This is a genomic window from Streptomyces sp. NPDC054872 (assembly GCF_053610705.1).
Genome location: NZ_JBSGYY010000010.1, coordinates 1 through 57,671, shown reverse-complemented (window position 1 = coordinate 57,671; position 57,671 = coordinate 1). Strand labels below are relative to the sequence as shown.

The window sequence follows — 57,671 nt, the reverse complement described above, 5'->3', positions numbered from 1 at the left end:
GAGCCCGGTGGTGGGTTCGTCGAGGAAGAGCACCTCGGGCCGCCCGATGAGGGCCGTCGCCAGGTCGAGCCGCCGCTTCTCGCCGCCGGAGAGCATCTTCACGCGGACGCCGGCCCGCTTGCCGAGGCCCACCATGTCCAGGGCTTCCGCGGTGGGGCGCGCGCCGCTGGTGCACGCCGCCCACATCCGTACGGTCTCCGCGACCGTCAGCTCGGAGGGGAAGCCGCCTTCCTGGAGCATCACACCGATCCGGTGGCGCACGGCGCCCCGCTCGGCGTACGGATCGTGCCCGAGCACCCGCACCCGCCCCCCGGCGGGTGGGGCGAGCCCTTCGAGGAGTTCGACGGTGGAGGTCTTCCCGGCGCCGTTGGTCCCGAGCAGCGCGAAGAGCTCGCCGCGTCCGACGGAGAACGAGACTCCCCGGACCGCCTCGAAACCGCCCCCGTACACGCGCCGCAGATCGGTCACGTCGATCACTTGGTCAGTCATGGGACGAGCCTCCCCCGGCCCCGGGCGCCGGAGCAGTGCGCGCTGTCACCGGCTCGCATGACAAATGTCAGAAGCGGGGTCGCAGGTCACATACGTCGCCGGGTCACACACGAAGAAGGCCCCGGTCGCGATGACCGGGGCCTTCTTCAATGGAGCGAACGACGAGGTTCGAACTCGCGACCTCAACCTTGGCAAGGTTGCGCTCTACCAACTGAGCTACGTTCGCATTGCCTCCGACCAGCTCTCACTGATCGGCGCGAGCACCAGCCTACCGCACCCAGAAGGGTGGATCGGTGGGCGATGCAGAGCGGGTGACAGGAATTGCACACTGCGCCTTCCCCCTGGAAGGGGGATGTTCTACTACTGAACTACACCCGCAAGACTCCGTGAGGTTCGGGCCTTTCGGCCTTGCCCCTCGGCGTGCTCCAGACTTTAGCCGACCGTCGGGGGTGCAGGTCAAGTCGGTTGCCGAGGGGCCCTCCTGGCAGGCCATCGGCCGAGGTGGGCCGGGGTGCGGCCGGATCGTCAGTTGGCTGCCTCGAAGGCCTCGTAGACCTTCTTCGGGATGCGGCCGCGCGGCGGGACGTCCATCTGGTGCGAGCGGGCCCAGGCGCGGACGGCCGCGGGGTTCGCCGCCACCGTCGTGTGCCGGTAGGCCTTGCCGGACTTCGACTGCTTGCGGGCCGCGTCCAGGTACGGGGCAAGTACCTTGCGCAGTTTCTTGGCATTGGTTTGATTGAGGTCGATCTCGTACGACTTGCCGTCAAGACCGAAGGCGATCGTCTCCGCCGCTTCCCCGCCGTCGATGTCGTCAAAGAGAGTGACTACGACACGCTGCGCCACGAATATCGGTCCCTTCGTGCGGCTCCACCGACGTTGACGTGCGGCGATGCCGGCTGTCCGGCTGTTATGGGGCACTGTTATGTGCAAAGGATCGGCCAATGCCTTTTCCTTTGTACAGTGCCCGGCATTGCATTGTGAAGCCCGACTAAATCCGCCCGCGTGTCCGGGCGCAATGGCGATGCGTGATCTTTTCCAGGATTTTTCGCGAAGGTGCCCCGTTCGATACGCGAGTATGAGCAGGAACGTGACCGTCCTCACGTAGGTTTCTACGAATCTACGCGAGTAGAATTTTTGTGCGGGTAGTCTGAAGGGACCGCTCAGCCAGCACCACACACCGGGAGTGCCAGTGGCACGCGTCGTAGTCGACGTCATGCTCAAGCCGGAGATCCTCGACCCCCAGGGCCAGGCGGTGCAGCGTGCACTGCCGCGCCTCGGATTCAAGGGGATCGCCGACGTACGTCAGGGAAAGCGCTTCGAACTCGAGGTGGACGGGCCCGTCGATGACGCGGCCCTCGCCCGTATCCACGAGATGGCGGAAACCTTCCTCGCCAACACCGTGATCGAAGACTTCTTCGTAAAGGTGGAGGAAGAGAAGTGACTGCTCGAATCGGAGTCGTCACTTTCCCCGGAACGCTCGACGACCGCGACACCCAGCGCGCCGTCCGCGTAGCCGGCGCCGAGGCAGTGCCGCTCTGGCACCGGGACAAGGACCTGAAGCAGGTCGACGCCGTGGTGCTTCCCGGCGGATTCTCGTACGGCGACTATCTCCGGGCCGGGGCCATTTCACGGTTTTCGCCCGTCATGGAGTCGGTCATCGAGCAGGCGAAGGCGGGGATGCCGGTTCTCGGTATCTGCAACGGCTTCCAGGTGCTCACCGAGTCGCACCTGCTGCCGGGCGCGATGCTGCGCAACAACCACCTGCACTTCATCTGCCGCGAGCAGAAGCTGCGCGTGGAGACGGACCGGACCGCCTGGACCGCCGACTACACGGCAGGACAGGAGATCCAGATCCCGCTCAAGAACATCGACGGCCAGTACACGGCCGACGAGCGGACCCTGGACATGCTGGAGGCCGAGGGCCGCGTCGCCTTCCGATACCTGGACGGCAACCCCAACGGCTCGCTCCGTGACATCGCCGGCATCACCAACGAGGCGGGCAATGTCGTCGGCCTCATGCCGCACCCCGAGCACGCCGTGGAGCCGCTGGTCGGGACCGGCCGCACCGACGGCCTCGGATTCTTCACCTCGATCCTGAAGAAGCTGGTCAACGCATGACTCTGGACACCGTCAAGCACGCAGCCGAGACTCCCGACGTCAAGCTGCCCTGGGCCGAACTGGGCCTGAAGGAAGACGAGTACGCGCGCGTACGCGAGATCCTGGGCCGCCGTCCCACCGGCGCCGAGCTCGCCATGTACTCCGTCATGTGGTCCGAGCACTGCTCGTACAAGAGCAGCAAGGTCCACCTGCGCCAGTTCGGCGAGAAGGCCCCCGAGAACGACGCCATGCTCGTCGGCATCGGCGAGAACGCCGGAGTCGTCGACGTCGGCAACGGCTACGCGGTCACCTTCAAGGTCGAGTCGCACAACCACCCCTCGTACGTCGAGCCCTACCAGGGCGCGGCCACCGGTGTCGGCGGCATCGTCCGCGACATCATCGCGATGGGCGCACGCCCGGTCGCGGTCGTGGACCCGCTGCGGATGGGCGCCGCCGACCACCCCGACACGAAGCGTGTCCTGCCGGGTGTCGTCGCGGGCATCGGCGGTTACGGCAACTGTCTGGGCCTGCCGAACATCGGCGGCGAGCTCGTCTTCGACGCCTGCTACCAGGGCAACCCGCTGGTCAACGCGGGTGCCATCGGCGTCATGCGGCACGAGGACATCCACCTCGCCAAGGCCAGCGGCCCCGGCAACAAGGTCATCCTCTACGGGGCCCGGACCGGCGGCGACGGCATCGGCGGCGCCTCGATCCTGGCCTCCGAGACCTTCGACGACACCAAGCCGTCGAAGCGTCCGGCCGTGCAGGTCGGTGACCCCTTCCAGGAGAAGCTCCTCATCGAGTGCACCCTGGAGGCCTTCGCCGAGAAGCTGGTCGTGGGTATCCAGGACCTCGGTGCGGCCGGTCTCTCCTGCGCGACCTCCGAGCTGGCCTCGAACGGCTCCGGCGGCATGCGCGTCGAGCTCGACGACGTACCGCTGCGCGACTCCACGCTCACTCCCGAGGAGATCCTCATGAGTGAGTCGCAGGAGCGCATGTGCGCGGTCGTCGAGCCCGAGAAGGTCGAGCGCTTCCTCGCGATCTGCGAGAAGTGGGACGTCATCGCCACCGTCGTCGGTGAGGTGACCGACGGCGACCGCCTGGAGATCTTCTGGCACGGCGAGAAGATCGTCGACCTCGACCCGCGCACCGTCGCCCACGACGGCCCGGTCTACGAGCGCCCCTACGCGCGGCCGAAGTGGCAGGACGCCCTCCAGGCGGACGACGCCAACAAGCTTGCACGTCCGGCGAGTTCGAAGGAACTGCGCGAGCAGGTCCTCGCGGTCGTCGCGTCGCCGAACCAGGCCTCCAAGGCGTGGGTGACGGATCAGTACGACCGTTTCGTGCAGGGCAACACGGTGCTCGCGCAGCCCGAGGACTCCGGCATGGTCCGTATCGACGAGGAGACCGGCCTCGGTGTCGCCCTCGCCAACGACGGCAACGGCCGCTACTCGAAGCTCGACCCGTACGCGGGCGCGCAGCTCGCCCTGTCGGAGGCGTACCGCAACGTCGCCGCGACGGGCGCCAAGCCGCTCGCCGTCTCGGACTGCCTGAACTTCGGTTCGCCCGAGGACCCGGACGTCATGTGGCAGTTCGCCGAGACCACCCGTGGCCTCGCCGACGCCTGCCAGATCCTGGGCACCCCGGTGACCGGCGGCAACGTCTCGCTCTACAACCAGACGGGCGAGGCGGCGATCCACCCGACCCCGGTCGTCTCGGTGCTCGGCGTGATCGACGACGTCGCGCGGCGCACGCCGATGGCGTTCGCCGAAGAGGGCCAGCTGCTCTACCTGCTCGGTGACACCACCGAGGAGTTCGGCGGCTCGGCCTGGTCGCAGGTCGTCCACGACCACCTCGGCGGGCTTCCCCCGAAGGTGGACCTGGAGCGCGAGCGGCTGCTCGCCGAGATCCTCATCTCGGGCTCGCGCGACGGCATGGTCGACGCCGCGCACGACCTCTCCGACGGTGGCCTCGCGCAGGCCCTCGCCGAGTCCTGCCTCCGCGGCGGCAAGGGCGCGCGCCTGGTCGTCCCGGACGGCCTGGACGCGTTCACCCTGCTGTTCAGCGAGTCGGCGGGCCGGGCGGTCGTCTCCGTCCCGCGCTCCGAGGAGCTGCGCTTCACGGACATGTGCGGGGCGCGCGGCCTGCCCGCGACGCGCATCGGTGTGGTCGACGGCGACGCGGTGGAGCTCCAGGGCGAGTTCACGATCCCGCTGGCCGAGATCCGCGAGGCGCACGAGGGCACCCTGCCGGGGCTCTTCGCCTGACCGGTTCGGCTCGTACGTGACCGAAGGCCCCACCCGACCTCCCGTCGGGTGGGGCCTTCGGTCATGTACGGCGCGACGTTCAGGGTCCGTGAAGAGGCCGCCCCGGTACCGTGACCTGCATGACTGAGGAGCTGGGGCTGCGCGCGCGCAAGAAGAAGCAGACCGCGTCGCGGATCTGGCGCGTCGCCGTGGACCTCTGCTCCGAGCGGGGCTTCGACCATGTCTCCGTGGCGGAGATCGCCGAGGCTGCCGACGTGTCCAAGATGACCGTCTTCAACTACTTCGGCACCAAGGAAGGCGCGATCGTCAGCCCCATGGAGGAGCACGTCGGCGACCCGGCCCGCGCGGTGCGCGAGCGCCAGCCCGGGGAGTCCGCGGTCGCCGCGATGCGCGGTCAGTTCCTGGGACAGATCGCCGCCCGCGACCCTTCGATCGGCCTCAGCGGTGACCCGCGCGCCCTCAAGGTGCGCCAGCTCATCAGCGAGACACCGACCCTCGCGCACCGCATGGTGATCTTCCACATGCGCAGCGTCCAGCTCCTCGCGGACGCCCTCGCCGCCGAGACGGACGACCTGCTCCTCGCGCGCGTCGCCGCCGCCCAGCTGATCGGCGCCCGCAACGCGCTCATCGTCGAGAACCACGAACGCACCCTCGCCGGTGACCCCCTCGACGAGATCGTGAAGGACTGCGCCGAATCCGCCGAGCGCGTCTTCGGCCAGGTGGAAAAGGGTCTTCGGGGCTACCCCGGGAAGAATTAGGCTCGGCCCATGCCACCGGCCAAGAAGCGCACGCGTCTCTACGACTCCGCCAAGATCCGCACCGCCGTCCTCGCCCAGTTCGGGAACGTACGGGAAGCGGTCGGCACCCTGGAGCCCGAGCAGCTCGCCCTGCCGACCAGGCTCGGCGGCTGGACCGTCCGCGAGCTTGCCGCCCACCTCACGATGGCACTGGGCGGCGCCACCCGCTTCCTCGCCCTGCCGGAGCCGCCGGCACGCGAAGTGCCCCTGCTCGACTGGCCGTTCGCGACCGCCTCGGCCGCCGCGCAGGTCGACGAGGCAGCGCGGGCCTTCGCCGCGCAGGAGGATCTGACCGGGCTGTACGCGCGCACCCTCGCCGACTTCGAGGACGCGCTGCCCGATGTCACGGCGGGCCGCCTCATGCCGACGCGGTTCGGCGCGATGACCCTCGACGACTTCCTGGTCACCCGTACCGTCGAACTCGTCGTCCACACCGACGACCTGAACGACGCGGTGCCGGGCCTGGACGTCCCGTACGACCGTCAGGCCCTGGCAGCCTGCACCCGGCTGCTCGCCGACGCCCTCGCGGTGAAGGCCCCCGGCGGTGCCGTCGAGGTCAGGATCCCGCCGTTCGCCGTGGTCCAGTGCGTGCAAGGGCCCCGGCACACCCGCGGGACCCCGCCGAACGTCGTCGAGACCGACCCGCTCACCTGGATCCGCCTCGCGACCGGGCGTACGGACTGGAAGGCCGCCCTCGACGCGGCGAAGGTCGGGGCGAGCGGGGAGCGGGCGGATCTGGCGGCGCTGCTGCCGGTCATGAGCTGACGCGAGGGGCCCCTGAGGCGGGGGAGGCGAGGCTGCCGGGGACGGGAAGGGAACCGGATCACCCACTTGTCTCGTCACAGCGGCATGCAGAAGCAACGACTGACTCCGACCGTCATGGCCCTGGCCGCCGCGGGCATGCTCACCGCGTGCGGCACCGAGACCGGCTCAGGCAGCGGGTCCGTCGGGTCTCAGCCGAGGCTCTCCGGCGTGCACTGGAACGTCGAGAGCGTCACGGTGGACGGCAAGAAACAGCAGGCCCCGGGCGACGCGTACGTCAAGATCGGCGACAAGGGCAAAGCCGAGGGCAACTACGGCTGCAATGGCTTCACCGCGGACGTGAGGACGGACGGCGACACCGTCGGCTTCGCCAATGCCCTCTCCACCAAGCGGGCCTGCGACAAGCTGGACTTCGAGAACGCCCTCAAGGGCGCCATCGGCAAGGGTGAGCTGAAGGCCGCGGTCGACGGCGACAAACTGACGCTCACCACGGACAAGGGAGACCGCGTGGCCCTCACCTCGAAGCCGGACGCCCCGCTGACGGGCACGAAGTGGAACGTGAACGCCATCGGTGACCGCAAGGCCACGGCCCCCCTGCCGAAGGAAGTGGACGGCAAGGCCCATCTGACCTTCGGCAAGGACGGCATGGTCCGCGGCAAGCTCGGCTGCAACAACGTCTCCGCCAAGGCCGAGGTGAAGGACGGGCAGATCACCCTCGGCGCCCCCCGGACCACCCGCATGCTGTGCGAGGGAGCCGCCGGGGAGACCGAGAAGAAGCTCCTCAAGCTGTTCGACGGCAAGGTGAGCTACCAGCTGAGCCACGCCGGGCTCTCGCTCACCGCCGCCGACGGCACGGTCGTCAGCGCGAACGCCGCCGCGCCGAAGGAGAAGTGACGGCGACGCGGCGGGCGCGGGACTTCAGCAGGAACGCGCCGCCGAGGGCGAGCATGAGGCCGCCGCCGACCGAGTAGGCGAGCGTGGTGTCCGAGTCGCCGCCGGTCTCCGCGAGTTCGGTGGAGTCACCGGCGGGGCGTGCCGCGTTGGGGGTGTCCGCACCGGCCTCGGCGGGGGCCTCCGCGCGGGCCCCGGCGGGGGTTTCCGCGCGGGCCCCGGCGGGGGTTTCCGCGGGCTTGTCCTCCACGGGCTCGGCGGCCGCGGCCTCCTTCGGCGCCGCCACGCCGTCCAGGCTCACCTGCACCGTCGCGGTCTCGGCCGCCGCCCTGACGACCTTGACCTCGACCTTCCGGGCCTCGTCCGTCAGCGTCCCGCCCGCCTTGAGGGCGTCCGCGTCGGCCGGGGCGCCACGGTCGGAGCCGTCGGCGTCCGGCGTCGGGTCGACGAGCGCCGACTTCGCGTAGTCCTTGGCCGGTACCCGGTAGGCGTGCACGCCCTGGATGCCGCCGTCGACGGTGCCGGACTCGTGCCGCAGCTCCACGACGAGACGGTCGTCGCCCAGCGGAATGTCGAGCGCGCGGACGCCGCTGCCCTCCCCGTACAGCGGACGCAGCGTGTACGTCGACGACTTGGCGACCTTCGCGACCTCGCCGCCCGTCAGCCACTTGTTGTGCAGGAGCTCGGGCGAGGTGAGCCCGGCCTCCCAACCGCCGCCGCCCATCGGGGTCTTGTGGCTGGTGCCGTCCTCCTTGCAGCCCGCTCCGAGGTCGCCCTCCGGGCAGCGCAGCCGCATGTGGTGGCTGTAGCCGAAGTTGTGGCCGAACTCGTGGACCAGGGCCGTCATCGACATCTTGCCGTCGGCGCCGATCGGCATCCAGGTGGTGCCGCCGCCGACGGTCCCGAGGGCGAGCCAGTCGCAGCCGGCCTTCTCCGAGGGAAAGACGAGCGACAGGTGGTCGTAGCTGTCCTCGGGGACGCCCTTCGCGGCGAGGGCCTTGCGGGTCAGGTCATTGATCTTGCCGGTGTCGCAGCCGGTGGCCGCGAGGTCGATGTCGACGGGTCCGGTGACGCCGTCGCCCTCGGCGGCCTTGAAGGTGGTCGCACCTCCGGTGACCTCGTTGTAGTACGAGGTGAGGGAGGAGTCGGCGCCGAAGTAGTTGTCCTTCAGGGCGGTTTCCAGCTTGCCCGCGTCCGGGATCCGGCTGTCGGTGAAGTTCACCATGGCGACCTGGACGCGCCGCTCCGGCTCGTCGGCGGCGGGCGCGGGCGCCGCCGCGGCGGCGGTCAGGGCGGTGGCCACGGCGGCCGGTATCAGGCAGAGGCGCGGGGACGGTTTCATGGGGACCTTCCGAGTGGGGGTTCGCGCGGTCCGAAGATCAACTCGGTTGCGTGCCAGGCACGCTAGCGATCACTCGGGCCCCCGCGAACCCCCGGGAAGGCTTCTTAGGCCGGGCTTAAGGCTCAGTTCAGGCAGCGGCTCGCGCCGGGCGGCGGTTCAGACGGCCGGATAGGGGAGCAGCCCCTTGTCCGTCTTCTCCCAGGCCGCCTTCAGCTCGGCAAGGAGACGCGGCTCGCGCGCCGCCAGGTCGGCCTGCTCGCGCTGATCCACCGCGAGGTCGAAGAGCTGGTCCTTGCCGCCCTTGCCCCGGTAGTACTTCCAGTCGCCGCGCCGCAGGGCCCGCTCCCCGCGCACGCGCCAGAACAGCTCCCGCTCCGCGAGCTCCTCGCCCTTCAGGAGGTAGGGCGCGAGGCTGGTCCCGTCCAGCGGGTACGCGGGGCTCGGCCTGGCCCCGCCGATCTCCAGAAGCGTCGCCGTCCAGTCCGGGGTGAACACGGGCTCGTGGCTGACCTGCCCGCCGTCGATCCGCGCGGGCCACCGCACGATGGTCGGCACGCGGATGCCGCCCTCCTGGAGCGAGGACTTGTTGCCGGAGAGGGGCCAGTTGTACGAGAAGCGCTCACCGCCGTTGTCGGAGGCGAAGAACACCAGGGTGTCCCGCTCCTGACCGGACTTCTTCAGGGCCTTCAGGACCTCGCCCACCGACCGGTCCAGGTCCTGCACCATCTCCGTGTACTTCTCGACGGAACCGCCGTCCTGATGCCAGAGCGCACCCTTCTCGCCCGCCTTGATCCTCCGTACGATCTCGGCGCTCTGCTCCGTGTCGCCGTCGGCTATCCACGGCCAGTGCGGGGTGGTGAAGTTCAGATTGAGCAGCCAGGGTCTGTCACCGTGGTCGCGCCGCACGTACTCGCTCGCCCGCTCGGTCAGGATGCGCGTGTAATAGCGCAGGTCCTTGTACTCGGCGTCGCCCTCGTAGAGGTCGTACTCACCGCCGAGCCCCAGCTTCGAGTAGTACTCCAGGGCCCCGCCGAAGTTCCCGAAGAACTCGTCCCAGCCCGACCTGGTCGGCGAGTAGTCCGGCAGGTAGCCCGCGTGCCACTTGCCGATGAGCGCGGTCGCGTACCCCGCGTCCCGCAGCAGCGACGCCAGCGTGGGATGCGTCGGCTCAAGGCCCACGGACTTGTCCGCGATCGGCTCCGCGAGCCCACCCTCCGTACGGCCCGGGAAGCGCCCGGTGTAGAGGCTGAAGCGGGTCGGCGAGCAGGTCGCGGACCCCGCGTAGGCATCGGTGAACCGCACGCCCTGGCGGGCGAGGCGGTCCAGGTTCGGGGTCTTGATGTGCGGCGACCCGTAGGAGGAGAGGTCGGCCCAGCCCAGGTCGTCGCCGAGGACGAAGAGGATGTTCGGCCGCTTGGAGCCGGGCCGCGGGGCGGCGCGGAAGGGCCGCTCACGGGCCTCGGCGGTGCTGGGAAGGCCCGCCGCGACGGCGGCACCGGCACCCACGGCGCCCGCGAAGGCACGTCGGGACAGAGCGGACTTTTCGTGCGATGGCGATGACGAGGACGACGACATGGCTGCGCTCCTGAACAGGGCACGGCGGATCAGCACGTACCCACGGGGGAAGGGCGAGGGGAGGGGAGGTTCAGGCAGCGCGGTGACAGAGAGCGCTCGCGACACGGACCAGGTCGACGTGGCGGCGCTCCACGAGCGTGACCTTCGGGCCACGGAGCTGCTGCAGGGGCATGGACCAGGAGCTTCACGGGGCCCGGTGGACCCTGTCAACGATCCGGCCCACCTGTTCACAAGGGCTTCGTACTCCCCGTACGCACCAGGGCCACGATTACGCTCCGTGCGGGGCCCGTATCCCCAATTCGGACCAGTGGTCGATCTCGCCTACACTCGATGTCGTGCCACGTGGTGACGGTCGACTCAATCATGATCTGCTCCCCGGTGAGAAAGGCCCCCAGGACGCTTGCGGCGTCTTCGGTGTCTGGGCTCCGGGTGAAGAGGTCGCCAAGCTCACTTACTTCGGGCTGTACGCCCTCCAGCATCGAGGCCAGGAATCCGCGGGAATCGCGGTCAGCAACGGCTCCCAGATCCTTGTCTTCAAGGACATGGGCCTTGTCTCCCAGGTCTTCGACGAAACGTCTCTCAGTTCGCTCCAGGGTCATATCGCGGTCGGTCACGCCCGCTACTCGACCACCGGAGCCTCCGTATGGGAGAACGCCCAGCCGACGTTCCGTGCCACCGCGCACGGCTCCATCGCGCTCGGGCACAACGGCAACCTCGTCAACACGGCCCAGCTCGCCGAGCTCGTGGCCGCCCTGCCCAAGGAGAACGGCCGTGCGACCCAGGTCGCGGCGACCAACGACACCGACCTGGTGACGGCTCTCCTCGCGGGCCAGGTGGACGACGACGGCAAGCCGATGACCATCGAGGAAGCCGCCACCAAGGTCCTCCCGGACGTGCAGGGCGCCTTCTCCCTCGTCTTCATGAACGAGCACACGCTGTACGCGGCCCGTGACCCGCAGGGCATCCGCCCGCTGGTCCTCGGCCGCCTGGAGCGCGGCTGGGTCGTGGCGTCGGAATCCGCGGCGCTCGACATCTGCGGCGCCAGCTTCGTCCGCGAGGTCGAGCCCGGCGAGTTCATCGCGATCGACGAGAACGGCCTGCGAACGTCCCGATTCGCGGAAGCGAAGCCCAAGGGGTGTGTCTTCGAGTACGTCTATCTGGCGCGCCCCGACACCGACATCGCCGGCCGGAACGTCTACCTCTCGCGTGTCGAGATGGGCCGGAAACTCGCCGAGGAAGCTCCCGTCGAGGCCGATCTCGTCATAGCGACCCCGGAGTCCGGAACGCCCGCCGCGATCGGTTACGCGGAAGCGTCCGGCATCCCCTTCGGCGCCGGACTGGTCAAGAACGCCTACGTCGGCCGGACCTTCATCCAGCCCTCGCAGACGATCCGCCAGCTCGGCATCCGTCTCAAGCTGAATCCGCTCAAGGAAGTCATCAAGGGCAAGCGTCTGGTCGTCGTCGACGACTCGATCGTCCGCGGCAACACCCAGCGCGCCCTGGTCAAGATGCTCCGCGAGGCCGGCGCCGCCGAGATCCACATCCGGATCTCCTCGCCGCCCGTGAAGTGGCCCTGCTTCTTCGGCATCGACTTCGCGACCCGCGCCGAGCTCATCGCCAACGGCATGACGATCGACGAGATCGCCACCTCCATGGGCGCCGACTCACTCTCGTACATCTCCATCGACGGCATGATCGAGGCCACGACCATCGACAAGCCGAACCTGTGCCGCGCCTGCTTCGACGGCGTGTACCCGATGGACCTCCCCGACCCCGAGCTGCTCGGCAAGCAGCTCCTGGAGACGGAGCTGGCCGCCGGTCCGGCGTCCACGGCAGCGGCCGACGCGATCCGTCGCCCGTAAGCCACCCGTAGTAACGACACGAAAGCTCTCATCCCCCATGCCTGAGACCACTGGTGCCAGCTACGCAGCCGCAGGCGTAGACATCGAAGCGGGCGACCGCGCCGTCGAGCTGATGAAGGAGTGGGTGAAGAAGACGCAGCGCCCCGAGGTCCTTGGTGGCATCGGCGGCTTCGCCGGACTCTTCGACGCCTCCGCCCTCAAGCGCTTCGAGCGCCCCCTGCTCGCCTCCGCCACCGACGGCGTCGGCACGAAGGTCGACCTCGCCCGCCAGCTCGGCGTGTACGACACCATCGGGCACGACCTGGTCGCCATGGTCATGGACGACATCGTGGTGTGCGGCGCCGAGCCGCTCTTCATGACCGACTACATCTGCGTCGGCAAGGTCCACCCCGAGCGTGTCGCGGCCATCGTGAAGGGCATCGCCGAGGGCTGTGTCCTCGCGGGCTGCGCCCTCATCGGCGGCGAGACCGCCGAGCACCCGGGTCTGCTCGGCCCCGACGACTTCGATGTCGCGGGCGCCGGCACGGGAGCGGTCGAGGCGGACCGTGTGCTCGGCCCCGATCGCATCCGTAAGGGTGACGCCGTCATCGCCATGGCGTCGTCCGGCCTTCACTCGAACGGGTACTCGCTCGTCCGGCATGTGGTCTTCGACCGCGCGGGCTGGTCCCTGGACCGCCAGGTCGAGGAGTTCGGCCGCACGCTCGGCGAGGAGCTCCTGGAGCCCACCAAGATCTACTCCCTGGACTGTCTGGCGCTCACCCGCACCACGGACGTCCACGCCTTCAGCCACATCACGGGCGGCGGCCTCGCGGCCAACCTGGGCCGGGTCATCCCGGACGGTCTGCACGCGATCGTCGACCGCGAGACCTGGACGCCCGGCGCGGTCTTCGATCTCGTCGGCAAGGCCGGCCAGGTCGAGCGCCTGGAGCTGGAGAAGACGCTGAACATGGGCGTCGGCATGATGGCGATCGTCCCCGAGGAGTCCGCGGACGCGGCCCTCACGACCCTCGCGGACCGCGGCGTGGACGCCTGGATCGCCGGCGAGATCACCGAGCGCGGCGCACACACCACGGGCGCCGAGCTCATCGGTGACTACGCGAAGTAGAAGTCCGAAAGGGCAGCACAAAACCCGGTCCGGTGTGGTGACCACCCCGGACCGGGTGAGGTGCAGTTGCTACGAGAACTGCGAATACTTCAGGTGCTGCGAATGCAACGAGGTCAAGCGCCGCGGCGCTGCGACGAAGAACCGGACTCGTCGGAAGAGTCCTCGTCCTCGTCGTCGTTATACAGATCCGCGTACTGGGCGTACGGGTCGTCTTCCTCGTCGTCGTCTTCGAACGGCTCGCCATTCGGCGGCTGTTGCGAAGTCGAAGCGCCCAGCTCATTGGCCAGACGCGAGAGGTCAGTCCCGCCGCTGCTGTACTTCAGCTGGCGGGCGACCTTCGTCTGCTTGGCCTTTGCCCGGCCGCGCCCCATGGCTCGACCCCCTCGGATATGGGGCTTGGTGACCCCAGAGTCTTGACACGCGTTCATGATCAGGAACGGGCTCTCCGTGGAGAGGCCGGTCCGTAGGGCTTCCACGGTACCTGCTCCTGCGGCCATACGGTACGTCGCCCGCAGGACGCGCCTCGGCGCACAACCCACGAGGAGCCCTGTCCTCGCTGGTCAACTGCGATTTTAACCTCTTCTTGCCGGGCGACCCGCCGACGGGGGTGAGTCTTGTCTCTCGCGCACGTCGGCGGGGCCCTTCCACGGCACCTCCGAGATCAGCGGACGCGGGCCTCCGCCATCCGCTGCTCGGCGATCCTGTCGGCCGCCGCAGCCGGCGGAATCCCGTCTTCCTTCGCACGAGCGAATATGGCAAGAGTGGTGTCGAAGATCTTCGACGCCTTCGCCTTGCACCGGTCGAAGTCGAAGCCGTGCAGCTCGTCGGCGACCTGGATCACGCCGCCCGCGTTCACCACGTAGTCGGGCGCGTAGAGGATCCCGCGGTCGGCGAGGTCCTTCTCCACACCGGGGTGCTCCAGCTGGTTGTTGGCCGCGCCGCAGACCACCTTCGCGGTGAGCACCGGCACGGACTCGTCGTTCAGGGCGCCGCCCAGCGCGCAGGGGGCGTACACGTCGAGGCCCTCGAAGCGGATCAGCGCGTCGGTGTCGGCTACGGCGGTCACGGACGGGTGCTTGTGGGTGATCCGGTTCACGGACTCCTCGCGCACATCGGTGATCACGACCTCGGCGCCGTCCTCCAGGAGGTGCTCCACGAGGTGGTGGCCGACCTTGCCGACGCCCGCGACACCGACCTTGCGGCCGCGCAGCGTCGAGACGCCCCACAGGTGCATGGCGGAGGCGCGCATGCCCTGGAAGACACCGAAGGCGGTGAGGACCGAGGAGTCGCCGGCGCCGCCGTTCTCGGGGGAGCGGCCGGTCGTCCAGCGGCACTCGCGCGCGACGACGTCCATGTCCGCCACGTACGTGCCGACGTCGCACGCCGTCACGTAGCGACCACCCAGGGAGGCCACGAAGCGGCCGTAGGCGAGGAGCAGCTCCTCGCTCTTGATCTGCTCCGGGTCGCCGATGATCACGGCCTTGCCGCCGCCGTGGTCGAGACCGGCCATGGCGTTCTTGTACGACATCCCGCGTGCGAGGTTCAGCGCGTCGGCGACGGCCGCTTCCTCGCTCGCGTACGGATAGAAGCGGGTGCCGCCGAGGGCCGGGCCCAGGGCGGTGGAGTGGATGGCGATGACGGCCTTGAGGCCGCTGGCACGGTCCTGGCAGAGCACTACTTGCTCATGGCCCCCCTGGTCCGAGTGGAACAGGGTGTGCAGGACGCCGTTGTCTGCTTCGGTCACTGTGGTGACTCCCGGTCAAGTGGCGGCGGTTGGGCGGGCGCCCGTGCGGGTGGCGGGGCCCGATGGGCATGAGACTAAAGCCTGGAAGAACCCGGTGGCCGCGCAGTGCCGAGGATCACCCTCTCCCGGCGCAGCGACCGGTACGGCGGAGTTCGGCCATGGCACGATTTGCAGTGTTTTCCAGCCGGTACGCGGGGGAGGGAGCAGCCGTGCCCAAGGTGTCTTCGTTGGTCGTCCCGTACGCGTCCTACTTGCGCGTCTATGAGCCCCTCGCCGCTTTCCCGGAGCCCGAGCGCGACCACTGGTCCCGCTACGCGCGTCGCACCGACCGACCCTCGTACCAGGACGAACTGAGGCGCTCCCTGGTGGACTTGCTCCCCACACCGCCGGTGCCCGTACCGGTGCACGAGAGCAGCGACGCGTTCGTGGTCGAGGCGGACGGAGTGGTGTGCGTCTGCCCCTGGCGCACCCGGCTGCGCGGCTGGCAGGCCCTGGGGGAGCTGCCGGGGCAGCTGCCGGTCCCGGTGCTCGACGCGGTCCTGCCGCCCGTGGTGCGCCGCCAGACGGCCGCGGACTACGAGCAGTGGCTCGTCCGGAACCCTGACGCGCGCCCCTGGATCCGTACGTCGACGTGGCAGGTGCCGCTGAACTGGTTCGTGCTCGTCGCGGACGAGGAGCGTCAGTTCGAGAAGGGGTACGAGAAGAGGGGCGAGGAGGGCACGGACGGCGAGGGTGCGGAGGCGGCCTGTGCGCCCGTCCTGCGCTACCGCACGCCGATGGTGCAGGCGCGGCGCCGGGTGGCCCGCGGGCTCAGGACGCTGCGGGACACGGTCGACGAAGGGCCGCTCGTCGACGGGCTCACGGATGTGGGCCGGTGGCTCGAGGAGTTCCATCCGCGCTCCCTGGTCGAGCTCGACTACGGCGGGCTCGTGCACGCGCTGACCGAGGAGCAGCTGGACGCGGACCACTCGGCGGCGGACGTGGCGGAGGGAATCGAAGCGCTGCGCAACGGCGACGGCGAGGGTGCCGGCGAGGCGTATGCGAGGCTCATGGAGCGATGGAGGGCGGTCAGGGACCGCCAGTTCTCGAACTGAACGTCGTTCGGGTCTCGAACTGAGCACCGGCCGGTGGCCGAACCGCGCGTCAGCCGGGCGTCCGTGGGTGATCCCCACGTGGCGCCTACACAGGACGTAGGTCCCGATCCGGGCTTTTGTGTCAAGCGTGATGGACCGCACTTACGGGGCCCTTGCGCCCATCGCCCCCCCTCGTGCCAAAATAGGACAAGGAGTCCGGGGAGGGCTCCTTCCGTCCATGTGTGGGCGGAATGCTCAGCATTGCACGCTATGGGGGGTCTGTTGACTCCTGATCGCTCTGTGACTGATCGTCACTGTGGCGTGACTGTCCGCTATGGCATGGTCCATCGGCTTCCGTCGCTGATAGACACCTGGGAGGGCAATTCCATCGGTTTGGCCGACGTGGCTGGACGGATGGTGTAGTTGTAGTGCCGAGGACAAGCCGTTCGTCCTATAACCGACTCGACTCGCGTCCGCCATTTCGGGCAACGCGGGTCAAGGTGCAGAATTTAGAGGAATGAACCGAGAAGGTTCGGTTCTCCGAGGAGGCCGCTCATGACCGCTCGCACCCCTGATGCCGAGCCGCTGCTGACCCCGGCTGAGGTTGCCACGATGTTCCGCGTCGACCCGAAGACGGTGACGCGCTGGGCCAAGGCTGGCAAGCTCACGTCGATTCGCACGCTCGGCGGGCATCGCCGTTACCGCGAGGCCGAGGTCCGCGCACTGCTCGCGGGTATCCCGCAGCAGCGCAGCGAGGCCTGATTTACCGCATAACCGCAGTACCAGGACGAAAAGTACGCCCGCTGCCGGGTCCCCCAACTCGGCCGCACCGTCCGACCCCTAGCTACACACGACGCGGGTCCCGCCCCAACGGGTCCCACGCCTGAGCCTCATGGGTGAGTCGTTTCGATCGCGCTGGACTCCGCCGGGTCCAGCGCGATCTTTTTTGTGCGCCCAGGAGGTGCTGGTGAGCGCCGCTGTGGGCGGGCTTGTTGGTCTCTGAGGAGTGCTGGGGCCACGCTGTGGGGAGGCTGTGGTGCCACCCTTCCGCCGGCCTTGCGGCGCCCGGGCGGACGTCTGGGGGACGCTGCGCGGGGTGGTGCAATTGCACATATTAAATTGACCGGTTGTAGGAGGGGTGTAAGTTCGGGGGTTTCAAAAACTACTTCGGTGACACCCGTCACATGCCGGGAACCTTGTTGCCCGCGACACCTCTGGGCTAGAGGAGATCCCGGATGGCGCAGGGGAGTTGACGGTCGCTGGTTCGACGCGCCTTCAACGCACCCGCGGGCCCTACCCCTCACCCTCCCACCACCGGGGTGGGTCGCGGGTCGGCTTTGGTCACGCGTTCGGGGGACTTTCGTCCTCGGCCGGCTCGCAGCCGCCCTCACAGCCGCTCTGGGTGGCGGAGGAGGTTTCCAGGGCCAGCCGTTCGAGCCGGTGGCAGATCGGGCAGTGCCGGGTCAGGTGGCGATAGCTCGTCGCCGCGGAGAGATGGGCCCGCAGGAGAGCGCGAGTCTCGTGCCGTGCGGACGCCGCTGAAGCCGTCATGCGCCACCTCCAGATGAGGAACCGGTCCCGCCCCGTTCCCTGATGTCTGGGTACCGGCGGAATGTGACGCAGTCAAGATGCCCGCACGCGAGAGGGACCGCATCCGGCTGACGGGTGCGGCCTGCTGTGACGAGGGGGTTCGGTGGTGTGGTGCGAGAGAGGCCGCACCCGCCTGATTGCGGCTTCGCCGCGGGCGCGGCCTGCGCGTCGGTCTTGTGGCGGGCAGGCTCGGAGGGTGTGGCGGCATGCGAGAGGGGCCGCATCCGGCTGGCGGGTGCGGCCCTTCTTTTTCTGCGGTCCTGACGGGATTTGCTGTGTCTGATTGCGGCTTCGCCGCGGGCGCGGCCTGCGCGTCGGTCTTGTGGCGGGCAGGCTCGGAGGGTGTGGCGGCATGCGAGAGGGGCCGCATCCGGCTGGCGGGTGCGGCCCTTCTTTTTCTGCGGTCCTGACGGGATTTGCTGTGTCTGATTGCGGCTTCGCCGCGGGCGCGGCCTGCGCGTCGGTCTTGTGGCGGGCAGGCTCGGAGGGTGTGGCGGCATGCGAGAGGGGCCGCTCCCGGCTGGCGGGTGCGGCCCCTCTTCTACTGCGGTCCTGACGGGATTTGAACCCGCGGCCTCCACCTTGACAGGGTGGCGAGCACTCCAAACTGCTCCACAGGACCTTGCTTTGCGGCGCTCAGTGCTGCGTTGCGCTGCGAGACAGGACTCTACAGCAGCGCAGGCCCGGCGGTCGAACTCACCCAGGGTGCGCGGGTGATCACGGTGCGGCCGCGTCGATCGCCTTCACGATCCGCTTGTCCGAGACGGGGTACGCCGTGCCGAGCGCGTGCGCGAAATAGCTGACCCGGAGCTCCTCCAGCATCCAGCGGATGTCCAGGACCTCCCGCGGCACGGGGCGCCCCTGCGGGAGCTGCTCCAGGAGCCAGGCGTACTCGTCCTGCATCTCGTGGACCTTCTCCATGCGTGACGTGTCCCGCTGGACGTTCGTCGGCATCTGCTGGAGGCGCCGGTCCGCGGCCGTCATGTAGCGCATCAGGTCCGCCAGGCGGCGGATTCCCGTGGCCGTGACGAAGCCGGGGCCGACGAGGGCGTCCAACTGGGTCCGGACGTCCGTGAGGTTGGCCAGGAGCGTCGGGCTCTTCGTGGACTTCAGGCGGCGCTCGCAGGCCTGCCAGGCGGCGAGGACCTGCTGGACCTGGCTCACCGTGCGGACGGTGGTGTCGACGATGTCGGCACGCACCTTCTCGTACAGCTTGCGGTACGACTCCTCGTCCCAGGCGGGCCCGCCGAAGTCACCGATGAGCTTGTCCGCCGCCGCCATCGCGCAGTCCGCGAAGAGCGCCTGGATGGAGCCGTGCGGGTTCGCCGACAGGGCGATCTTCTGGGCGTTCGTCAGCTTGTCGGAGGCGAACTTGGCCGGATTCACCGGGATGTTGAGCAGGATGAGGCGGCGCGTGCCCTTCCACATCGCCTGCTGCTGCTCGGCCTCGGTGTCGAAGAGACGTACGGAGACCGTGCCTGCCTCGGCGCCGTCGTCCACGAGCGCCGGGTACGCCTTCACCGGCTGGCCCGCGCGTCGCGTCTCGAAGACGCGGCTGAGGGAGCCGATGGACCAGTCCGTGAGGCCGGACCGTTCGACGGCCGCGCCCCCGCTCCGTTCGGCGGTCGCCGCGGCGGCCTGGGAGAGGGCCTTGCGGGCCTTCGGGCGGAGCTGGAGCTTCAGCGCCTCCAGGTCCTTGTCCTCGGCGAGCTTCTTGCGCCGCTCGTCGGTGATCCGGAAGGTGATCTTCAGGTGGTCCGGTACGCGGGTGAGGTCGAAGTCGTCCGGAGAGACGGGGACGCCGACCATCCGCTGGAGCTCCCGGGCCAGGGTCACGTGCAGCGGCTCCTGGAGGGGCACCGCCCGCTCCAGGAACGCCTTCGCGTAGTTGGGCGCGGGGACGTAGTGCCGGCGGATCGGTTTCGGCAGGGAGCGGATCAGCTCGATCACGACCTCCTCGCGCAGGCCCGGGATCTGCCAGTCGAAGCCGTCCGCCGTGACCTGGTTCAGGACCTGGAGCGGTACGTGCACCGTGACGCCGTCCGCGTCCGCGCCCGGCTCGAACTGGTACGTCACCTTGAACTTGAGCGGCCCCTGGCGCCACGTGTCGGGGTAGTCGTCCTTCGAGACGTCGCCCGCGCGCTCGTTGATGAGCATCGACCGCTCGAAGTCGAGCAGTTCGGGCTCTTCCCGCTGCTTCTTCTTCCACCAGGAGTCGAAGTGCGCGCCGGACACCACGTCCGCGGGCACCCGCTGGTCGTAGAAGTCGAAGAGCGTCTCGTCGTCGACGAGGATGTCGCGGCGCCTCGCGCGGTGCTCGAGCTCCTCCACCTCGGTCAACAGGCGGCGGTTGGCGGCGAAGAACTTGTGGTGCGTGCGCCAGTCGCCCTCGACCAGCGCGTTGCGGATGAACAGGTCGCGGGAGACCTCGGGGTCGATGCGCCCGTAGTTCACCTTGCGGTCGGTGACCAGCGGGACGCCGTACAGCGTCACCTTCTCGACCGCCATCACCGCGGCCTGGTCCTTCTCCCAGTGCGGCTCGCTGTACGTGCGCTTCAGGAGGTGCTGGGCGAGCGGTTCGACCCATTCGGGCTCGATCCGCGCGTTCACACGGGCCCAGAGGCGGGAGGTCTCCACCAGCTCCGCGGACATGATGAACCGCGGGGGCTTCTTGAAGAGCGCGGAGCCGGGGAAGACCGCGAACTTGGCGCCACGGGCGCCCAGATACTCGCCCCGGCCGCCGCCGCGCTGCTTGGGGTCCTTCTCCTTGCTCTCCTTCGACTCCTTCACGTCCTTCATCCCGATGTGGGAGAGCAGGCCGGACAGGAGCGAGATGTGGACGTGCTGCTCGGGGGCGTCGTCCTCGTTGACGTGGATGCCCAGCTGCTTGGCCACCGTGCGCAGCTGCGTGTAGATGTCCTGCCACTCGCGGATGCGCAGGAAGTTCAGGTACTCCGACTTGCACATCCGGCGGAACGAGGACGAGCCGCGCTCCTTCTGCTGCTCGCGGATGTACCGCCACAGGTTGAGGAAGGCGAGGAAGTCGGACGTCTCGTCCTTGAAGCGCGCGTGCTGCTGGTCGGCCTGCGTCTGCTTCTCGGCCGGGCGCTCGCGCGGGTCCTGGATGGAGAGCGCGGCGGCGATCACCATGACCTCGCGTACGCAGCCGTTCTTGTCGGCCTCCAGGACCATGCGGGCCAGGCGCGGGTCGACGGGGAGCTGGCTGAGCTTGCGGCCCTGCTCGGTGAGGCGCTTCTTCGGGTCCTTCTGCGTCGGGTCCAGCGCACCCAGTTCCTGGAGGAGCTGGACACCGTCGCGGATGTTGCGGTGGTCCGGCGGGTCGATGAAGGGGAACTTCTCGATCTCGCCGAGACCGGCGGCGGTCATCTGCAGGATGACCGAGGCGAGGTTGGTGCGCAGGATCTCCGCGTCGGTGAACTCGGGGCGGGAGACGAAGTCGTCCTCCGAGTAGAGGCGGATGCAGATGCCGTCCGACGTACGCCCGCAGCGGCCCTTGCGCTGGTTGGCGCTGGCCTGGCTGATCGCCTCGATGGGCAGCCGCTGCACCTTCGTGCGGTGGCTGTAGCGGGAGATGCGGGCCGTGCCGGGGTCGATGACGTACTTGATGCCCGGCACGGTCAGGGAGGTCTCGGCGACGTTCGTAGCGAGGACGATGCGTCTTCCCGTGTGCTGCTGGAACACGCGATGCTGCTCGGCGTGCGAGAGCCGGGCGTAGAGGGGGAGGACCTCGGTGAACCTGTAGTTCTTCTTGTTCAGCGCGTCCGCCGTGTCCCGGATCTCGCGCTCTCCGGAGAGGAAGACGAGGATGTCGCCCTTGCCCTCGGCCTGGAGCTCCTCGACGGCGTCGGTGATCGCGGTGATCTGGTCCCGGTCGCTGTCTTCCGCGTCCTCTTCCAGGAGCGGGCGATAACGCACCTCGACCGGATACGTACGGCCGCTGACCTCGACGATCGGGGCTTCCCCGAAGTGCCGGGAGAACCGCTCCGGGTCGATGGTCGCCGAGGTGATGACGACCTTCAGGTCCGGGCGCCTGGGCAGCAGCTGGGCGAGATAGCCGAGCAGGAAGTCGATGTTGAGGGACCGCTCGTGGGCCTCGTCGATGATGATCGTGTCGTACGCGCGCAGCTCGCGGTCCGTCTGGATCTCGGCAAGGAGGATGCCGTCCGTCATCAGCTTCACGTACGTGTCGGCGCCCACCTGGTCCGTGAAGCGGACCTTCCAGCCGACGGCCTCGCCGAGCGGGGTGTCCAACTCGTCGGCCACGCGCTCGGCGACCGTACGGGCCGCGATACGGCGCGGCTGGGTGTGCCCGATCATGCCCCGGACGCCACGCCCGAGCTCCATGCAGATCTTGGGGATCTGCGTGGTCTTGCCCGAGCCCGTCTCGCCCGCCACGATCACGACCTGGTGGTCGCGGATCGCCTCGGCGATGTCGTCCTTCTTCTGGCTGACCGGCAGCTCTTGCGGATACGTGATCTTGGGCAGACGGCTGCCCCGCTCGGCCATCCGGGCCGCGGCCTTGTCGACGTCCGCCGCGATCTCGGCGAGGACGGCGGCTCGGGCATCGGGCTTGCGGATCCGGCGCGCACCCTCGAGCCGGCGGCCGATCCGGTGCTCGTCGCGCAGCGACAGCTCGGACAGGCGCGGGGCGAGGGCGTCGAGGGTGAGGGCAGGCTGCGTAGACATAACGGCGTCCAGGATCTCACCCGCCGCTCGGAGGTGGCGAACCGATTTATCGGGCGGGGCGCCGGGGCACGTACGATTCCGGGCATGTCGTCCCGTACGCGTCTGTCGTGGTGCTCCCTCCTCGGGGTGCTGCTCATCGTGCTCGGGGCGTTCTGCGGGCCCGCCGTGGCCGCGGAGCCGACCGTCGCGAAGCCCAAGGCGTCGGTGCAGGCCGAGGTGTCCGCCGGGGTGCCGGGCTGCGGCAAGGGCGGCCAGCAGGACACCGGTCAGGCACCCGCGGCGCCGCCGCGCTCCAGTTCCGCGTACGAGCTGCTGCCTGCCCTGCACCAGGCCCACGCCACGTCCGGCGCGTGGGGCGTCGGGCAGACCGTGCCGCTGCTGACGCCGGAGCGCGGGCCGCCGCCGCTCACACCGCCCTCTCCGGTCGATCTCTCGATCCTGCGCGTGTAGAGGCCCCCGTCCAGGGGCCCCTTCCATCACGTACAGGAACAGCGAGAACTCCCAGATGCCCAAGAGCGGCAACAACAAGAAGAAGAACATCGCCATCGGGGCAGGCGTGGCCGTCGCCGCCCTGCTCCTCGGCGCCGCCTCCTACAGCGCCACCAAGCCCGACGAGCCCTCCTCGGTCACCGCGAAGGAGGAGGCCGCCGCGGACGTCTCCGCCGACCCGCAGGCCGGGGTCTACCCGGAGCTGGCGAAGCTCGCCCGGCGCGACGCCGGGGACCCCCTCGCCGAGGGCCGCAAGGACGCGCCGGTCGTGCTCATCGAGTACGCCGACTTCAAGTGCGGCTACTGCGGGAAGTTCGCCCGCGACACCGAGCCGGGCCTCATGAAGAAGTACGTCGAGGACGGCACCCTGCGCATCGAGTGGCGCAACTTCCCGATCTTCGGCGCGGACTCCGAGTCGGCGGCGCGGGGCGCGTGGGCCGCCGGACAGCAGGGGCGCTTCTGGCAGTTCCACGCGGCGGCGTACGCCGAGGGCGCCAAGGAGAAGGGCTTCGGGGGCGAGCGCCTGAAGGAGCTCGCGAAGGAGGCCGGGGTCAAGGACATCGGCCGCTTCTCGGACGACGCGGGCAGCGCCGCCGCGAAGGCCGCGGTGAAGAAGGACCAGGAGGAGGCGTACGGCCTGGGGGCCACGTCGACCCCGTCCTTCCTGGTCAACGGGCGGCCCATCTCCGGTGCGCAGCCGGACGAGGTCTTCGACCAGGCCATCGAGCAGGCGGCGAAGACGGCCAAGTCGTCCGCGACGGCGGACAAGTGACCGCCGACGTCGGGTACTTCGCGGCGTTCCTGGGAGGTCTCCTCGCCCTGATCAGCCCGTGCAGCGCGCTGCTGCTTCCCGCCTTCTTCGCGTACTCGATCGACTCGACCTCACGGCTGCTCGCACGCACCGGCATCTTCTACGCCGGCCTCGCCACGACCCTGGTGCCGCTGGGCGCGGCGGGCTCGGTCGCCGGGCGGTTCTTCTTCGGGCACCGGGACCAGCTGGTGCTCGTCGCCGGGTGGCTGATCATCGCGCTCGGCGTGCTCCAGGTCGTGGGCATGGGGTTCGCCTCGCGGAAGATGTCCGAGCTGTCGGGGCGCATCCGGCCGACGACGGCGGTCTCCGTGTACGCCCTTGGCGCGGTGTACGGGCTCGCGGGGTTCTGCGCGGGCCCGATCCTCGGCAGCGTCCTCACCGTGGCCGCGGTGAGCGGGAGCCCTGTCTACGGGGGACTGCTGCTCGCCGTCTACGCCCTGGGGATGGCGGTGCCGCTGTTCGTGCTCGCCCTGCTCTGGGAGCGGTTCGACCTCGGACGGCGGCGGTGGCTGCGGGGGCGCGCCTTCCGGATCGGCCGCTTCGAACTGCACACGACCTCGCTCCTGTCGGGGCTGTTCTTCGTGGCTCTGGGCGCCCTCTTCCTCGCGTACGACGGGACCACCGCGCTGCCGGGTCTCCTCGACGTGGACGACTCGTTCGCCGTGGAGCGGTGGGCCGGGGGCGTGGGCCGCGCCGTGCCGGATGCGGTGCTGCTCGTGGGAGTGGTGGCGCTGGTGGGTGCGGGACTCGCGGTGCGGGCGTGGCGGAGGCGGACGAGTGGGCCGGTTGAGGCCGAGCAGGGGTGAGTCCGTTTCAGGTGTTTTAGCCTGATTCGTATGGCCGAACAGCTTGATCACGAGGAACACCGGCAGGGAGCACACGGCGCTCACGGCGCGCACGGAAGGGCTCCCACCGGGCGTGAGCGGTGGTCGGCGTTCAAGGACTCGCCCTTCCTGCCCGCGGTCGTGCTGGTGTTCATCCTGGCGGCCGCCGCGGGGCTCTTCGCGGGCTCGTACACCTACTCCATGGCGAAGCCGACCCCGCATCACATCCCCACCGCGGTGGTCGGCGCCCAGGAGGCCACGCAGGGCAAGGCCTTCCTCGACGGCATGGAGAAGGCGCTGAACGCCTCCCTGGAGGTGCACGAGTACGACAGCGTCGCCGCGGCACGCGACGCGGTGGCCGAACAGAAGGTCTTCGCGATCCTCTCGGTGGCTCCGGGGGACAAGGTGACGTTCGACGTCTCCGGCGCCTCGGGAGCCTCGGTCGCCCAGCTGCTCGCCGAGGCGGCGCCGAAGGTGGGCAAGGAGGTGGGGGTGCCGGTGACGGTGAAGGACATCAAGCCCCTCCAGGAGGGCGACCCGCGAGGGCTCGCGATCTTCTACATCTCGCTGGCCGCGGTGATCATCGGCTTCGTCGGGGCGATCCAGCTGAGCGTGCACGCCCGGGGGCTGAACCCGGCCGAGCGCATCGCCTTCACCATCCTCTACTCCCTGCTCGGCGGCTTCGTGATCGCGGCGGTGGTGGACTGGTGGCTGGGGGCGGTGGATCTGCCGTTCGTCGAGTCGTGGCTGATCCTGGCGCTGACGATGTTCGCGTCGGGGATGGTCTTCACGATGTTCAACACGATGTTCGGGCGCTGGGCGATGATCCCGACGTGGGGCCTGATGGTGCTCCTGGGCAACCCGTCGTCGGGCGGCGCGGTGTCCTGGCCCCTGCTCCCCTCGGTGCTCGGCCACATCGGGCAGTGGCTGCCGCCGGGCGCGTCGGTGAACGCGCAGCACACGGCGGTGTACTTCGGCAGCCACCAGCACGCCTTCCCGTTCCTGGTTCTCGCCGGGTGGGCGGTCCTCGCGTCCGTTGTGTTCTGGGTCTGGCGGCACCGGCACCCCGGCGGACGGGACAGGCCGGCGGCCCATGCGGCGGCGCCCGCGGGGTGAACGAGCAGGAGTTAGAGGGGGAACGGCGAAGGCCCCGTCCAGCGGACGGGGCCTTCGAAGAGGTGGCTGGGGCCGGGATCGAACCGGCGACCTATCGCTTTTCAGGCGATCGCTCGTACCAACTGAGCTACCCAGCCACGCGATCCGCGTGGAATCGCAAGCGGTCCTGACGGGATTTGAACCCGCGGCCTCCACCTTGACAGGGTGGCGAGCACTCCAAACTGCTCCACAGGACCAAGCTTTGTGCGAGCACTAGTCTCGCACAAGGTGTTGCGTGCCCCCAACGGGATTCGAACCCGTGCTACCGCCTTGAAAGGGCGGCGTCCTGGGCCACTAGACGATGAGGGCTAAGGGCCCACCTGGGCGCTTTGCAGCGCGTCGGGGACGTGAGAAGCATATGGGATGCGGGGAGCTATCGCCAAAACGGTTATCGGGGGGCCGGGGGCCCGCTGTCCGGGGAGCGCCCGGGAGGGGCCGGCGACGGGGTCGCCCCGGGCTGGTTCTCCTTGGGCAGATGGCGGCTGACCTCCGCCTTCGTCAGCCCGAGGCCGCCCAGCTTGATCTCGTCCCAGGCCTGAAGCCGCCGGGTCTCCCGGTCCAGATAGAGGACCGACATCTCCACCGGGTCGGGGTACTTGCCCTCCACCGCCCGAAGCCCGCTGCCACCCGTGGATCCCTCGATGCGCAGCCGGGTCCCGCCGTCCATGACCTCCATCTCCGAGTGGTGGACGTGGCCCGCCAGGACGAGCGGCACCTCGCCGTCCGTCTCCCGCGCGGCATCGGGGTTGTGCGCGACGGCCACGTCCACGGGGGTGCCCGCCGTCTGCTGGTCGCGCAGGGCGGAGGCGAGGCGGATGCCCGCCATCTCCTCGGCGGGCTTGCCCTCCGCCGCCACCGAGCGGTCCGGGGTGTACTGCGGATCGCCCGTCCCGGCGAACCGCAGGCCCGCGACCGACACGGCCCTGCCCTCGTCCAGTACGTGGACGTTCTTCATGCCCTGGAGGTAGCGCTGGGTGCTGGCCGAGTCGTGGTTGCCGCGGACCCAGACGTAGGGGGCGCCCAGGTCCTTGATCGGGTCCAGGAAGGGGTTCTCGGCGGAGCTCCCGTGGTCCATCGTGTCGCCGGAGTCGACGATGACGTTGATGTCGTACTGCTCCACAAGCGAGGCGATGATCGTCCAGCTCGCCGGGTTGAGGTGGATGTCCGAGACGTGCAGGACGCGGATCGTGGACGGGTCCGGCTGGTACGCGGGGAGCGTCGACGTCACGTCGTACAGCTTGGTCACGTTGGTGACCAGGCGCGCCAACTCCTGCTGGTAGACGTCGAACTCGCTCACGATGCTGCGCGCGTTGCCGACCACCGACGGCGCGCTGCTGAGGAGGCCGGAGAACTTCGGCTCCAGGACGGACTTCGGGTTCCACGTCGCGTACGCCGCCGCGCCCGACGCGGCGAGCAGGGCCAGGGCGAGGCCGCCGGCCGCGAGGGCCCGGCGGGGGCGCCGGTAGACCGCGAGGCCCAGTGCCGTGGCGCCCGCGACGACGGCGGCGCAGGAACGTACGGCCAGGTCGAGCGTGCCGTGCCCGACGTCCTCGGCGACCTCGTCCTGGAGTCCCGCGATCCGCTCGGGGTGGTCGACCAGGGCCTGGGCGCGGACCGGGTCGAGCCGGTCCACGTCCACGTCCAGGCGGATGGGCGCGATGTGCGAGCGCAGCTCCAGGGCGCCGAGCGGGGAGACGTCGATCTTCGTGCCGCCGGTGAGTGAGGGGCGCAGCGTCATCCGGGTGTCCATGGGTCCCACGGGGGCGTGCACGCTGCCGACGATCAGCAGGCCGAGCCAGGCGCCGAAGAGGACGACCGCGACCAGGCCCAGGGCGCGTCCGTAGGGATGCGGAGGGCTGATGAGCTCGCCGACCGGATGGGGGTGGCGGGATCGGTAGTGGCGTACGAGGGCGGCGAGCGCACGGAAGTCGCGGGCCATTGGGCCCGTATGCCCATGGGGAGGGGCGGCCATGCGGGGCGGTGGCCGACAATGGGGGTGTGCTGGAGATGACGCGGGAAGAGTTCGAGGAACTGGTCGCCGAGGCGCTTGACCGGATTCCTCCCGAGTTGACGCGGTTGATGGACAACGTGGCGGTGTTCGTGGAGGACGAACCACCGGCCGAGGACCCGGAGCTGCTCGGGCTCTACGAGGGAACGCCGCTGACGGACCGGGGCGAGTGGTACGCGGGAGTGCTGCCGGACCGGATCACGATCTACCGGGGTCCGACGCTGCGTATGTGCGAGTCGCGCGAGGACGTGGTCGCGGAGACCGAGATCACCGTCGTGCACGAAGTCGCACATCACTTCGGGATCGACGACGAGCGCCTGCACGCCCTGGGGTACGGCTGACGGAAGGCGGCAGGTCCGCCCGCCGGTCCGTGTCCTCTTGCGGGGCAAGGGAGTTGGGTAGGGCGTCCCCGCTTCTCAGCGCCTCGGAGGTGCTAGGCCGTGCGCCCGTTGTACGTTCCTGTCCGATTGGCCGCGGCGGCGGTGGCCGTCATGGCGACCGCGGGCTGCATGAGCATCGGCGACGACGGCGGTGAGCCGGGACCCGCGCGGTCCGTCGGCGAGCGCAGCGCGGCGGCCGCCCCCGACGGCGGAGGGGGCACGCCGGGTGCCGATTCCGCCGGTGGCCGCGGCGGTGGCCGCGACGACGGGAAGGGCGGCAAACGCGGCAAGGGCGGCAAGAACGGCAAGGGGAAGGGCAAGGGCAAGGGGGGTTCGGGCGCGCGCGGCGGGTCCGGTTCCGACGCGGCCCAGGCCTCGGCCTCCGCGTCCGGCGGCGGCGACCCCGCCCCGCCGACGGGCGACGGGCGCCCCTCGCCCACCAGGACCAAGCCCGACGCGCCGCGCCCCACGCCGACGCCTGATCCCCCGAAGCCGACCCCGACGCCGACTCCCGAGCCCACTCCGGAGCCCTCGTCGTCGGCGCACGAGGAGCCGAAGCAGGGCGCGCAGCTGGGGGAGCGGTCGGAAGGGCTCAGGGCGCGCGAACCGTCGCCGGAGGCGGGTCCGGCCTGAGGCGGCTCGGTCGGCGGGGGTGGCTCGGCCGGCGGGGGTGGCTCGGGTGACTTGAGGCGGTTCGCCCCTGTCCGAAACCCGCTTCGTCGCAGGTGAGACGAGCCGTAAGGGGTGGAATCCAAGGTGCCCCGGAGGGTGCGGTTTGCCTTCTGGGGGGTTGGGTGCGTATGGTGGTAGATCGTTTGATCCCATTTGCCCGGCGCCGAAAAAGAAGAGCGCCGCGTGGCGCGTACTCTCCCTTGCCGTGGCTGACCGCATAGAGGCGGTCCATTGCGAAATCACGGAGTTGACGGGCGCGTGCCGAGACTCCGGAAGGTTTCGCATTTCGCATGTCCATTTCTCACTCTGACCACGCCGTCCTGCCCGAGAACGAGACGACCGACGAGCTGACGGTGGAGCCCACCGTCGACGCAGCCGAGGCCGTCGAGACGGTCCAGGCCACCGACGTCGCCGACGTCGTGGAGGCCGCCGAGCAGGTCGTCGCGGAGACCGAGGCTGCCGCCGAGGTCGAAGAAGACGCCGAAGAGGCCGAGACCGGCCCCACCTTCGGTGACCTCGGACTGCCCGAGGGCATCGTCCGCAAGCTCGCCCAGAACGGCGTGACCTCTCCCTTCCCGATCCAGGCCGCGACCATCCCGGACGCCCTGGCCGGCAAGGACATCCTCGGCCGTGGCCGCACCGGCTCCGGCAAGACCCTCTCCTTCGGCCTGCCGATGCTGGCGACGCTGGCCTCCGAGGGCCGCACCGAGAAGAAGAAGCCCCGCGGCGTCATCCTCACGCCGACGCGTGAGCTCGCGATGCAGGTCGCGGACGCGCTCCAGCCGTACGGCGACGTGCTCGGCCTGAAGATGAAGGTCGTCTGCGGCGGTACGTCGATGGGCAACCAGATCTACGCCCTCGAGCGCGGCGTCGACATCCTCGTCGCCACCCCGGGCCGCCTGCGCGACATCATCAGCCGTGGCGCCTGCTCGCTCGAGAACACCCAGATCGCGGTGCTCGACGAGGCCGACCAGATGTCCGACCTGGGCTTCCTGCCCGAGGTCACCGAGCTGCTCGACCAGGTTCCGTCCGGCGGCCAGCGCATGCTGTTCTCGGCCACGATGGAGAACGAGATCTCCACGCTGGTCAAGCGCTACCTGAACAACCCGGTCACGCACGAGGTCGACAGCGCCCAGGGCAACGTCACGACCATGACCCACCACATCCTGATCGTGAAGCCGCGGGACAAGGCGCCCGTCACGGCCGCCATCGCCTCGCGCAAGGGCCGCACGATCATCTTCGTCCGCACCCAGCTGGGCGCGGACCGTATCGCCGAGCAGCTCTGCGAGTCCGGCGTGAAGGCCGACGCGCTGCACGGCGGCATGACGCAGGGCGCCCGTACGCGCGTTCTTGAGGACTTCAAGAAGGGCTACGTCAACGCGCTCGTCGCCACCGACGTCGCCGCGCGCGGCATCCACGTCGACGGCATCGACCTGGTCCTGAACGTGGACCCGGCCGGCGACCACAAGGACTACCTGCACCGCTCCGGCCGTACCGCTCGCGCGGGCCGCTCCGGCACGGTCGTGTCCCTGTCCCTGCCGCACCAGCGCCGCCAGATCTTCCGCCTGATGGAGGACGCGGGCGTCGACGCCACGCGTCACATCATCAACGGCGGCGGCACCTTCGACCCGGAGGTCGCCGAGATCACCGGCGCCCGTTCGATGACCGAGGTGCAGGCCGACTCCGCGGGCAACGCGGCGACCCAGGCCGAGCGTGAGGTCAAGGACCTCACCAAGGAGCTGGAGCGCGCGACCCGCCGCGCGACGGAGCTGCGCGAGGAGGCCTCGCGTCTCACCGCGCGTGCCGCCCGCGAGCGTGGCGACGACCCGGAGACCGCGGTCGCCGAGGCCACCGCCGCCGCCGAGGCCGAGGTCGAGGCCGCTGTCTCCGTACCGGAGCAGCCCGCGGCCGCTCCTCGCGAGGAGCGCCGTCCGCAGCGTGACGAGCGCGGCAACTACGAGCGTGAGCGCCGCGACGACCGCGGTGGCCGTTCCTTCGAGCGTCGTGACGACCGTGCGTCGGGTGACCGTGGCGGCTTCCGCGGCGGCGACCGTCGTGAGGGCGGCGACCGTGGTGGTTTCCGTGGTGGCGACCGTCGTGAGGGTGGCGGCTTCAACCGTGACCGCAACGACCGTCCCTCGGGCGGCTTCCGTGGCGGTGACCGTCGCGAGGGTGGCGGTGGCTTCAACCGTGACCGCAACGACCGCGGTGGCTCCGGCTTCCGTCGTGACGACCGCCCGTCGGGCGGCGACCGTGGTGGTTTCCGTGGTGGCGACCGTCGTGAGGGTGGCGGCTTCAACCGTGACCGCAACGACCGTCCCTCGGGCGGCTTCCGTGGTGGCGACCGTCGTGAGGGTGGCGGTGGCTTCAACCGTGACCGCAACGACCGCGGTGGCTCCGGCTTCCGCCGCGACGACCGCCCCTCCGGCGGCCACCGTGGCAGCGACCGTCCGTTCAACCGTGACCGCCGCGACGACCGTCCCGCGGGCGGCTCCGGTGGCTTCCGCTCCGGTGGCCACGACCGCCCGTCGTACAACCGCAACTCGGGCACGTCCGGCACCGGCACGGGCACCGGCTCCTTCGGCCGCCGCGACGACAAGCCGCGCTGGAAGCGCAACGGCTGATCTCTAGCCGCTTCCGCCTGAACGAAGGGCCCGCACGACGTCCACCGTCGTGCGGGCCCTTCGGCGTATCGGTGGCACGCTGGCGGCGGCCGGCAAGAAGATCCGCTCGGTCTGGAGTACGTACAAGGGCCTTTCCCCGCCCGTGAGTTCGGCCGTCCCCCGAGCTCTCGGCGGCTGCCCTGGGCCCGTCGCGGACCGCGCGACGGGCCCAGGAGGCGATACCCGATCGGATGGCGGGGCCTCTGCGGCTATGCTCGTGGGGTGCATCCGCACGGACCGTTAGCTCAATTGGCAGAGCAGTGGACTTTTAATCCATTGGTTGTGGGTTCGAGTCCCACACGGTCTACCGAGAAGGCCCAGTTCGGGGGAGTCCCCCGAACTGGGCCTTCGGTGCGTTCAGGGACGCCCCGCCGGTCGCCCGAACGGCCCCGCCTCGCCTGCGCGCCCGCTGTCCGCGAGTGACGCTGTGCCTGCCAGGTGGACGATCCGGAGGTACAGCATGGGTTCCGTACGGCGGGCTCTCGTGATGGTGCTCGTGCCGCTGCTCGTCGGGGTCTCGGCGGCCTGCGGCGGGTCGGGGGGCGGGTCCGGCAAGGCCACCGAGCGGGCGCGCCCCGCCGAACTGGCCTTCGAGCACCCCGGGGTCCTCGTCAGCAAGGCGCAGCTGGACCGCGTGCGCGCCCATGTCGCGGCGCGCGAGCAGCCCTGGCTGACGGCGTTCGAGCAGATGCGGGACAGCAGGTACGGCGCCGACGACTACACGGCCAAGCCGTACGCGGTCGTCGCGTGCCCGGCCGGCACCCGCGCGGGCCGAGGCTGCGTCGAGGAGCGCGAGGACGCCATCGCCGCGTACACGCAGGCCCTGCTCTGGAACATCACCGGCGACCGCGCGCACGCCAGGAAGGCCGTGCAGATCATGGACGCCTGGGCGCGGGTGATCACCCGGCACACCGAGGCCAACGCGGGGCTCCAGACGGCCTGGGCCGCTTCCTCGTGGGCACGCGCGGCCGAAGCCGTGCGGTACACCTACGACGGCTGGACCGACGGCGAACTCCTCCGCTTCGAGCGGATGCTGCGCAACGCCTATCTGCCGCAAGTGCGTGACGGCGCGGCCGACTTCAACGGCAACTGGGATCTCCTGATGGCCGACGCGACCATCAGCATGGCCGTCTTCCTCGACGACCACGAGTCCTTCGAGAAGGCGGTGACGCACTTCAGGACCCGCGTGCCCGCCTATTTCTATCTGGAGTCGGACGGACCGCTGCCCGTGTCGCCCGCGGGCAGCGGCATCGACACCGCGGAGAAGCTCCAGAAATACTGGTTCGGGCAGAAGACCTTCGCCGACGGCCTTTCCCAGGAGACGTGCCGGAACTTCAAGCACGCGAGCTACTCCCTCGCGGCCACCGCGCACATCGCCGAGACCGCCTGGCACCAAGGCGTCGACCTGTACGGCGAGGTCAAGGAGCGGCTGCGGGCCGCGCTGGAATTCCACTCCGGATACCAGCTGGGCGCCGTGGCGCCGGACTGGCTGTGCGGCGGCAAGGTGCGGCGCGACATGGGGCCCGACACCGAGGTCGGCCTCAACCACCTGCGGGAACGGCTGCGGCTCGACCTGCCGGAGACGGAGAGGCTGACGCGCGAGCAGCGGCCCGAGGGAACGGACGACCTGTTCGTGGCCTGGGAGACGCTGACGCACGCCGAGAACGCGTGAGCGGAAGGCCCCGTTCGTAGGCGGTTCGCCGCCGGTTCGCTTTCACTCCCCCTGATGGCGTAGAGTTGCATTCAACGGCGCGGGGTGGAGCAGCTCGGTAGCTCGCTGGGCTCATAACCCAGAGGTCGCAGGTTCAAATCCTGTCCCCGCTACTAAAGACCGAAGGCCCGGATCCAGAAATGGATCCGGGCCTTCGGTGTTTCCGCCGCCGAGGTGAAGTCGGTGTTCCTGAGCAATACGGCCGGTAACCCGGTCGGCCCACACCGGTCGCCCCACGCGGCCCCTCCGGGAACCCTGAGTGAGTGGGGCAGCGAGGAGGAGACGGCGGGGGCGGCAAGCGTCCCGATGTCCGGCACGAGCGGGCGCTCGTGCGGGCTCTCCCCCTGCTGCTCATCGTCCTCGGCATCGTGTACGACGTGTCGACCCCGCCCAGGTTCACCGCCGTGCCCCTGTTCACCGCGGCCCCGCTCATCGCCGCGCCTTTTTACTCGCTGCTCAGCACCATCCTCATCGGCGTCGCCTCCTGCACCGCCGTGCTCGCCCTGCACTTCAAGACCAGTACGGCCACCGACGTCGAGGCCACCACCGAACTGATCACGGTGGTGACCGTCGCCGTCCTCGCCGTCGTCATCAACCGCGTCGTACGCCGCGGCGACAAACAGCTCGCATCCGCCCGCTCCATCTCCGAGGCCGCCCAGCGCGCCGTGCTGCCGCAGCCGGACCCCCGCATCGGCGGTCTCGATGTCGCGGCGCGGTACGAGGCCGCGGAGGCCGACGCGTTCATCGGCGGCGATCTGTACGCCGTGCAGGACACCCCGCACGGCGTACGCGTCGTCGTCGGCGACGTACGGGGCAAGGGCATGGGCGCGGTGGCGGCCGTGGCCGTGGTGATCGGGGCGTTCCGGGAGGCCGCCGAGCAGGAGACCACCCTGGAGGCGGTGGCGCAGCGCCTGGAGCGTGCCCTCGCGCGTGAAGGCACGCGGCGCGACGGGCTCGACGCCTTCGAGGGGTTCACCACCGCCGTCCTCGCGGAGATCCCGCACGGCGACGGTCCGGTGCGTCTCATCAACCGCGGACACCCGGGCCCGCTGCTCCTGCGCGGCGACGGGCGGCTGTGCGTCCTGTCGGCCACCGAGCCCGCGTTGCCGCTCGGGATGGGCGAGCTCGGCGCCTGGCCGGACCGCGCGGACGAGACGGAGTTCCCGCCGGGGGCGATGCTGCTGCTCTTCACCGACGGGCTCTCCGAGGCGCGTGACGTCCGGGGCGACTTCTACGACCCGGCGGCGCGGCTCGGCGGCCGGATCTTCCCGGGGCCCGGCGGACCCGACGCGCTCCTGACGACGCTCGTCGAGGAAGTGCGGCGCCACACCGGCGGCGGGGGCACGGACGACATGGCGTTGCTGGCGGTGCGGCGGCCCATGTCACCGGCCGTGACGGAAGGACACCACTCCGCATAACAACTGACGTACTGTCAAGGAGATGTGAAGCTCCGGTGTGTGAAGAAGTGGGGGCAACTCGCCCCGTTCCGGCCCTCGGTGTCCCGATAAGTACGGGCCGTGAGCGTTAACGATCAGCCGGAACAGCTTGGAATACCGCCCTGCTGTCTATTAACGTTCGATAACGCAGCGCGGTCGTCCCAGCCGTCACTCGAGTCGGCTCCGCGCGCACGCGCCTAATCCCGAAAGGGAGCCGGGGAACCACTAATTGGGGTGAATCGGGCGTCTGTGCATCCGTGCCAGATGTTCGTAGGAGACCTTCCTGCTCCGAACCCGTCAGCTAACCCGGTAGGCGAGAAGGAAGGAAAGGAGTGCGCCCCCGTGGCGTCCAACCGCCCTGCCCCCCAAGGCGTTTACGTACCGAATGACGACGATTTCGGTGGGTACGACGACAATTCCTGGGAGGAATGGAACCCCACCGAGGAGTCCATCCGTCCCGTCCGCGGCAGGCACCGCGTCCACAAGCGGGGTGGTGGCGGGCTCGCCCGCAGCTCCACGGTCCTCGGCGTAGGCGTCATCGCCGCCGTCGGCGCGGGTGGCATCGCCACCGCGCAGGACGGCAAGCCCCCGGTCTCCATCGCGATGCCGGACCTCTCGGCCGTCACGGACTCGCTGCCGGAGGCCAAGTCGCTTCCGGGCGTGGGGTCCTTGATATCCGACGGCTCGTCAGGCGAAGCTTCCGCGGACAGTGGCGTGACGACCGCCGCCGCGCCCCTCAGCGCCGCGGGCCTCAGCACCGCCGACGCCGAGCAGGGCACCACGGACGCGGGCGAGGCACTGCGGGCCCGCATCATGGAGCAGGCCGAGAACCAGCAGGACCAGGCGGACGACGCGGTCCAGAAGGCCGCCGAGGAAGCCGCCGTCAAGCAGGCAGCCGAACAGGCCGCCGCCAAGCAGTCCGCGGCCGAGAAGAAGATCGCCGCCGAGAAGGCCGCCGCGAAGAAGAAAGCCGAGGCCGAGGCCAAGAAGAAGGCCGAGGCGGAGCGCCTGGCCAAGCTCGCGAAGAGCTACACCCTCCCCGTCGCCTCGTACACGCTCACCGGCACCTTCGGTCAGCCCGGCTCCATGTGGTCCTCCGGCTACCACACCGGCCTGGACTTCGCGGCCCCGACGGGCACGCCCATCAAGGCCGTCCACTCCGGCACCATCAAGGAAGCCGGCTGGGCGGGTGCGTACGGCTACCGCACGGTCCTCGAACTCGACGACGGCACCGAGGTCTGGTTCTGCCACCAGTCCTCGATGAACGTCAGCGCCGGCCAGAAGGTCACCACCGGCGAGACCATCGGCCGCGTCGGCGCCACCGGCAACGTCACCGGCGCGCACCTCCACATGGAGGTCCACCCGGGCGGCGACTCCACCGGGGTCGACCCGGCGGCGTGGCTGCGCGGCAAGGGCCAGTCGATCTGAGGCGACCCGAGATCCCCGGCGGTCCTGGCGACAACCCCCCGACGTCAGGGCTGCCGGTTCGGCATGCCCGCCCACCGCGCGGCCGTTCCCGTGTGCCGCCGTCCCGGTGAATGAAACCGGCATCCCGTTGTGCGGAATGCCGCGGTCCACAAGGGCGTTGATCCCCTCATGACTTCTCTCCGCAAGCTTGGCTCCTCCGACCTCGAGGTCTTCCCGCTCGCCCTGGGCGGCAACGTCTTCGGCTGGACGGCCGACGAGGCGCAGTCCTTCGACGTGCTCGACGCCTACACCGCCGCGGGCGGCAACTTCATCGACACCGCCGACGTCTACTCGGCCTGGGTGGACGGCAACAAGGGCGGCGAGTCCGAGACCGTCATCGGCAACTGGTTCGCCGCGCGCGGCAACCGCTCCGACGTCGTGCTCGCCACCAAGGTCGGCGCCCACCCCGACCACAAGGGCCTGTCCGCGAACACCATCAAGGCCGGTGCCGAGGAGTCGCTGCGCCGCCTGCGCACCGATTACATCGACCTGTACTACACGCACTACGACGACCCGACCGTCCCGGTCGAAGAGGTCATCGGTGCCCTCGACGACCTGGTGACGTCCGGCAAGGTGCGCGCCATCGCGGCGTCCAACGTGACCCCCGAGCGGCTCCAGGAGTTCCTGGACTTCTCCGACCGCGAGGGCCTCGCGCGCTACTCGGTGCTGCAGCCGCACTACAACCTCGTCTCGCGCGACACGTACGAGGGCCAGCTGGAGCAGGTCGCCTCCCGCTCGGGCCTGGCCGCCGTCCCGTACTACGCGCTCGCCTCCGGCTTCCTGACCGGCAAGTACCGCCCGGGCGCGACGGTCGACAGCGCGCGGGCCCAGGGCGCCGGCAAGCACCTGGAGACCGAGCGTGGCCGGCGTGTGCTCGCCGCGCTCGACGAGGTCGCCGAGGCCCGCGGCGCGGAGCTCGCGACGGTCGCCCTGGCGTGGCTCGCGGCCCAGCCGACGGTGGCGGCACCGATCGCGTCGGCCCGTACGGTCGAGCAACTGCCCGCGCTGCTCGCGGTGGGCGAGCTCGAACTGACGGACGCCGAGGTGTCGACGCTGACGGCGGCTTCGGCCTAACCCCGGTAGGGGTTGTACGCGGGGTAGGGCATCGCCGGCTGGGCGTACGGATATCCGTAGGGGTGCGGCTGGGCGTAGGGCTGCTGTTGCGCGTAGGGCTGTGCGTACGGCTGGTGGTGGGGCTGCCGGTATCCGTAGGGAGGCGGCATCGGTACGAGCACGGGTGCCGTCGCGCGGGCCGCGTAGGCGAGGGCGGGGCGCGCGGCCTCGCGGCGCTCCCACAGCGCGTGCAGCAACTCCCGCTCCCGCACGACGAAGTCGGCGCCCGCCTTGCCCCTGCGTCCGCGGTGGCGCAGGAGCGCGAGAGACGTCGCGTACGCCTCGTACTGGGCGACCGCGCGGGCCGCGGCCTTGCCCTGGGTGTACGAGGCGTAGTCGCGGGCCAGGGTGCGGGCGCGCATCGTGCCGAGTGCGTACGGCTCGGGAGCGGTGAGCCAGCCCGCGATCGCGTACGCGGGCAGTTCGGCGCGCACGATGCGCAGGCCGCGCTGCCTGGTCCAGATCGCCAGCCAGGTGAGCAGGCCGAACGCGGGCAGCATGAACGTCGCGTACACGGCGAAGAAGCCGTAATCCCCGAAGCTGGCCGAGCCGTTCCACAGGGCGTGCAGGCCCATCGCGAGGAGCAGTCCGGTGAGCGGGAGCAGGACGCGCCGCCAGTTCCGCCGGTCGGCGCCGAGCGCGGCGATGCCGAAGCCGATGCCGGTGAGCACGGTGAACAGAGGGTGCGCGAAGGGGGACATCACGACGCGCACGAAGAAGGTCGCCGCGGTCACGGACGCCAGCCCGGTCCCGCCGTTGAGCTGGTCGGTGCCGAAGGCGCTGCCGAGATAGAGGATGTTCTCGGTGAACGCGAAGCCGGTGGCGGTCACCCCGGCGATCACGACGCCGTCGACGATGCCGGTGAACTCGCGTCTGCGGAAGAGGAAGACGAGCAGGACCGCCGCGGCTTTCGCGCTCTCCTCGACGATCGGGGCTATGACCGTCGCGCCGAGGGTGTCCGCGCTGGTGGGGTCGGCCGTGGCGGTGGCTATCCAGCGGGTCGCGAAGCTGTTCGCGACGATGGCTATGAGGGCGGCGGCGCAGGCGCCCCAGGCGAAGGCGAAGATCAGATTCCGCCAGGGGCCCGGCTGGACCCGCTGCAGCCAGCGGAAGGCGGCCACCAGGAGCGGCACGGGCAGCGTCGCGAGACCGAGCCCGACCAGGAAGCCCCGCGTGCCGGTCTGCTCCCTGACCAGGGCCAGGATCACCAGGCCCGACAGGGCGAGCAGGGTGACCAGGGCGGCCGCGCGTATCGCCCGCCGCTGCCACCAGCGCGCGTGCCGCAGCCCGGCGGGCCCCGCGGGGGGCATCGGCATCGGGTGAGGGTGCGCTGAACGGGTGGCCACCCGTTGACCCTAACGAGGGACGGGGGTGGGCCGCGACGGTGTCTCGGACCGGGTGGCCGGAGTCTCAGTCCGCCCGGACGTCCGTCCTGCGGAACAGCAGGTCGTGGACGACGTGCCCCTTGTCCAGGCCCTGGCCCTCGAACCGGGTGAGGGGACGGAAGGCGGGGCGGGGCGCGTACCCGCCGTCGGCCTCGGTGTTCTCGAACGCGGGGTGCGCGGTGAGCACTTCCAGCATCTGCTCGGCGTACGGCTCCCAGTCGGTCGCGCAGTGCAGCACGGCGCCGGGCTTGAGGCGGGGCGCGGCGAGGTCGAGGAAGTCGGGCTGGATGATGCGGCGCTTGTGGTGGCGGGCCTTGGGCCACGGGTCGGGGAAGTAGACGCGCAGGCCGTCGAGGGACGCGGGCGGGAGCATCTCGCGGAGCAGGATGACGGCGTCGCCGTTCGCGACGCGGACGTTGTCCAGGCCGTTCCGCTCGGCGAGACCGAGGAGGTTCCCCTGGCCGGGGGTGTGTACGTCCACGGCCAGGATGCCGGTGTCCGGGTCGTCGGCGGCCATCTGGGCGGTGGCTTCGCCCATGCCGAAGCCGATCTCCAGTACGACGGGGCGTTCGCCTTGTCCGGTGCGGAACATTTCGGCGAGGTCGAGGACGCGCTGCCCGTCGATGTCCAGGCCCCACTTGGGCCACAGCCGCTGGAGCGCGTCCGCCTGGCTTGTGGTGACGCGGCTCCTGCGGGGCTGGAAGCTGCGGATCCGGCGCTCGAAGTGTGACCCGGCGGGGTCGGGCGCGGGGCCCTGCGGGAAGCGGGGCTCGCCCTTCGGGCGGGGGGCTCGGGGGTGCTCGGGGGCGGCGTTCGACTCAGACACAGTGGGGGAATTTTAGTCCCCAGCCCCGCCCCTTCCCGACTGCGTCTGTCGGCGGCTTCGCCGCGCAGGGGGCTCCGCCCCCAGACCCCCGCTCCTCGAACGCCGGAGGGCTGGGAGTCCAGCCCGTCCGGCGTTTGAGGACGAACTCGGCGAAGCCGGTGATGAGGGCACGCAAGGCCCCCGCGCCAGAGCGGGTTTTCGGAAAGGGGCGGGATCGGGGAAGGCCCCGCAGGGACCGCCCTACAGAACCGCCAGCACCCGCCGGGCCACAGCCCGCCCAATCGGCAGCGAAGCCGTAGCCGCAGGCGAGGGCGCATTCAGTACGTGCACGGCCCGCGCCCCCTCCCGGATGAGGAAGTCGTCCACCAGCGTCCCGTCACGCAAGACGGCCTGCGCCCGCACCCCCGCCGCCACCGGCACGAGATCATCCGAGGTCACCGCGGGCAGCAGCCTCCGCACGGCCGTGGTGAACGCCTCCTTGGAGAGGGAGCGCCGAAGCTCCCCGGCCCCGTACCGCCAGTGCCGCCCGGCGAGGCGCCAGGACCCCGGCCAGCTCAGCGTCCCCGCCAGCTCCCGTGGCCGCACCACACCCCATCCGTACCCCTCGCGGGCCAGCGCCGGCACCGCGTTGGGCCCCACATGGACGCCGCCCCCGATGCCCCGCGTCAGATGGACCCCCAGGAAGGGGAAGGCCGGGTCCGGCACCGGATACACCAGGCCCCGCACCAGATCGGGCCGTGCCAGGTCGAAGTACTCCCCGCGGAAGGGCACGATCCGCATCCCGGGGTCGTCACCGGCCAGCATCGCCACCTGGTCGCACTGCAGTCCCGCGCAGTTGACCAGGACCTTTCCCCGCACCACCGAGCCGTCGGCCGTGCGGACGGCCACCCCGAGCGCCGCGCGCCGGTCGATGCGGACGACCTCCGCGCCGTACCGCACATCGGCCCCGGAGGCGTCCGCGAGGTGCTCCGCCACCGAGCCGTAGTCACAGATCCCCGTGCTGCCGACCTGGATCGCGGCGAGGCCCCGCACCTCCGGCTCGTACTCCGAGATCTGGGCGGGGCCCAGTTCCCGCACCGGAATGCCGTTCTCCCGGCCGCGCTGGACGAGGGCGTGCAGGCGGGGCAGCTCGGAGCGCTCCGTGGCGACGATGAGCTTGCCCGTGACCTCGTGCGCGATGCCGTACTCCGCGCAGAACTTGACCATCTCGGCGGCGCCCCGCACCGCGTACCGCGCCTTCAGGGAGCCGGGGCGGTAATAGATCCCGCTGTGGATCACCCCGCTGTTGCGTCCCGTCTGGTGCCTGGCCGGGCCGGGCTCCTTCTCCAGGACGGTGACCCGCGTCCCCGGCGCGGCACGCGTGATGGCATACGCCGTCGACAGACCGACGATCCCGCCGCCGATCACCAGCACATCGCAGTCGTACGCCACGGCCCGGACCATCCCGCATCACCTCCCACCCCGATAGTGCACTGCGCCACTGACAACGCCCTCAAACCCGGGGAGGACCGCGGGGTTACAGGGTGCGGAAATGCTGTTGCCGTTCCGGCGGCGCGCGGATGCGGAGGGTGCACGGGAACGCGGACTACGCGGGGGCCACGAGCAGCGGCCTCGCACGCTCCCGCAGCTCCACCACCCGCGGCTCGTCCCCGTACGGCTCCAGGCGGTGCAGCAGGTCCTTGACGTACTCCGTGGTCCGCGCGGACGAGATGCGCCCGGCGACCTCCAGGGCGCGTGTGCCCTGCTCGCAGGCCGCGTCGAGATTCCCCGACTCCAGCTCGGCGACGGCCGACACCACGAGCCGCAGGCCGTGCGAGCGCACGAACTCCTCCGTCGGCCGCGAGAGCGCCTGTTCCGTGAAGCGCCGCACCTGGCGGGGCGCCTTCAGGTCGCGGTAGCACTCGGCTGCGTCCGCCGCGAAGCGGTCGTACCCGTAGAAACCGAGCCAGGACGGGTCGTTGTCGCCGTCCCGGGCCCGCTCCAGCCATCCCTCGGCCGCCCGGAGGGCGGCTCCCGCCGCCTGTGCGTCGTTGGCGCGCGCGTGTGCGCGTGCCTCGACGAGCCGGAAGAAGCTCATCGTGCGTGCGGTGGCCAGGCCGCGGTTGCGCTCCAGGGCCGCCTGCGCGAGGTCGACGCCCTCGTCGCCGAATCCGCGGTAGGTCGCCTGGAGGGACATGGAGGCCAGGACGTACCCCCCTAAGGGCACGTCGGCCGCCGCGCGGGCCAGGCGCAGGGCCTGGATGTAGTAGCGCTGGGCTGCCTCCTGCTGGCCTGTGTCGAAGGCCATCCACCCGGCGAGCCGGGTCAGCTCGGCCGACGCCCCGAAGAGCGAGCGGCCCACCTCGTCGGAGTACGAGCCGAGCAGCAGGGGCGCCGCCTCCACCCGCAGGCACTCCGGGACCATCGACGAGCGCCAGTCGCCGCCGCCGTACTTGGAGTCCCAGCGCCGGGCGTCCTCGGCGGCCTCGCGCAGCTTCACCACGTCGCTGTGGCCGACCTTCATCGGATGTCCGCTGTTCGCGCTGTCGGCGCCGTCAGCGGGGTGCCCCAGCTCGCGGGGCTCGTCCAGGATGACGTCGCGGGCGACCGAACTGTCGGCCGGGGTTATCAGCCAGCGTGACGCCGGTGTCGCGTACGCGCTCACCGCGAAGGAGCCGGCGAGCGACTGCCAGATGCCACCGCTGCCCGCGCGCCTGCCCGCCAGATCGAGGCGGTAGAGCTCGGTCGCCGACTTCACGGCGGCGCCCACGTCGCGCGGGAAGGCCAGGCCCACCTCAGGCGCCGGATCGGCGTCCGCGAGCCCGATCTCGTGCAGCGGAACGGGGCGGCCGAGCTTCTGCCCGATGGCCGCGGCGATGAGGTGCGGCGCGGCACCCTGCGGCACCATGCCCTTGGACACCCACCGGGCCACCGACGTCTTGTCGTATCGAAGCGTCAACCCGCGTTGAGCGCCGAGGTCGTTGACCCTGCGCGCGAGTCCCGCATTGCTGATTCCCGCGAGGGCGAGAACGGTGCCGAGTTTCTCGTTCGGCCCGCGTTGCTCCCTGGACATGCGCCACCCCTCGACACAGACGGCTGCCGTGCAGTGGCTTGACCGCGCGGCATTCGTGCTGCGTTCCCCCAGGGGCAGCGGCGTCCGCGACTACGACCGCCGTGGCCCGGAACCTCGGCCGCAAGAGCATTTGGCCGAGCCCCCAGGTATATGCCTCCGCGAAAACATCAGCACACACAGCGTAGTTCGCCGAATCCCAAGCGTTAAGAGGCGCAGTTCCGTATGGCGAGATTGTTGCCGGTAGGGGAGCGGGGGAGTGCCGGGGTGTGCTCCGGGTGTGTGGCCGTGCGCCTGCGTGTGCGCTCTTCACCGGCCACAAGGGGAGCGCTTCCATTGACGGTGCGTGGGTCGGCCCGCTGCGCTGGAGTCAGTGGGCTGGGGGACACCGCCGCCTCCATCCCCGCGGGCGGCGGACCGGTCCGGGGGGCGAACGCCGCCTCCCGGACTGTGTGTTGCCGATGACGGTTCCTCCGCGCGTGTGCCAACCCCCGATTTGGCTGAAAATCGCCTCTTCGGACGCCGGGGTCGTGCGCCCCAGCGCAAAGAACGCGCCGTGGTCGCGCCTTTCAAGTACCGCTCCCTCGCGGCAGATTAACGGGAGCGTGAGCACCCCCGTAGCCACTCCCGCGCGCCTCCTTCGTGGCAGCATGGGACCCCAGTTCTTCGATGCACTGGTTGTCCACAGCCTGTGGAGGCAACGATGCGGTGGTTGGTGGGGTGGAGCAGCACTGCCGTGAAGCCTGCGGTGGTGGGCTCGGCCGGAGCCACCGGTGAGAACGGCGAGACCGTTCACCCCGTGGGCTCCCAACTCCTGTGGGGTGACCCGGATCCGCTGTGGGCGGTGGGTGACTGGCGCGCCGACGAGGTGCGCACGGTGCAGGCGGACGAACAGACGCGCATCGCGGTCCTCGGCACCTGCGGGGCGAGCGACGAGCAACTCAGGGTCGGCCTCTTCGCCGCCCGGGGCGGCGCCCTGCGGCACCTGACCGCGTGGTCGGGGAGCTACACCGCGGTCGTCCAGGTCGGCCGGCGCGTCATGGTCGCCGGTGACCTCGCGGGCGCGCGCCCCGTCTTCTACACCCCCTGGGCCGAAGGCACCGCCTTCGCGACGGCCGCGCTGCCGCTCGCCGACCTCATCGAGGCCCACCTGGACATCGGCCACCTCGCGGCGCTCCTCGCGGCGCCCGATGTGCCGGAGGCAGTGCACGACTCGACGCCCTACCAGGGCGTGCGCCGTGTGCCACCGGGGCACGCCCTGATCCTGCGCGCCGGCAGCAGGGAGATCGCCGGGTACGAGCACGTGGCGTCCCTCGCGGTCGCCGCGCCCGCGGCCGACGCGGACACCGCGGTGGACGGCGTCCGCGACGCGCTCGTGGAGGCGGTGCGCGCCCGCCTCGGCGCCCCGCGGCACGTCCCCGGAGCATCGGAGGTCGACCCCGGCCCGGTGCCCGGCATGGGCCCCGCCGAGCGGCGCGCGGCCCGCGGGATGCCGGTGCCCGGCATCGGCGCCGACCTCTCCGGAGGGCCCGCTTCGGGCACGCTCGCGCTGCTCGCCGCGGGGCTCCCGGGAATGCCCGGCACCGTCCTCGGCCATGGCACCGGTGCGGGGGAACGGCTCCTCGCGGTCACCTTCAACGACCTCGCGAGCAACGGCCGCGAGGCCGAGCTCGAGCGGGCGGGCGCCATCGCGGCCAACCCCCGCCTGCACCACGTAGTGGTCACCGCGGGCGAAGAGGCCCTCCCTTACGCGGACTTGGACGGCCCTCTGACGGACGAGCCGAGCGCCACCCTCGTCACGGCACAACGCCACCGCGCGCGGCTCACCTCGGGCAGCGCGGACCACTTCACGGGGTACGGCGCACGGCAGGTGCTCGACGCGCATCCGGCGCGCCTCGCCGACCTCCTGATGGACCGCAGGCGGCGCCATCTGGTGCGCCCCGTGGCGGCGTTGGCGAAGGCCGACGGGTCCCCGGGCTCCGTGATGGTCCCCGCGCGCGTGTACGGCGCCGCGCGCAAGCTCGCCCGGATGTCCTACCGCGCGGGCGTCGACTCGCTCGCCGAGCGTCTTCGTCAGCGCCGGTTCGACGAGCCTGGCGGGGCGGTGGGGGCGTCCCTCGCCGCTCTCGCGTGGGCCAGACCAGGGCCCGCCGCGCGGTGGCTGACGGGCGAGGCCCTCGCTGAAGTATCGGTTCGCCTCCAGGACACGACAGGACGTCCCGGCGCAGGACCCGGCCAGCGGCCCGGCGAATTCCGGGCCCGCGCGGCGCTCGCCCGGCACGCCGCCGACCTGCGCGTCCTCGAACAGGCGGCGGAGGTCCGCTTCCAGCGGCTGCACGCGCCGTTCCTGGACAACCAGGTGGTCCGGGCCTGCCGCGCGCTCCCCGTGGCCCTGCGCGTCCAACCGGGGGCGCGGGCGGCGATCCTGCGCACGGTCCTCGAAGGCGCCGGGGTGGCCGACCTGCCGTCCGGCTGGGGCGCTCCGTCCCACGCATCGTCCGCGGCGGCGGCGCGGACGGGCCTGCGGGTGGCGGTGGACGACCTCCTCGCCCTCTTCGACACGCCCCTGCTCGCCCAGGCGGGCCTGGTGGAGGCCCGCGTCGTCCGCAAGGCGCTGCGGGCGGCGGCCGAGGGAGAACCACTGCCGCTGGACGGCCTGGCGGACCTGGTCTCCACGGAGCTGTGGCTGCGCCGGCTGCTGTCCCGCAGGGGCACGTGCTGGACGGGTACACCCGCGCGGCAGAGAGCCGTTCCCACGGGGAGTGTCGTGCCGCAGCGGGGGGCCCTGGGCGCGGGGCGCTGACCGCGGCATCCGGAGCCGGGCCGCGGAGACCGCGTCGAGCGGCTCGCCAAGGGAGAGAAAACCCTCGCGCCTCAACCCGCACGACCGGCGAGAATGACCCCGTGCGGTACAGAATCCTGGGCGCCACCGAGGCGTACGACGAACAAGGAGCGCCCCTGCCCGTGGGGGGCCGAAGGCTGCGCGCGCTCCTCGCCACCCTCGCACTCCGCACCAACCGCACGGTCCCCGTGGAAGCCCTCATCGCCGAGGTATGGGCCGAGGACGAGCCCCCCACGGACGCTCCGGCCGCCCTCCAGGCCCTCATCGGCCGCCTCCGGCGCGCGCTGGGCAGGACCGCCATCGCATCGGACCCCGGTGGCTACCGCCTCACCGCCGCCCCCGAAGACGTCGACCTGCACCGCTTCGAACGCCTCGTGAGCGAGGGACGGGCGGCCCTCGGACGGCACGACCCGGCGTCAGCCGCCGACCTCCTGGGCGAGGCGCTCACCCTCTGGCGCGGCCCCGCCCTCGCCGACCTGCCCGACCGCGGCGCGGCCACCCGCCCCGAAGCGCTGCTCGCCGATGCGACACGCGCGCGTGCCGAGGCGCGGCTGCTCCTGGGCCACGCCTCCGACGTCGTACCGGAGCTGAGGGAGCTCACCGCCGCCCAGCCGTACGACGAGACGCTGCACGCCCTCCTGATCCGCGCCCTGCGCGCCGCGGGCCGGGGTGCCGACGCCCTGGCCGCGTACGAGAACGCGCGTCGCACGCTCGCCGACTCCCTCGGGGCCGACCCGGGGCCGGAACTGCGAGCTCTGCACGCGGAGTTGCTCGACCCGGGCCCGGCGGGGAGCGTGGGGGGCACTGCGGCTCCTCAGAGCGCGGCGAGTTCGGCGAGCGTGTCGAGTCCGGCGGGACCGGTGGGCCCGACCAGCCCAGTGGGCCCGAGGAGCCCAGCGAACTCGACGGGCCCCGAGAGCCCGGCGAACCCGGATCATCCGGAGCGCCGCGAGCGGCCTCGACGGACAGGCAACCTCCGTCCCCGCCTGACCTCTTTCGTCGGCCGGGAACCCGAACTCGCCGCCATCCGTTCTGACATGCGACGAGCACGCCTGGTCACCCTCACCGGCCCTGGCGGCTCCGGCAAGACCCGCCTCGCCGAGGAAGCCGCCGCCGGGCATCCGCAGGCATGGCTGGCCGAGCTCGCCCCGCTCGACCATCCGGAGGCGGTGCCCGGCGCTGTCGTCAGCGCGCTCGGTCTGCGCGAGACCGTGCTGATGACCAGCGAGCTCTCCGCACTGCCGCAGGGCGACCCGACCGCCCTGCTCATCGAGTACTGCGCCCCGCGCAGCCTGCTCCTGCTCCTTGACAACTGCGAGCACGTCATCGGCGCCGCAGCCGACCTCGCCCAGACCCTCCTCACGCACTGCCCGGACCTCACCGTCGTCGCCACCAGCCGTGAACCCCTCGGCGTACCCGGCGAGTTCGTCCGCCCGGTCGAACCCCTCCCGCCCGACCCGGCGCACCGCCTCTTCACCGAGCGCGCCATGGCCGTGCGCCCCGACTTCGCCCCGGAGAAGGACACCGAGGCCGTCGCCGAGATCTGCCGCCGCCTCGACGGCCTGCCGCTGGCCATCGAACTGGCCGCGGCCCGCCTGCGCCTGCTCACCCCTCGGCAGATCGCCGACCGGCTCGACGACCGCTTCCGCCTCCTCACCAGCGGCAGCCGCACGGTCCTGCCACGCCAGCAGACCCTGCGGGCCGTCGTCGACTGGTCCTGGGACCTCCTTGAGGAGTCAGAGCGGACCGTCCTGCGCGAGGTGTCCGTCTTCGCGGGCGGCTGGGACCTCGCGGCGGCCGAGGCGGTCTGCACCGGGCCCGCCGCCGACCTCATCGGCGCCCTGGTGGACAAGTCGCTGCTCATCGCCGAGCCCACGGCCAAGGGCGACATGCGGTACCGCATGCTGGAGACCATCCACGAGTACGCGACCGAGCGGGCCGCCGAGCGGCCGGAGCTCCGCACCGCCGCGGCCCGCCGGCACACCGAGTACTTCCGCGCGCTGGTCGAAGAGGCGGAGCCCCTGCTCCGTTCGGCCGAGCAACTCCCATGGATCCAGCGCCTGGAGACGGAGCTGGACAACCTCCGCGCGGTCCTGCAGCGCACCATCGGCTCGCGCGAGGAGGACGACGCTCTGGCGATCGTCCTGGGCATCGGCTGGTTCTGGTGGCTGCGCAACTACCGCCGGGAGGCCATGGAATGGGTGACCCGTCTCCTGGGCCTCGCACCGCCGCTGCCGTCCGAAAGGCCTGACGGCGGCGCGGACCGCCCACAGGACGAGCCCCGCCACTGGTCGTGGCTGAGCCTGCGCCTGCTGCACATCTTCCTGGAGGTGGACTCCAACCCGTCGGACGCCATGGCCGAGGAGAGCTACCGCGCGTACGTCACGGAGGTGCGGAACGCCTTCGCGCATCCGGTGCCCGCGGCGGCCCGCTTCCCCGGCCTCATCTGGCCGTTCACCACCTTCTTCCTCGAAGGCTCGGATGCCGCGAGGCCCGCCATGGACGAGGTGGTCGCCAACTGCCGCAGATACGGCGGCGACTGGGAGATCGGCGTCAGCCTGATGTTCCGTACGCACCTGGCCGTCGACGCCCCGGGCAATCTCCACGGAGTCGACGAGGACCTCGTCGAGCTGCGCGAGCTGGCCGGGCGCACGGGCGACCGCTGGATGCGCGCCCAGGTGTCCAGCGCGGCGGGCGAGGCCGCGATGGCACGCAGCCTGCATGACGAGGCGCGCGCCGAGTACGACGAAGCGCTGCGCCTTGCCTACGAGGTGGGCGCCTACGCCGAGACGCCCTTCCTGCTCGTCCGGCTCGCCGAGATCGCGTACCGCGAGGGTGACCGCGCGGTGGCGGTGAAGATCCTGCACGAGGCGGGGATCGAGGCCGACCGCTACGGGGTGGCGGACTCCCGGGCCTTCATGCGTCTCCTCCAGTCACTCATGGCGCTGGAGGACGGTGACGTACCCCGGGCCCGCGCCCTGTTCGAGGCGTCCCGCGACGAGGCGGCGCGCGGCACACCGCCGCCGCAGTTCGACGCGGCCCTGAAGGGCGTGGAAGCCAGGATCGTGGCCGCCGAGTCCGGTCCGGAGCAGGCGCTTCCGCTGCTCGCGGAGGGCCTGCGGGCGGCCCTCGACCACCATTGCGCTGAGGTGGTCGTCGCCGGCCTGGTCGACGGCGGGGCCACCCTGGCCGGCCGGCTCGGCGAGCACCCGCGCGCGGCCCGCCTGCTCGCCTTCGGCGCCCGGCTGCGAAGCGGCCACCCGCGCCCGATGCCGGAACGCGCCGAGGCCGATGAGACCAGGGCCGCGGCCCTGGCGGCGATCGGCCCCGAGCGGTACGAGGCGGAGTCCGCCGCGGGCGCACGGCTCACCGCGGACCAGGCGCTCGCGGAACTGACCCGCACGGCACCGGCCTGAGCCGCCCGCGGTCTACGTACAGCGGAAGCGCGACTGTGCCCAGTCCGCGAGTGCGGCCGAGGAGAACGGCGAGTGCGGCTCGACGACCAGCCGGATCGTCTTGCGGCCGGTCAGGTTCACCTGCACCGGCACCGCCCGGTCCCCGCCCTTGACCAGCGGTGACCGCCACAGCCGTGTGCCGTCGCCGAAGACCGAGAACCGCACCTTGCCGAGACCCATCGTCATGTCGTCGACCCCGACGACCGCCTCGTACGAGGAGCATGCGCGGTTCAGGTCGATGGTGACGGAGGACTGGCCGTGGACGGTCACGCCGTGCCCGTACTGCTGGTCGGCGATGGACATGCCGGAGCGCTGCCAGACCCAGCTGCTCTCGCCGAGCCGCATCTCGGGCTTGGTTCCGTCACCGACGATGCCGTACCGCAGCTCGCTCCACTGGTAGACCGCGGGGGCGGGTGGTGGCGGAGGCGGCGGCTTGGGCTTCGGCTTCGACGGCGTGGGAGTCGGTGTCGGCTTCGGCTCCGGGGCCGGGTCCGGGGCCGGGGGCTTGGGCTTCGTGGTGGGCGTCGGGGTCGGCTTCGGCTCGGGAGCGGGCTTCGCCGGAGGCTTCGGTTTCGGCTTCGGTTTCGGCTCGGTCTCGGCGACCGGCTGCTCGGGTTTCGGTTTCGGCTTCGGGGGTGGCGGCTTGCTCGGCGCGGCGGGCTCGGCGGCCTGTGGCTTGTCGGAGCTCGGCAGGTCCTTGGGCTTGTCCCCGCCCGCGGTGAGGGCCAGCGCCACGGCCGCTGCCGCGACGACCACAGCGGCGGCGATACCGGCTTTCGCGGGCGCGCCGAGCCCCTCGGCCGCGGCACCCCCGCCCGCCGCGCCACCGGACGAGCCTCCGCTCGCCGCCGCCGCGCCCGCCGCACCGGCACTCGCGGCGCCACCGCCGACGAGGGCGGCCACCTTCGCGTACCCGGCGGCGCCGAACCAGCCGATGACCGCGATCGGCACGACCCCGGGAATACCGCTGGCGACTTCCTTGATCTGGCCCGCGGCCAGGCGGCACTTGGCGCACTCCTCCAGGTGCTTGCGCAGGCCGCGCTCGGCCCGGGTGCGCAGACTGCCGCGTGCGTAGGCGCCGAGCCGGTCGGCATACCGGGCGCACTCCTCGTCGGCGGTGAGCGTGGTGCTCACATGGGCCTGGAGATACGCCTCCTTCAGGCCTTCGCGCGCCCGCTTGGCGAGCACCCGGGTGCCGTTGGCGTCGAGCCCGAAAAGCGTGGCGACGTCGCTCGGGGACTCGTCCTCGACCTCCGTGTGCCACAGCACGGCCTGCCAGCGCTCCGGCAGGCTCCGGAACGCCTGCATAGCCATGGACTGCTCGGCCTCGTGCATCGCGCGCACGTCGGCGCCCAGGTCGAGCGTGTCGTCGTCCGAGACTTCGGAGCTGCGCGAGGCCTGCGCGGCGAACACCGCGAAGTCCTCGACCAGTTGCTCCCGCTTCGCGGACTTCGTCCACCCGGCGGCGACACGGCGCACCGTGGTGAGCAGATAGGCGCGCACCGCGTGCTCGGGGCCGCTGCCGCCGCGGACCGCCTGCAGCATCCGCGCGAAGACCTCGGCCGTGAGGTCGTCGGCGGTGTGCGCGTCACGGCAGCAGGTGCGGGCGTACCGGCGGACCGCTTCGGCGTGCCTTCGGTACAGCTCTTCGTAGGCGGTGTCGTCGCCCGCCCGCATCCGGGTGATCAGGTCGCTGTCGGCCGGCGGGCCTTCGCCCCGAAGGCCTTCACGCTGCGGTGGAACGCTCGGATCTGCGCCACCGGGGGCCCCGGGGCCACCGACGGCCGCGGGCCCGCCTTGGTTCGGCACCTGTCGGGGAGGCAGCCCCACGGCTTCCCCGTCCGAGGCGGAGGACGACTCGTCCCGCCCGTCACCACTCATCGCGGAAGCCCCCGCTTGCACACTCAGACCCGGCCATCCGGGAAAGACTGCCACAACGTTCCGCTACGACGGACGGCGATGACGGTCAACCACCCTTCCGGGGCGACTTCCCGTAATCGAGCACTACCGTTCACTCATTCGGGGGAGGCTCAACCGCCTTGTGCAAAGCGGCAGTTGAGCCTCCCGCGTGACGAACTTGTGCAGACCCTGTGCTGCTGTGCCGCTGCGCTGCCGGCCCGTTGTGCTGCCCTTGCGCATACCGCTGTGCTGCTGACGTGCCGCGTCAGACCGTGGGGCGCGAGCGCAGCCCTTCCAGCAGGATGTCGAGCAGCCGCGAGGACGCCGCCGCCTGCTGCGCAGCGTCCGGCAGCGAGGGCGCCGCCGTCGCTATCACCAGGAGCACGTCCGACACGGTCACGTCCGCGCGCAGCTCGCCCGCCGCACGTGCCCGCTCCACGAGACGCCCGACGACGTCCAGGAGCGCGACCGCCCCGGGGTCGTCGGCCGCCGACTCCTCGGCCGGGGCCGAGCGCTGCTCGACGAGCCGCAGGTCGGGGCCGGCCAAGGCCGCCTGCCGCTGCTGCGGCACGCGCGCCTCGTCGTCCCGTACCCCCGCGACCTCGTCCGCCACGCCCACCCGCAGCACCTGCGGCGGCAGGAGGCGCCCCGCGCCCGACGCGACGGACGTCCGCAGGAAGCGCGACAGCGCCGACCACGGTTCGTCCTCCTGACCGAGCGCCGAACGCGCCTGGTCGGTCAGCCGGGAGGTCTCCTCCTCGGCTATGCGCCGCACCAGCACGTCCTTGCTGGGGAAGCGGCGGTAGACCGTGCCGACGCCGACCCGTGCGCGCCGGGCCACGTCCTCCATCGGCGCGCCGTAACCCAGCTCGCCGAAGACCTCGCGCGCCGCGCGAAGCACGTGCTCGAGATTGCGCTGTGCGTCCACCCGCAGCGGTGTCGAACGCGGTCCGTCCCCCATGTCGCGTCCGTTCCCGCTGGTGGCGACGGCTGCTGCCGCCGCCGTGCTCGAAGTCCAGTGAGATTCCTGAATATGCATATGCGTTCCCCCGGTAATGACGTCTCCCCCCGGAGACACTCCCCGCCATTGACTAACCGGAGTGTGAGGAGCATGCCCGGCCCCGAGCCCCGTAGCCCGACCCGACGAGCGCATCCCCCGACACCCCGACGACACACGAACATAGTTGAGCCAGAGTCAATTCAGAAGGGGCTGGTTCCGCACGGACCGCCCCCCGATCGGAGTACGCACCGATTCCGACCCGATTGCACCCCCTCGCCTTTCCCCTCTTCCCCTCGCTGACCTGCGGACCTTTCCCGCGCGGCGCCAAGGCCCCGACGGCGCGTCGGGCACGATGACCGGTCACACAAATTGTCGAGCCTGTGGACAAACGCAAGAGCTGGGTGCGTCATGGGATGGTGAAGGAACCTGTGCGCATTCTCGTTGTGGGCGGCGGATACGTCGGCATGTACACCGCGCTGCGCCTCCAGCGGAAGCTGAAGCCGGAGCTGAAGCGGGGCGAAGCGGAGATCGTGGTGGTGACGCCCGATCCCTATATGACCTATCAGCCGTTCCTGCCCGAAGCCGCGGCCGGCTCCATTTCGCCGCGCCACGTCGTGGTCCCGCTCCGCCGCGTCCTCGACAGATGCCGCATCGTCATCGGCCAGGTCGAGTCGGTCGACCACGCCAAGCGCACGGCCTCCTTCACCACCCTCGCCACCGCGGACGAGGGCTCGGGCGCCGTCGAGATCACGTACGACGAGATCGTCCTGGCCCCCGGGTCCATTTCGCGCACCCTGCCCGTCCCCGGCCTCGCCGAGCACGGTGTGGGCTTCAAGACCGTCGAAGAGGCCATCGGCCTGCGCAACCACGTCATCGAACAGATGGACATCGCCTCGTCGACGCGCGACCCCGCGGTCCGCGACGCGGCCCTCACCTTCGTCTTCGTGGGCGGCGGCTACGCGGGCGTCGAGGCACTCGGCGAGCTGGAGGACATGGCCCGCTACGCCACGCGGTACTACCACAACGTCAAGGCCGAGGACATGAAGTGGATCCTCGTCGAGGCCTCCGGGCGGATCCTCCCCGAGGTCGGCGAGGAGATGGGTAAGTACACCGTTCGTGAGCTGCGGCGACGCAACATCGACGTGCGTCTGGAGACCCGTCTCGACTCCTGCGAGGACCGGGTCGCCGTCCTGAGCGACGGCGCGCGCTTCCCCACCCGCACGGTCGTGTGGACCGCGGGCGTCAAACCGCACCCGGTGCTCGCCGCGACCGACCTGCCGCTGAACGAACGCGGCCGCCTCGACTGCACCGCGAAGCTGACGGTGAACGGCGCCACGCACGCGTGGGGCGCGGGAGACGCGGCAGCCGTCCCCGATGTGACCGCGAAAGAGGCCGGCAGGGAGTGCGCCCCCAACGCCCAGCACGCGGTGCGCCAGGCCAGGACGCTCGGCGACAACATCGCCGCGTCCCTGCGCGAACAGCCCCTCAAGGAGTACACGCACAAGTACGTGGGCTCCGTCGCCTCCCTGGGGCTGCACAAAGGCGTCGCACATGTCTACGGACGGAAGTTGAAGGGCTACCCTGCCTGGTTCATGCACCGCGTCTACCACCTGAGCCGCGTGCCCACCGTCAACCGCAAGTCCCGGGTGCTCGCCGAATGGACCCTGTCCGGCCTGTTCAAACGCGAGATCGTCTCCCTGGGGTCGCTCGAGCACCCGCGTGCGGAATTCGAACTCGCGGCCGGGGGCAGAAGCCCGAAGGAGTCCTCCTGACCGGAGGCAGGAACTCCCCGCACGACACCGGCGTCTGACGGATGTCAGTCCGGTCGGCCAGACTGTTCGTGTGACCATGGGCGGGCCAGGACCGCCGGAAATCCCCGCCCGATCCAGAAGCGACATCACGAGGCCTACCGCAGTGAACTTCACGCGCTGGAGCGCCCGGCTCCCCGGAACGCAGCGCCGCGCCGCGGCGCGCACCGACCTGGGGATCTCCCCGCCACAGCGAGCAGAGAGCTCCGTGCCCGCGGCCCGCGTCGAGGGAGGCCCGGAAGGCACCACCCTCACCCCCGTCGCCGCGGGCGTCGACGAGCTGCCCACCCGTGAGGTGCTCGACCGCATTCCGGCCCTCGTCGCCCTGGTGCACGGCCCCGACCACCGCATCGCGTACGTCAACGGCGCGTACGCCACCGCCTTCGGCGACCGACCCGTGGGTGAGCCCGCCCGCGACGCGCTGCCCGAGCTGGAAGAGCTCGGCCTGCTGCCGCTCCTCGACCAGGTCCTGCGCAGCTCCAAGCCGCGCACGGTCAAGTCCCGCAAGGCGGCGAGCGGCCGGTCGTACACCTTCACCTGCACCCCGGTGACGCTCTCCGTGAGCGGCTCCGACACGGGGCTCAAGGACGACGGTGTCCTCGTCTTCGCCGCCGACGTCACCGACCACGCGGAGGCAGCCGAGCGGCTGCGGGCCAGTGAGCGCACCCAGCGCGAGACCGCCGTCACCCTGCAACGCTCGCTCCTGCCGCAGGAGTTGGAGCAGCCGGACGACCTGCGTATCGCCGCCACGTACCAACCGGGCGGCACGGAGGCCGCGGTCGGCGGCGACTGGTACGACGTGATCACCCTCGGCGGCGGCCGCACCGCCCTGGTCATCGGCGACGTCATGGGCCGCGGCGTCCGTGCGGCGGCCGTCATGGGCCAGCTCCGCACGGCCGTGCGCGCGTACGCCCGCCTCGACCTGCCCCCGCACGAGGTCCTGCAGCTCCTGGACGGCCTCGCCACCGAGATCGACGCGATGCAGATCGCCACCATGGTCTACGCCGTGCACGACCCGAACGAAGGCAGCCTGACGTACGCCTCCGCCGGGCACCTGCCGATCCTCGTACGGGACGAGGGCGGCACGATCCACCGCGCGGAGGAGCCCACGGGTCCGCCGCTCGGCACCGGCGGGTGGCTGCACACCTCGGGCTCGGTCCCGCTGGGCCCCGGCTCGACCGCCGTCCTCTACACGGACGGCCTGGTCGAGCGGCGCAGCGAGGACATCGACGAAGGCGTCGCGTCACTGGAGCGCGCCCTCGCGGGCGCCACCGGCACACCCCAGGTGGTGTGCGACCGGCTGATCCGCGCCCTGGGCGTGACGGCCGACCACGACGACGACGTGGCGGTACTCGTCCTCCAGCACCCGGCACGCACCGGCCTGAACGCCGAGCTGTTCCGCAACGCCGCCCTGGAGCTGCTCGGTGGCGTGGAAGCGGCGCCACGCGCGCGTGCCTTCGCCACCGGAGTCCTGGCCAGCTGGCGCTTCCCGCCCGAACTGCACGACCTGGGAGTCCTCGCGGCCAGCGAGCTGGTCGCCAACTCCCTCCAGCACGGCACCCCGCCGATGCGCCTGCGGCTGCGCCGCACGGACCGCCGGCTGATCATCGAGGTGACGGACGGCGACGACCACCTGCCGAGGCGTCGGCGGGCCGAGCCCGCGGACGAGGCGGGACGCGGCATCGCCATCGTCGCCACGATCGCCTCGAACTGGGGCTCCCGGCGCACACCGGGCGGCGGCAAGGCGGTCTGGTGCGAATTCGCCCTGCCGCGCGCCCAGTGACTAGGAGTTCGCGGGTACGGGCTCGGGGGCGCCCTGAGCGACCACCCGGCTCTTCGCCATGTACGGCTGGTTCTGCACCGGACTGAGCTGCTTGCCCAGACGTACGGCAAGCACCGTGATGCCCAGCGAGAACAGCAGGAACGTCACGATGTACGGCCCGTGCAGCGCGGCCCCCATCGGACCGCCGACGGCGGGGCCGACCGCGAGCGCCAGTTGCTTCACCAGGGCGAAGGCCGAGTTGTACTGACCGACCATCCCGGCCGGCGCGAGGTCGGCGACCAGCGGCGCGACGGTCGGCGACAGCATCGCCTCACCGAGCCCGAAGAGCGCGTACGTGGAGATGAACGCGGCGGTCGCCATGGCCTGGCTGCCGTGCCCGAGCCCCGCGTACCCGGCCGCGAGCCACGCGACGGCCCAGATGAGACCGACGGCCGCGATCACCCGGGACCGCTTGCGCCGCTCGACGAACTTCAGGACGGCGAACTGCGCGATGACGATCACGGCCGTGTTGGCGGCGAGCGCGATGCCGAGCGTCGACGGCGAGATCCCGGCCGCCTCCACGCCGTACGCGGAGAGCCCCGACTCGAACTGTCCGTAGCAGGCGAAGAAGAGCACGAAGCCCAGCACGCACAGCTGCACCATCGCCTTGTGCCGGAGCAGCACCCGCAGACCGCTCTTCGGTGCCGCCCCGTCCGTGGGCACGGCGTCCTGGATGGACGGCGCGTGCGGCAGCCGAACGGTGAGGACGATCCCCGCGAGCACCAGGAACATCACGGCCTCGATGGAGAAGAGCGTGATGAAGCTGTTCGGGTCGTGCTCGTCGACGATCTGCCCGCCGAAGAGCCCACCGATACCCAGCCCCAGGTTCTGCAGGAAGAACTGCATCGCGAAGGCACGCGTGCGCGTGGTCGGCGTCGAGCACCAGACGATCATCGTGGCCAGCGCCGGCTGCATCACCGCGGTGCCCGCACCGAGGAGCGCCGCCGAGACGATCGCCGTCGGCTCACTGTTCGCGAAGCCCAGGGCCAGGGCACCCACCGAGGCGGTCAGCGCGGCTCCCATGAGTACGGGGAGCGGGCCGCGACGGTCGATGACGCGCCCGGTGACGGGCAGGACGATCAGCGCGGCCATGGCAAAGGCGGCGAGCACGATGCCCGCCGTACCGGCCCCAAGATCCCGCACCTGCGCCACGTAGACGTAGAGGAACGGAACCGTGAACCCGACACCAAACGCGCTCAGCGCGCTGCCTACCTGAATACGACGCATCGCTGCGCCCATCGCCCTGGTCACTTTCACCTGCCTTAGGAGTTAGACGTGAAGACTTCGAAGCTAAAGTTAGAGTCTAAACAATACACACAGAAGAACTTCAACGCCAAGTAAGGGCGTGCCATACTGCGGCCATGGGTGACACTCCCGGCCCCAGTGAGCCGACTCTCGAAGAGCAGATCGCCGCCTACCAGCGGGAGTTCCAGGACCTCGACCCCCAGGTCGAGGAGATCGTCTCGGCCCTCGGCCGCCTCAACCGGCGGATGAGCGTCGCCTACGGGCGACAGACCGCGACCCTCGGCATCAGCAACGCGGAGTGGGAGGTCCTCAAGGCCCTGGTCCTCTCCGGTGCTCCCTACCAACTGGGACCCGGCGAGCTCGCGAAGCGCCTGGGCCTCACGCCGGCGGCCATGACCCACCGCATCGACCGCATGGTGGCGGAGGGCCTGGTGACGCGGGACCGCGACGAGTCCAACCGCGTACGAGTGATCGTCGAGCTCACCGCGGAGGGCCGCGAGAAGTGGCTGGAGGCGATGCGCCTCGCGACGGTGTTCGAGGAGGACCTCCTCCAGGACCTGTCCCAGGAGGAGCGCGGGGCACTGGGCGAAGTGCTGACTCGTCTGCTGCGCAGGGTGGAGGACGCCCAGCCGGACGCGGGCGGACGCCTCACCGACCTGGACTGAGCGCCCCACCACGGCGTTTGACAGTCACCCCACGGATCCGTAAGGTTCTTCGGGTTGCCACGGAGCCGTAACGGTTCTGCGACAGCACCTCCCGCCGCTGAGACGCGGCAAAACAAACTCTGCACGACATCCCCCCGGGAACGATTTCGGCATGTCCGAATTCAATTCCAGGACTCGATTATGAGTAACCGGGAAGAGCCGCTAGAGTTTGAGACGTCGGAACGGCCCAACAGCCGGGAAGACAAGCCCCGCTGACTGGGAATCAGGCCCGAAAGGATCTGATAGAGTCGGACTCGCCGGAAAGGAAAACGCGAAAGCCGAAAGGCCGGAGCGGGAACCGGAAAGGCACCGAGGAAATCGGACACGAAAGAGTCTGATAGAGTCGGAAACGCAAGACAGCAAGACAAAATGAAACACCGAAGGGAAGCGCCCGGAGGAAAGCCCGAGAGGGTGAGTACAAAGGAAGCGTCCGTTCCTTGAGAACTCAACAGCGTGCCAAAAGTCAACGCCAGATATGTTGATACCCCGTCTTCGGCCGTCATGGCCGGGACGAGGTTCCTTTGAAGAAAACATCAGCGAGGACGCTGTGAACCGGAAGATTATTCCTCTTCCTGGTTCCGCTCAACGCGGATGTGCACCGGATTA

General features: G+C 70.8%; 43 protein-coding genes, 8 tRNA genes and 1 riboswitch (1 of these 52 running past the window's edge). Of the genes, 28 read left to right on the top strand and 23 right to left on the bottom strand.

Going from position 1 to position 57,671, the window contains the following annotated elements; genetic code table 11:
- The 4 genes from ACWGIH_RS14370 to ACWGIH_RS14355 all read right to left on the bottom strand — a co-directional run.
- On the bottom strand, positions 1–489 hold the 5' portion of the coding sequence (locus ACWGIH_RS14370; RefSeq protein WP_453448432.1) for an ABC transporter ATP-binding protein. Its footprint begins 465 nt before the window's first position; 489 of the gene's 954 nt are visible here — the first part of the coding sequence; its start codon is at positions 487–489; its stop codon lies beyond the left edge, outside the window.
- 150 nt (positions 490–639) lie between these two features.
- A tRNA-Gly gene (locus ACWGIH_RS14365) sits at positions 640–715 on the bottom strand.
- An 80-nt stretch (positions 716–795) separates the two neighbouring features.
- Positions 796–867, bottom strand: a tRNA-Gly gene (locus tag ACWGIH_RS14360).
- A gap of 147 nt (positions 868–1,014) precedes the next feature.
- The gene (locus ACWGIH_RS14355) at positions 1,015–1,332 is read right to left on the bottom strand and encodes a histone-like nucleoid-structuring protein Lsr2 (RefSeq protein ID WP_363210158.1); all 318 of its coding nucleotides are present in this window, start codon (positions 1,330–1,332) and stop codon (positions 1,015–1,017) included.
- Between the two features lie 346 nt (positions 1,333–1,678).
- Between ACWGIH_RS14355 and purS the strand changes: the two genes are divergently transcribed.
- The 6 genes from purS to ACWGIH_RS14325 all read left to right on the top strand — a co-directional run bounded on the left by purS (position 1,679) and on the right by ACWGIH_RS14325 (position 7,306).
- The gene (purS, locus tag ACWGIH_RS14350; RefSeq protein ID WP_135332092.1) at positions 1,679–1,930 is read left to right on the top strand and encodes a phosphoribosylformylglycinamidine synthase subunit PurS; all 252 of its coding nucleotides are present in this window, start codon (positions 1,679–1,681) and stop codon (positions 1,928–1,930) included.
- Complete coding sequence (purQ, locus tag ACWGIH_RS14345; RefSeq protein WP_344522188.1) at positions 1,927–2,607, top strand: phosphoribosylformylglycinamidine synthase subunit PurQ; 681 nt, start codon at positions 1,927–1,929, stop codon at positions 2,605–2,607. The genes purS and purQ overlap by 4 nt, the downstream gene beginning before the upstream one ends.
- Positions 2,604–4,853 carry a phosphoribosylformylglycinamidine synthase subunit PurL gene (purL, locus tag ACWGIH_RS14340; protein ID WP_453448431.1) on the top strand — a complete coding sequence of 750 codons (2,250 nt, stop codon included), beginning with the start codon at positions 2,604–2,606 and terminating at the stop codon, positions 4,851–4,853. Before purQ ends, purL begins: the two co-directional genes overlap by 4 nt.
- A gap of 119 nt (positions 4,854–4,972) precedes the next feature.
- On the top strand, positions 4,973–5,611 hold the full coding sequence (locus ACWGIH_RS14335; RefSeq protein ID WP_453448430.1) for a TetR/AcrR family transcriptional regulator: 639 nt from the start codon (positions 4,973–4,975) through the stop codon (positions 5,609–5,611).
- Positions 5,612–5,620: 9 nt separating this feature from the next.
- Positions 5,621–6,415 (top strand): sterol carrier family protein, encoded by a 795-nt coding sequence (locus tag ACWGIH_RS14330; protein WP_453448429.1) that lies wholly within the window; start codon positions 5,621–5,623, stop codon positions 6,413–6,415.
- An 84-nt stretch (positions 6,416–6,499) separates the two neighbouring features.
- On the top strand, positions 6,500–7,306 hold the full coding sequence (locus tag ACWGIH_RS14325) for an META domain-containing protein (RefSeq protein ID WP_453448428.1): 807 nt from the start codon (positions 6,500–6,502) through the stop codon (positions 7,304–7,306).
- On the opposite strand, the gene ACWGIH_RS14320 is transcribed toward ACWGIH_RS14325, so the two are convergent.
- From ACWGIH_RS14320 to ACWGIH_RS14310, 3 genes are all read right to left on the bottom strand, one after another.
- A complete protein-coding gene (locus tag ACWGIH_RS14320) occupies positions 7,272–8,645 on the bottom strand; it encodes an LPXTG cell wall anchor domain-containing protein (RefSeq protein ID WP_453448427.1) in 1,374 nt (457 codons plus the stop codon). The two genes, ACWGIH_RS14325 and ACWGIH_RS14320, sit on opposite strands and share 35 nt — an antisense overlap.
- A gap of 156 nt (positions 8,646–8,801) precedes the next feature.
- Complete coding sequence (locus tag ACWGIH_RS14315; protein ID WP_453448426.1) at positions 8,802–10,220, bottom strand: sulfatase family protein; 1,419 nt, start codon at positions 10,218–10,220, stop codon at positions 8,802–8,804.
- Positions 10,221–10,290: 70 nt separating this feature from the next.
- A complete protein-coding gene (locus tag ACWGIH_RS14310) occupies positions 10,291–10,392 on the bottom strand; it encodes a putative leader peptide (protein ID WP_453448425.1) in 102 nt (33 codons plus the stop codon).
- A 163-nt stretch (positions 10,393–10,555) separates the two neighbouring features.
- On the opposite strand from ACWGIH_RS14310, the gene purF reads away from it, so the two are divergent.
- A complete protein-coding gene (gene purF / locus ACWGIH_RS14305; protein WP_453448424.1) occupies positions 10,556–12,082 on the top strand; it encodes an amidophosphoribosyltransferase in 1,527 nt (508 codons plus the stop codon).
- Between the two features lie 37 nt (positions 12,083–12,119).
- A complete protein-coding gene (gene purM / locus ACWGIH_RS14300; protein ID WP_453448423.1) occupies positions 12,120–13,187 on the top strand; it encodes a phosphoribosylformylglycinamidine cyclo-ligase in 1,068 nt (355 codons plus the stop codon).
- 113 nt (positions 13,188–13,300) lie between these two features.
- Here the strand turns inward: purM and ACWGIH_RS14295 are convergent, their stop codons facing one another.
- Together ACWGIH_RS14295 and ACWGIH_RS14290 are read right to left on the bottom strand one after the other, a co-directional pair.
- A complete protein-coding gene (locus tag ACWGIH_RS14295; RefSeq protein ID WP_363310544.1) occupies positions 13,301–13,558 on the bottom strand; it encodes a DUF3073 domain-containing protein in 258 nt (85 codons plus the stop codon).
- Positions 13,559–13,848: 290 nt separating this feature from the next.
- Positions 13,849–14,931 (bottom strand): Leu/Phe/Val dehydrogenase, encoded by a 1,083-nt coding sequence (locus ACWGIH_RS14290; RefSeq protein ID WP_453448422.1) that lies wholly within the window; start codon positions 14,929–14,931, stop codon positions 13,849–13,851.
- Positions 14,932–15,140: 209 nt separating this feature from the next.
- Between ACWGIH_RS14290 and ACWGIH_RS14285 the strand changes: the two genes are divergently transcribed.
- Together ACWGIH_RS14285 and bldC are read left to right on the top strand one after the other, a co-directional pair.
- Positions 15,141–16,025 carry a hypothetical protein gene (locus ACWGIH_RS14285; RefSeq protein ID WP_453448421.1) on the top strand — a complete coding sequence of 295 codons (885 nt, stop codon included), beginning with the start codon at positions 15,141–15,143 and terminating at the stop codon, positions 16,023–16,025.
- Between the two features lie 534 nt (positions 16,026–16,559).
- Entirely contained in the window at positions 16,560–16,766 is a 207-nt protein-coding gene (gene bldC / locus ACWGIH_RS14280; RefSeq protein WP_003949541.1) for a developmental transcriptional regulator BldC, read from the top strand.
- A gap of 579 nt (positions 16,767–17,345) precedes the next feature.
- Here bldC and ACWGIH_RS14275 read toward each other — a convergent pair.
- From ACWGIH_RS14275 to hrpA, 3 genes are all read right to left on the bottom strand, one after another.
- Positions 17,346–17,555, bottom strand: coding sequence for a DUF6274 family protein (locus tag ACWGIH_RS14275; protein ID WP_453448420.1), 210 nt, complete (start codon positions 17,553–17,555; stop codon positions 17,346–17,348).
- Positions 17,556–18,141: 586 nt separating this feature from the next.
- Positions 18,142–18,216 (bottom strand) — tRNA-Asp (locus ACWGIH_RS14270).
- A 95-nt stretch (positions 18,217–18,311) separates the two neighbouring features.
- Positions 18,312–22,301 carry an ATP-dependent RNA helicase HrpA gene (hrpA, locus tag ACWGIH_RS14265; protein WP_453448419.1) on the bottom strand — a complete coding sequence of 1,330 codons (3,990 nt, stop codon included), beginning with the start codon at positions 22,299–22,301 and terminating at the stop codon, positions 18,312–18,314.
- A gap of 84 nt (positions 22,302–22,385) precedes the next feature.
- Here hrpA and ACWGIH_RS14260 point away from each other — a divergent pair, with 84 nt between their 5' ends.
- From ACWGIH_RS14260 to ACWGIH_RS14245, 4 genes are read left to right on the top strand one after another with little or no spacing between them, the layout of a single operon-like run.
- Positions 22,386–22,751, top strand: coding sequence for a hypothetical protein (locus tag ACWGIH_RS14260; protein ID WP_453448418.1), 366 nt, complete (start codon positions 22,386–22,388; stop codon positions 22,749–22,751).
- A 55-nt stretch (positions 22,752–22,806) separates the two neighbouring features.
- On the top strand, positions 22,807–23,562 hold the full coding sequence (locus ACWGIH_RS14255; RefSeq protein WP_453448417.1) for a DsbA family protein: 756 nt from the start codon (positions 22,807–22,809) through the stop codon (positions 23,560–23,562).
- On the top strand, positions 23,559–24,407 hold the full coding sequence (locus ACWGIH_RS14250) for a cytochrome c biogenesis CcdA family protein (RefSeq protein ID WP_453448416.1): 849 nt from the start codon (positions 23,559–23,561) through the stop codon (positions 24,405–24,407). The genes ACWGIH_RS14255 and ACWGIH_RS14250 overlap by 4 nt, the downstream gene beginning before the upstream one ends.
- Positions 24,408–24,437: 30 nt before the next feature.
- Complete coding sequence (locus ACWGIH_RS14245) at positions 24,438–25,541, top strand: ABC transporter permease (protein ID WP_453448415.1); 1,104 nt, start codon at positions 24,438–24,440, stop codon at positions 25,539–25,541.
- A gap of 63 nt (positions 25,542–25,604) precedes the next feature.
- On the opposite strand, the gene ACWGIH_RS14240 is transcribed toward ACWGIH_RS14245, so the two are convergent.
- The 4 genes from ACWGIH_RS14240 to ACWGIH_RS14225 all read right to left on the bottom strand — a co-directional run bounded on the left by ACWGIH_RS14240 (position 25,605) and on the right by ACWGIH_RS14225 (position 27,519).
- Positions 25,605–25,678, bottom strand: a tRNA-Phe gene (locus ACWGIH_RS14240).
- A gap of 24 nt (positions 25,679–25,702) precedes the next feature.
- A tRNA-Asp gene (locus tag ACWGIH_RS14235) sits at positions 25,703–25,777 on the bottom strand.
- 39 nt (positions 25,778–25,816) lie between these two features.
- A tRNA-Glu gene (locus tag ACWGIH_RS14230) sits at positions 25,817–25,889 on the bottom strand.
- A gap of 79 nt (positions 25,890–25,968) precedes the next feature.
- Positions 25,969–27,519, bottom strand: coding sequence for a metallophosphoesterase family protein (locus ACWGIH_RS14225; protein ID WP_453448414.1), 1,551 nt, complete (start codon positions 27,517–27,519; stop codon positions 25,969–25,971).
- Positions 27,520–27,578: 59 nt separating this feature from the next.
- Here ACWGIH_RS14225 and ACWGIH_RS14220 point away from each other — a divergent pair, with 59 nt between their 5' ends.
- The 9 genes from ACWGIH_RS14220 (at position 27,579) to ACWGIH_RS14180 (ending at position 36,991) form a co-directional block, all read left to right on the top strand.
- Positions 27,579–27,929 (top strand): metallopeptidase family protein, encoded by a 351-nt coding sequence (locus ACWGIH_RS14220; RefSeq protein WP_190082831.1) that lies wholly within the window; start codon positions 27,579–27,581, stop codon positions 27,927–27,929.
- A 99-nt stretch (positions 27,930–28,028) separates the two neighbouring features.
- On the top strand, positions 28,029–28,601 hold the full coding sequence (locus ACWGIH_RS14215) for a hypothetical protein (RefSeq protein ID WP_453448413.1): 573 nt from the start codon (positions 28,029–28,031) through the stop codon (positions 28,599–28,601).
- A 329-nt stretch (positions 28,602–28,930) separates the two neighbouring features.
- The gene (locus ACWGIH_RS14210; RefSeq protein WP_453691645.1) at positions 28,931–31,264 is read left to right on the top strand and encodes a DEAD/DEAH box helicase; all 2,334 of its coding nucleotides are present in this window, start codon (positions 28,931–28,933) and stop codon (positions 31,262–31,264) included.
- 273 nt (positions 31,265–31,537) lie between these two features.
- Positions 31,538–31,610, top strand: a tRNA-Lys gene (locus tag ACWGIH_RS14205).
- 153 nt (positions 31,611–31,763) lie between these two features.
- Complete coding sequence (locus tag ACWGIH_RS14200) at positions 31,764–32,975, top strand: alginate lyase family protein (protein ID WP_453448411.1); 1,212 nt, start codon at positions 31,764–31,766, stop codon at positions 32,973–32,975.
- Between the two features lie 78 nt (positions 32,976–33,053).
- Positions 33,054–33,127: transfer RNA gene (locus tag ACWGIH_RS14195), tRNA-Met, on the top strand.
- A gap of 150 nt (positions 33,128–33,277) precedes the next feature.
- Positions 33,278–34,432: a PP2C family protein-serine/threonine phosphatase gene (locus tag ACWGIH_RS14190; protein WP_453448410.1), complete on the top strand. Its 1,155-nt coding sequence runs from the start codon at positions 33,278–33,280 to the stop codon at positions 34,430–34,432.
- Positions 34,433–34,634: 202 nt separating this feature from the next.
- A riboswitch (cyclic di-AMP (ydaO/yuaA leader) is annotated at positions 34,635–34,781 on the top strand.
- Positions 34,782–34,792: 11 nt separating this feature from the next.
- Complete coding sequence (locus tag ACWGIH_RS14185) at positions 34,793–35,878, top strand: M23 family metallopeptidase (protein ID WP_453448409.1); 1,086 nt, start codon at positions 34,793–34,795, stop codon at positions 35,876–35,878.
- A 168-nt stretch (positions 35,879–36,046) separates the two neighbouring features.
- Positions 36,047–36,991 carry an aldo/keto reductase gene (locus ACWGIH_RS14180; RefSeq protein WP_453448408.1) on the top strand — a complete coding sequence of 315 codons (945 nt, stop codon included), beginning with the start codon at positions 36,047–36,049 and terminating at the stop codon, positions 36,989–36,991.
- Here the strand turns inward: ACWGIH_RS14180 and ACWGIH_RS14175 are convergent.
- The 4 genes from ACWGIH_RS14175 to ACWGIH_RS14160 all read right to left on the bottom strand — a co-directional run bounded on the left by ACWGIH_RS14175 (position 36,988) and on the right by ACWGIH_RS14160 (position 42,293).
- Positions 36,988–38,346: a PrsW family glutamic-type intramembrane protease gene (locus ACWGIH_RS14175; protein WP_453448407.1), complete on the bottom strand. Its 1,359-nt coding sequence runs from the start codon at positions 38,344–38,346 to the stop codon at positions 36,988–36,990. The genes ACWGIH_RS14180 and ACWGIH_RS14175 overlap by 4 nt on opposite strands.
- A gap of 94 nt (positions 38,347–38,440) precedes the next feature.
- Entirely contained in the window at positions 38,441–39,241 is an 801-nt protein-coding gene (gene trmB / locus ACWGIH_RS14170; RefSeq protein ID WP_453448406.1) for a tRNA (guanosine(46)-N7)-methyltransferase TrmB, read from the bottom strand.
- A 240-nt stretch (positions 39,242–39,481) separates the two neighbouring features.
- Positions 39,482–40,684, bottom strand: coding sequence for an L-2-hydroxyglutarate oxidase (gene lhgO, locus ACWGIH_RS14165; protein ID WP_453448405.1), 1,203 nt, complete (start codon positions 40,682–40,684; stop codon positions 39,482–39,484).
- 142 nt (positions 40,685–40,826) lie between these two features.
- Positions 40,827–42,293: an MFS transporter gene (locus ACWGIH_RS14160; protein ID WP_453448404.1), complete on the bottom strand. Its 1,467-nt coding sequence runs from the start codon at positions 42,291–42,293 to the stop codon at positions 40,827–40,829.
- A gap of 700 nt (positions 42,294–42,993) precedes the next feature.
- Between ACWGIH_RS14160 and ACWGIH_RS14155 the strand changes: the two genes are divergently transcribed.
- On the top strand, positions 42,994–45,093 hold the full coding sequence (locus ACWGIH_RS14155) for an asparagine synthase-related protein (RefSeq protein WP_453448403.1): 2,100 nt from the start codon (positions 42,994–42,996) through the stop codon (positions 45,091–45,093).
- 101 nt (positions 45,094–45,194) lie between these two features.
- Entirely contained in the window at positions 45,195–48,548 is a 3,354-nt protein-coding gene (locus tag ACWGIH_RS14150; protein WP_453448402.1) for an AfsR/SARP family transcriptional regulator, read from the top strand.
- Positions 48,549–48,560: 12 nt separating this feature from the next.
- Here the strand turns inward: ACWGIH_RS14150 and ACWGIH_RS14145 are convergent, their stop codons facing one another.
- Together ACWGIH_RS14145 and ACWGIH_RS14140 are read right to left on the bottom strand one after the other, a co-directional pair.
- Positions 48,561–50,468: a sigma-70 family RNA polymerase sigma factor gene (locus ACWGIH_RS14145; RefSeq protein ID WP_453448401.1), complete on the bottom strand. Its 1,908-nt coding sequence runs from the start codon at positions 50,466–50,468 to the stop codon at positions 48,561–48,563.
- Between the two features lie 283 nt (positions 50,469–50,751).
- Positions 50,752–51,525 carry a TetR/AcrR family transcriptional regulator gene (locus ACWGIH_RS14140; protein ID WP_453448400.1) on the bottom strand — a complete coding sequence of 258 codons (774 nt, stop codon included), beginning with the start codon at positions 51,523–51,525 and terminating at the stop codon, positions 50,752–50,754.
- 374 nt (positions 51,526–51,899) lie between these two features.
- Here ACWGIH_RS14140 and ACWGIH_RS14135 point away from each other — a divergent pair, with 374 nt between their 5' ends.
- Together ACWGIH_RS14135 and ACWGIH_RS14130 are read left to right on the top strand one after the other, a co-directional pair.
- Entirely contained in the window at positions 51,900–53,258 is a 1,359-nt protein-coding gene (locus ACWGIH_RS14135) for an NAD(P)/FAD-dependent oxidoreductase (protein ID WP_453448399.1), read from the top strand.
- 142 nt (positions 53,259–53,400) lie between these two features.
- Complete coding sequence (locus ACWGIH_RS14130) at positions 53,401–55,077, top strand: ATP-binding SpoIIE family protein phosphatase (protein WP_453448398.1); 1,677 nt, start codon at positions 53,401–53,403, stop codon at positions 55,075–55,077.
- Here ACWGIH_RS14130 and ACWGIH_RS14125 read toward each other — a convergent pair whose 3' ends face one another.
- Complete coding sequence (locus ACWGIH_RS14125) at positions 55,078–56,355, bottom strand: MDR family MFS transporter (protein WP_453448475.1); 1,278 nt, start codon at positions 56,353–56,355, stop codon at positions 55,078–55,080.
- Positions 56,356–56,477: 122 nt separating this feature from the next.
- On the opposite strand from ACWGIH_RS14125, the gene ACWGIH_RS14120 reads away from it, so the two are divergent.
- Positions 56,478–57,026, top strand: coding sequence for a MarR family winged helix-turn-helix transcriptional regulator (locus ACWGIH_RS14120; RefSeq protein WP_453448397.1), 549 nt, complete (start codon positions 56,478–56,480; stop codon positions 57,024–57,026).
- Positions 57,027–57,671: the final 645 nt, after the last annotated feature.

Excerpts from the sequence above, each read along its gene's own strand:
- purL (WP_453448431.1), top strand. The coding sequence starts at position 2,604 with ATGACTCTGGACACCGTCAAGCACGCAGCCGAGACTCCCGACGTCAAG.
- ACWGIH_RS14335 (WP_453448430.1), top strand. The coding sequence starts at position 4,973 with ATGACTGAGGAGCTGGGGCTGCGCGCGCGCAAGAAGAAGCAGACCGCG.
- ACWGIH_RS14330 (WP_453448429.1), top strand. The coding sequence starts at position 5,621 with ATGCCACCGGCCAAGAAGCGCACGCGTCTCTACGACTCCGCCAAGATC.
- ACWGIH_RS14325 (WP_453448428.1), top strand. The coding sequence starts at position 6,500 with ATGCAGAAGCAACGACTGACTCCGACCGTCATGGCCCTGGCCGCCGCG.
- ACWGIH_RS14320 (WP_453448427.1), bottom strand. The coding sequence starts at position 8,645 with ATGAAACCGTCCCCGCGCCTCTGCCTGATACCGGCCGCCGTGGCCACC.
- ACWGIH_RS14315 (WP_453448426.1), bottom strand. The coding sequence starts at position 10,220 with ATGTCGTCGTCCTCGTCATCGCCATCGCACGAAAAGTCCGCTCTGTCC.
- ACWGIH_RS14310 (WP_453448425.1), bottom strand. The coding sequence starts at position 10,392 with ATGCCCCTGCAGCAGCTCCGTGGCCCGAAGGTCACGCTCGTGGAGCGC.
- purM (WP_453448423.1), top strand. The coding sequence starts at position 12,120 with ATGCCTGAGACCACTGGTGCCAGCTACGCAGCCGCAGGCGTAGACATC.
- ACWGIH_RS14295 (WP_363310544.1), bottom strand. The coding sequence starts at position 13,558 with ATGGGGCGCGGCCGGGCAAAGGCCAAGCAGACGAAGGTCGCCCGCCAG.
- bldC (WP_003949541.1), top strand. The coding sequence starts at position 16,560 with ATGACCGCTCGCACCCCTGATGCCGAGCCGCTGCTGACCCCGGCTGAG.
- ACWGIH_RS14275 (WP_453448420.1), bottom strand. The coding sequence starts at position 17,555 with ATGACGGCTTCAGCGGCGTCCGCACGGCACGAGACTCGCGCTCTCCTG.
- hrpA (WP_453448419.1), bottom strand. The coding sequence starts at position 22,301 with ATGTCTACGCAGCCTGCCCTCACCCTCGACGCCCTCGCCCCGCGCCTG.
- ACWGIH_RS14260 (WP_453448418.1), top strand. The coding sequence starts at position 22,386 with ATGTCGTCCCGTACGCGTCTGTCGTGGTGCTCCCTCCTCGGGGTGCTG.
- ACWGIH_RS14255 (WP_453448417.1), top strand. The coding sequence starts at position 22,807 with ATGCCCAAGAGCGGCAACAACAAGAAGAAGAACATCGCCATCGGGGCA.
- ACWGIH_RS14245 (WP_453448415.1), top strand. The coding sequence starts at position 24,438 with ATGGCCGAACAGCTTGATCACGAGGAACACCGGCAGGGAGCACACGGC.
- ACWGIH_RS14225 (WP_453448414.1), bottom strand. The coding sequence starts at position 27,519 with ATGGCCCGCGACTTCCGTGCGCTCGCCGCCCTCGTACGCCACTACCGA.
- ACWGIH_RS14210 (WP_453691645.1), top strand. The coding sequence starts at position 28,931 with ATGTCCATTTCTCACTCTGACCACGCCGTCCTGCCCGAGAACGAGACG.
- ACWGIH_RS14200 (WP_453448411.1), top strand. The coding sequence starts at position 31,764 with ATGGGTTCCGTACGGCGGGCTCTCGTGATGGTGCTCGTGCCGCTGCTC.
- ACWGIH_RS14180 (WP_453448408.1), top strand. The coding sequence starts at position 36,047 with ATGACTTCTCTCCGCAAGCTTGGCTCCTCCGACCTCGAGGTCTTCCCG.
- ACWGIH_RS14175 (WP_453448407.1), bottom strand. The coding sequence starts at position 38,346 with ATGCCGATGCCCCCCGCGGGGCCCGCCGGGCTGCGGCACGCGCGCTGG.
- lhgO (WP_453448405.1), bottom strand. The coding sequence starts at position 40,684 with ATGGTCCGGGCCGTGGCGTACGACTGCGATGTGCTGGTGATCGGCGGC.
- ACWGIH_RS14160 (WP_453448404.1), bottom strand. The coding sequence starts at position 42,293 with ATGTCCAGGGAGCAACGCGGGCCGAACGAGAAACTCGGCACCGTTCTC.
- ACWGIH_RS14155 (WP_453448403.1), top strand. The coding sequence starts at position 42,994 with ATGCGGTGGTTGGTGGGGTGGAGCAGCACTGCCGTGAAGCCTGCGGTG.
- ACWGIH_RS14145 (WP_453448401.1), bottom strand. The coding sequence starts at position 50,468 with ATGAGTGGTGACGGGCGGGACGAGTCGTCCTCCGCCTCGGACGGGGAA.
- ACWGIH_RS14140 (WP_453448400.1), bottom strand. The coding sequence starts at position 51,525 with ATGCATATTCAGGAATCTCACTGGACTTCGAGCACGGCGGCGGCAGCA.
- ACWGIH_RS14135 (WP_453448399.1), top strand. The coding sequence starts at position 51,900 with ATGGTGAAGGAACCTGTGCGCATTCTCGTTGTGGGCGGCGGATACGTC.
- ACWGIH_RS14125 (WP_453448475.1), bottom strand. The coding sequence starts at position 56,355 with ATGGGCGCAGCGATGCGTCGTATTCAGGTAGGCAGCGCGCTGAGCGCG.
- ACWGIH_RS14120 (WP_453448397.1), top strand. The coding sequence starts at position 56,478 with ATGGGTGACACTCCCGGCCCCAGTGAGCCGACTCTCGAAGAGCAGATC.